Source organism: Arenibacter aquaticus (genome assembly GCF_003957295.1).
Taxonomy (GTDB): domain Bacteria; phylum Bacteroidota; class Bacteroidia; order Flavobacteriales; family Flavobacteriaceae; genus Arenibacter; species Arenibacter aquaticus.
The window spans coordinates 103881-161551 of sequence record NZ_RQPJ01000021.1 but is presented as its reverse complement, the minus strand read 5'-3'; the positions used below and the strand labels follow the sequence as shown (position 1 = coordinate 161551).

Below are 57671 nucleotides of genomic sequence, written 5' to 3'. Positions count from 1 at the left end.
AAAAGTGGCCATATCATGAACGATTTTGCAATGAATGATGAGCGGATCAAGGTTATTGACAATGAGGGCAATGGTATCATTGCCGCCCTTCGCACTGCCTATTCCAGGGCTAGCGGAACTTTTATTACCAGGATGGATTCTGATGATGTAATGGCCCAAAACAAATTGGAGAACATGTACATATCCCTTCAAGAGCACGGGCAGGGACATATTGCCCTGGGCAAAGTAGAGTACTTCTCGGATGAAGGCCTTGGCGGTGGTTATAAACGCTATGAGCAATGGTTAAATCGGCTTACGGAACAAGGAAGCAATTATACCGAAATTTATAAAGAATGTGTAATTCCTTCCCCTTGTTGGATGGTATATAAAAACGATTTGGATAAGGCAGGTGCATTCTTACCCAATAGATACCCGGAAGATTATGATCTGGCCTTTCGCTTCTATGAACTGGGGCTTAAATGCATCCCAACCCAGGCTTTACTTCATTATTGGCGCGATTATTCCACAAGAACTTCCAGGACAAGTGAACATTATGCCCAGAACTATTTTCTGGATATTAAACTGCATTATTTTCTAAAATTGGACCATCTACCCCAAAGGCCGTTGGTGCTATGGGGAGCAGGGAACAAAGGTAAGGAGGTGGCCAAAAGTCTTCTCTCCCTGAAAACCAACTTTATTTGGGTCTGTGATAATTCCAAAAAAATAGGCAAGACCATTTACGGAAAAAAAATGGCCCATTATTCAGAAATCGGCCAATTAAATAACCCGCAACTTATCATTACCGTGGCCAATGAGGAAGCCCAAAAATTCATAGAAGATTTTTTATTGTCATTGGGCAAACGCCCTAACTCTGACTATTTCTTTTTTTGCTGAGTCTCAAAGTGTTGGAACACAAACCTTATTCACCTCTCCCAAAACCTAGGCGGTATTGCTTCATTTATAGATAATAAATACAAATGCCCCTAAATACTTTTCTTATATTTGAAAAATTAATTTTGGGAATGCTGTTTAAACATCCGGAACTCCTTTGGGCTTTTTTTCTACTACTGATTCCAATTTTAATCCATCTATTTCAACTTCGTAAGTTCAAAAAAACCCCTTTTACCAATGTAAAAATTTTAAAAAAGGTAGTGGCCGAGTCCCGAAGAAGCAATACCTTAAAAAAATGGTTGCTGCTTTTCACACGTCTCCTACTGTTAAGTGCTTTAATAGTGGCCTTTGCCCAACCCTTTATCCCTGGAAAATCGGCCTTAAAAAACAACAACATTGTAATATATCTGGACAACTCCCTAAGCATGCAGGCCAATATGGGAACAGGGACCCTTTTGGAAAATATGGTGCAACAACTACTAAAGTCCGTACCACCAGAAACCAACTTTAGCATTTTTACCAACGACCAAACGTTTGAGGAGGTAACGTTGGCCGACATTAAAAATGATTTGCTTGCACTTCCCTATTCCACCAATCAACTGCAGCTGAACGACATCTATATAAAGGCCAATACCCTTTTCCCCGATACGCCCAACACCCAAAACGACCTGGTCCTAATTTCGGACTTTCAAAAGAGTATTTTGTCCCAGACCAATGACTCCCTTTACAATATAAATAGGTATGTTGTGCAGAGCGTCCCAAAAGATCTTTTAAACATTGCTATCGATTCTGCTTTTACCCAAACCATTTCCTCGGAGAATTTGGATCTGAGCTGTTTCCTAACTTCCAGCCTAAAAATTGAAAATACCCCTGTTTCCTTGTACAATGGGGATAATTTAATTGCTAAGACATCCGCTTCCTTTAATGAAGACCTCCATGGGGAAGTGCATTTTACGATCCCGGCCAAGGAGGTGATCAATGGAAAAATACTTATATCGGACTCTGGGTTGCAATACGATAACCAACTCTATTTTAACCTTAATAGGCAAGAAAAAATCAAGGTGATGTCTATTGGGGAAACGCCAAGTGATTACTTAGAACGCATATATACAGAAGAGAGCTTCCATTTTTCAAGCTTCAGTTTAAAGGCTTTAAACTATAGCCTCATAGCGTCACAAAACCTTATCATCCTCAATGAACTGAATACAATTCCCTTATCCCTACAAAATACCCTGCAAGCCTTTAGGAAGGCAGGGGGTCATTTGGTGATAATTCCCAATAACCGAGCCGATATCAACGAATACAACACTTTTATCAAGACTTTCTCCAATTCCAAGTTTGTTTCCAGCATAGGGGAAGAGCGAAAAGTTAGTCAGATTTCCTTTGCGCACCCATTATTTGAAAATGTATTTAATAAGGAAGTGAGCAATTTTCAATACCCCTCTGTTAACGGCTATTATAAAACAACCTCATCCCTTCCTAAAATTCTCTCCTATCAAAACGGGGAGCCCTTCCTGATAGGGGCAAATGGTCTATACCTTTTTACTGCTCCCATTTCCTTGGAAAATTCTAATTTTACCCAGTCCCCATTAATAGTACCCACCTTCTATAATATGGGAATGAGTAGTCTAAAAATGCCAAGGCTCTATGAAATGGTAGGGAATAAAATAACCTTGGATATTCCCATCAGTTTAGGCAAAGACCAAATACTAAAGGTTTCCAATGAAAACCAGGAGTTTATTCCATATCAACAATCCTATGGCAATAAAACCACCCTGACTTTTGACGACTACCCTACATCTGCCGGAATTTATAGTATTACCCACCTGGGAAAGGATATAAAAAATATCAGTTTTAATCTTCCGAGGGAGGAAAGTAAACTGGATTACATGAACAATAGTGACCTTCAGGGCAATATTATAAACAATGATGTATCAGCTCTATTTCAAACCATACAAAAAGACAACAGCATCAATGAGCTTTGGAAATGGTTTGTTATTTTAGCGTTGGCATTTATACTTATCGAAGTTCTTATCCAAAAATATCTAAAATGAACATACTCTTAAAGTCCGCCAAAATTATAGATCCCACCAACGGTGATCTTCATATGAAAAAGCGCGATATATACATAAAGAATGGGACAATTGAAGACATTGGATCCAATCTGGAGGTGCAGGGTAAAACAAAGGTCATAGAGCACAAAAATCTCCATGTCTCCGTTGGCTGGTTCGATTCGGGCATCAGCTTTGGCGAACCTGGCTACGAGGAAAGGGAAACTATAGCAAACGGCCTATACACTGCTGCCAAAAGCGGGTTTACCGATATAGTCCTTAACCCTAACTCCAATCCAGTTCCAGATAGCAGTTCGGATATCATTTTTTTACGTAATGCCGCAGCTCAGAGTGCCACTACCCTACACCCTTTGGCGAGCCTGACCATAAAATCTGAAGGCGAAAGTCTGGCCGAGCTCTACGATATGAAAACTGCAGGTGCAGTAGGTTTCTACGACTATAAACTACCTTTAAAAAATTCGAACCTCTTAAAAGTAGCCCTTCAGTACGCCCATAATTTTGACGGACTTGTTTTTAGTTTTCCCATGGATAAGCAGATTGCCGGGAAAGGAATAGTGAATGAAGGCGAAATATCCACCAAATTGGGGCTAAAAGGGATTCCCCATTTGGCAGAGGAACTCAATATAGTTAGGGATCTCTTTATTTTGGAGTATGCGGGAGGAAAAATGCATATCCCTACTATATCTACCGAAAATTCGGTGAAATTAATTGCCGAAGCCAAGAAAAAAGGCTTGGATGTTAGCTGTAGTGTTGCCTTACATAACCTTTGTTTTACGGACGAAACCCTTGTGGAATTTGACACCCACTATAAACTAATACCGCCCTTACGGACCAATAAGGACAATAAAGCCTTGATTAAAGGACTAAAAAATGGTACTATAGATTTTGTGACCACAGACCATAGACCAATGGATATAGAGCAAAAAAGAGTGGAATTCGATAATGCTGAAGATGGAACTATTGGGTTGGAAACAGCTTTTGGCATGATGAATCAAATTTTTGATCTGGAAACGACTATTGTATTTCTTACCAAGGGCCGGGAACGATTTGAAATACCATTGCCCAGTCTTAGGGTAGGCGAAAAAGCCACACTAACATTATTTGATCCCACAGCCGAATATACCTTCAACGAAGAACACATCATATCAACCTCCAAAAACAGCTGTTTCTTGGGAGCAAAACTAAAGGGAAGGGTCTACGGCGTCATATCCAACAACCAGATTATTTCGTAAATTAGCTTACCCACCACAAAAAAGATCTATATGAACCAACAAACCATAAATGAAGGTAAAATTATGGCCGTTATCAGTTATATTACTGCTATTGGCCTATTAATAGCCTTTATAGTAAACTATGACAAAAAGAACGAATTTGTAAAATTCCATATAGGCCAATCGCTTAGGGTATGGATATTGGCTATTGTCATAGGGTTGGTTTTGCGACTGGCAGCTACCTCCTCTGGTTTGGGCTTATTAGGTCTAATAAGATGGATCCCCCTTGTTTTTGCCGTTATTGGGGCCATTAACGCCAACAATGGAAAGCTAGAAAAGTTGCCCTATATAGGCACCATAGGCGAGTAAGTATTACTTTTAAAAAAGATTTAGAGGTCTTTACAGGACCTCTTTTTTTGTACATATTTTAAACTTGGATTAATTTTGCCGCTATGAACAATGATATTAAAGAAGGAAAGACCACGGCAATCGTGGCCTATATGACCATGGTGGGAGCGCTTATCGCCATCTCCATGAATTCGGATCCTAAGAATGATTTTGCCCGTTTTCACACAAGACAGGCATTTGGACTTCATCTTGTTTTTCTAGGATGTGCCATTTTTTTAAGCAACTGGTTCAGCGAATATGCTTGGTACGGACTCTATGTATTTTATATTGTACTATGGTTCTATGGGTTCTTGGGAGCTTTAAACGGTAAAAAACAAGAAGTTCCCGTTCTTGGCCCGTACTTTCAAAAATGGTTCACTTTTATCTCCTAAAATGACAACAGCACCTTTATCTTTAGAACACCTAATAAGACCCTCCAATCTTGGCAGCGGCAAACCTCCTGTATTATTTATGTTTCACGGTTATGGCAGCAATGAGGAGGACTTATTCTCCTTTGCCCCTGAGCTTCCAAAAGAACTTTGCATTATATCGGTAAAGGCACCCTATCCTATGCAGCCTTCTGGCAATGCATGGTACGCTATTAATTTTGATGCGGATCAAGGTAAGTGGAACAACGAAGAACAGGCCGTACTATCCAGGGACAAAATAAAAGCCTTTATTGGAGAAGCCTGTAGTACCTATGGACTGGATGCCAACAACGTCACCCTCTTAGGATTTAGTCAAGGCAGTATTTTGAGTTATGCCGTGGCCCTTTCATACCCGCACTTGGTGAAAAATGTAGTAGCTTTAAGCGGGTATATCAATGAGAACTTACTGGTAAAAAACCACAGGGACCACAACTTTCAGGACTTAAATATTTATGCTTCCCACGGTAGTGTAGATCAAGTTATCCCAGTTACTTGGGCACAAAAAACCCCGGAGATACTAAAAGACCTGAATATTAAACACGTTTATGAGGAGTTTCCAGTTGGCCACGGGGTGGCACCACAGAATTTTTATTCCTTTAACAACTGGTTACAAGATAAAATTTAGTGGCTACGGGTATACAATAAGTGGTCTATCAAAGAAAAATCGACTCCTAGATTGTCCTTCAGCTCATATTTCACCAATAGCTCGCCCCAATATTTGCCATCGGAGAAATCGGCCAAAATCCACTTGTGGTTCAAGACCTTTATTTTATTGATTTTAAAGTCACTTTCCATACCCTCATAGGGAATAAGTGGATTATCGCCCTTACTTTCATTGGTTTCCAATAATTTGTCCGACACATAAAGCGTAGGGTCATTTAATTGCAAATGATCATAGTATGCTAGGGCATCGTCATTATTTTCCAAGGAAAAGTACTGGTTATCCAATACTTTAAGATGTAGTTTTTGTATGGAATCCTCCAATTTTTGAAGTTTTTCAGACTGCGCTACTATTTGGGAATTTTTGGCCTTTACCATATTATTGGTGCTTACAAATTGGTACAGGGCTATTAAAGAAACAAATATTAATAGATAAAAGTAAATTTTATGTTTCATAAGAAATTAAATTGTTTTGGATTGTTGATTGTTGTTTTTTGGTTATAGCAATCGCTACTACTATTTTTGGGATATTTTGGCTACACCTCAATCACGAGATTATCATAAGCCAAATGTACATTTTTTGGCAATTCCTTTTCCACCTCTTCATGAAAACCCATTAAATGACTAATATGGGTTAAATAGGCTCTTTCCGGTTTAATAGTCGCAATAAAGGCGAGTGCCTCTTCCAAATTAAAATGTGAATGATGGGGTTCTAATCTTAGAGCATTGACCACCAAGGTTTTCACTCCTTTTATTTTCTCCATCTCTTCTTTTTCCACGCTCTTTACATCGGTCAAATAAACAAAGTCCTGTATCCTAAACCCAAATACCTGCAGCCTATTGTGCTGCGCCTCAATAGGTATAGCCATTAGGTTACCTATCTTGAAAGGTTTATTGTTAACAACCGTATTTATATCTACTGCCGGAGCCCCAGGGTACCTATTTTCATTGGCAAATATGTAGTCGAATCGCTGTTTTAAAGAGTTGATGACACGTTCATGAGCATAAATAGGTATATCACCTTGTCTAAAGAAAAAGGGACGAATGTCATCTATTCCCGCAGTGTGATCCGAATGCTCATGGGTAAAGAGAATGCCATCTATCTTCACAACATTATTGGTCAGCATTTGCTGCCTAAAATCGGGGCCACAATCTATAATATATCTATAGGAGTCCCAGCTGATCATAATGGATACACGAAGTCTTTTATCCTTAGGATCACTGCTTAAACAAACTGGGTGAGTACTGCCAATTACGGGTATTCCCTGCGAAGTTCCTGTTCCTAAAAAAGTTATTTTCAACCCTACATCTATTTCTTCCAAATTTATAACTAATTTATTTAATAGATAACTCAATCTTATTAACTTTGCTACAAGTAAAAAAGACGCTATGTCCACAATTTTAAAGAAAGAAAATGTTTTTACCAACGTTCCGTCAATAAAAGCAAAAACCTTAAGGATTAATTTAAATCCTGATATTTACGGTACATTTTCAGAAATTGGCGCCGGTCAGGAGACTTCGGCCCATTTTTTTAGGTCTGGAGGCGCTTCCGGAACCATAGCAAAGGCCATGAGTGCTTATGACAAGGATTTTAGCGATGCCATTTATGGAATTGAAGAAGACGGCCGGTATGTAACCCAGTCCCGGTTAAAGAAAATGTTGGCCCATGAAATGGAAAACATGGACAACAGGATAAGTAGGGAAAAACACCCGGACCGCCTGTTCTTTTCATACGCCAATACAGTTGCTACCATTGATTTTTCCAAGCGCTACAAAGGTCATGGTTGGATAGGTATAAGATATCAATTAGACCCCAAACAAAAAGAACTGAATGAGATAATCCTCCATATCCGCTTTAAGCAAAATGAGGCAAGATTACAGCAGGAAACTCTGGGGATATTGGGTGTAAATCTTATTTATGGGGCTTTTTACAAATATGATAAGCCCAGAAAATTGCTGAAATATCTATATGACCACATAGATAAGGACACTGTAGAAATAGATTTGGTTAACTTTTCAGGTCCTAATTTTGCTGAAGTCGACAACCGTTTGATGAGTTTGCAATTGGTGAAGAATGACATGACCGATGCCGTGATGTTCGGACCTGATGGCAATAACCTATTGCCAGCGACCATTCTATACAAAAAGAATATATTGGCCTTGCGGGGTAGCTTTAGACCAGTGACCAAGGTTAATATGGATATGTTTAAGAAATCCTATGAAATTTTTATTAGGGAACAAAGTGTTGAAGAAGAAAATACAGTAGTCATTTTTGAAATTACACTTTCTAACCTTAGGGCCTCCGGAGAAATAGATGAACAGGATTTTATGGACCGGGCAGAACTGTTGTGCTCTCTGGGCCATACGGTAATGATATCCAAATTTCAGGAGTATTTTAGGTTGGTAGAATACTTTAGCAACTATACCAAATCCAAAATTGGACTTACCATGGGGGTAAACAATTTGGTAGATATTTTTGATGAAAAGTATTACCGTCACCTTAGTGGTGGTATCCTGGAAGCCTTTGGCAAGCTATTCTTTAAGGACCTTAAAGTGTACCTATACCCTATGCGTAATGAGGAAACCGGTCAGATCATGACCAGTAATACCATAAAGGTGCATCCAAGAATGAAAGAGTTGTACAAATTCTTTAAGTACAATGGCAAGGTGATGGATATAATTGATTACGATCCTGAAATCCTTCATGTTTTCTCAAGAGACGTCCTTAAGAAAATCATTAACGGCGAAGAAGGTTGGGAATCTGTACTGCCCGAGGGTATTGCAGACATCATTAAACAGAAGAAACTTTTCATTCGCAAACCTTTGGAAGCGGAACACAAGCAAAAGGTATAATCCTTAAAATTATATAAATGTAGGCCCTGTACACGAATGTTGTTATATAGTAACAACGTGTACAGGGCCTCTTAGCTTCTAACAATACTTAAAGTATTTGTGCGGCGTGGTCTTTGGTCTTTACCTTTTCTATTACCTTGGAAACTACCCCTTCCTCGTTAATTACAAAAGTCATTCTATGAATACCATCATATTTTTTACCCATGAACTGTTTTGGCCCCCATACCCCAAAAATATTTAATACGGTATGGTCTTCATCTGCCAATAAGGGAAATGGAAATTCATATTTATTTTTAAAATTCAACTGCCTTTTGGGTGTATCGGCACTAACGCCCAGTAATTCATACCCTTGGGCCTTAAGCTCAGAATAATTGTCCCTTAGATTACATGCCTCGGCAGTACAGCCAGGGGTACTGGCCTTTGGATAGAAAAAAACGATCAGCTTTTTACCCTTGTAGTCAGACAGACTAATCATATTTCCGTTTTCATCCTTAGCGGAGAACTCTGGGACCTTATCCCCTACTTTTAAAGTGTTCATAGTTAAAAATTAAGTAATTTTAGATTCTAAAAAAGACTGGATCCATCTGAAGGATCTTCAATTTTTTATAAAATTAAGCAATAAATGACGAAAGCCGAAAAAGTTACCTTTACCATTGAAACTTTACAAAAACTGTACCCCACAATCCCAGTTCCTCTAGACCACAAAGACCCCTATACCCTACTGATTGCCGTACTGCTGTCGGCCCAAAGTACCGATGTGCGGGTCAATAAGATTACACCTCTATTATTTGCCAAGGCAGACAACCCCTTTGACATGGTGAAAATGACCCCGGAAGAAATCCGGGAAATTATTAAGCCTGTTGGGCTATCCCCTATGAAATCTAAAGGTATCTATGGCCTTTCTAAAATCCTCATTGAAAAATACGACGGGCAAGTACCACAGGAATTGGAACTTTTGGAACAATTACCGGCAGTTGGACATAAAACCGCCAGCGTGGTGGTCTCACAAGCCTTTGGGATTCCTGCCTTTCCGGTAGACACCCATATACATAGACTCATGTACCGTTGGGGTTTTTCAAATGGTAAAAATGTGGTTCAAACTGAAAAAGATGCTAAAAGATTGTTTCCTAAAGAACTGTGGAACGACCTTCACCTACAGATTATTTGGTACGGAAGGGAATATTCACCAGCAAGGGGCTGGGATTTGGAAAAGGACATTATCACCAAAAAAATTGGAAGAAAAACTGTCTTGAACAGCTATTATAAAACAAAAAATCCCAACTCCTAAGTTGGGATTTTTTGTTCTAGTTCAAATTATTTTCGAACTGAACATTATTGTGTTCAATTATTTGCAAGGAATTGGAATAGCCTATTAGAAACTTGATAGTTTCAGGACTTGCTTTCGCAAGTTTACACTTGTTTGGATTCTCAGAGTAAATTTTTTCCATAGGATTATAGTATTGTTATGTTAAGATAACGCTACCAAATCCGAAATATTGCCCTGTTCGACCTATGACCTATTAATTCGTTAAAACGATATTGTTTTTTTCTATGACTTTTCTCAGGTTAATTAACGCATAACGCATTCTTCCAAGAGCCGTATTAATACTCACTCCCGTATTCTCAGAAATCTCTTTGAAGCTCATATCCCTGTAAATACGCATCACAAGAACCTCTTTTTGATCTTCTGGAAGTTCTTCTACCAGTACGGACAAATCAGAATCTATTTGATCTTTGATCAATTGTTTTTCTACATTTAATTTATCATCCCCAATAACAGAAAAGATGTTAAAATCATCATTCCCTTCAAACATGGGCATTCTTTTGTTTCTTCTGAAGTGGTCTATGACCAGGTTATGGGCAATCCGCATAACCCAAGGTAAAAACTTACCTTCCTCACTATAGTTTCCTTTTTTTAAGGTTTTTATTACCTTAATAAAGGTATCCTGAAAAATATCCTCAGATACATCACGGTCCAAAACCTTGGAATAAATAAAACTACTTATACGTTGGTTATGCCTATTGATTAAAACCTCTAACGCCTTTTCATTTCCGTTAATGTAATCCTTTACTAATACTGAGTCATCTATTTGCAGTTCCATACAAAATATATTTTTTGGTTAAACTAGTGCCCCACCTTGCTGATTGGACTTTCTTTGTGTTAGCTAAAACTTGATGCAGATTTTAAACCTACAGTATCAATTAACAACAGGATAAAAGTATATAAATGATGAAGTTGTGGAAAAACTATGTTGTAAAACCCCCATTAAATGATGTCAAATGCCAATTTTATTATTTTTGATATAATAAATGGTCTAAAATTTAGTTGGATGTAGATGTTATAAAAGAGGTTAAAAAAGAAGAAGTGTTCCAAAAATTGGCTATAAAGTAATTTCCTACCTATATATAAGGAATATAGTTTTATTATAAAGTAGTTCTTTACAAACCAATGCAGAACATTATATTAAAGTTTAAAATAAAATGTTACATAGTGGGCCGAACCACTTCTTAATAGGTATACAACATCTAACCGTACATTATGTCTTGCAGACGCCTTCCCTTGAGGAAAACCCTAATATCATTTAAAAAGCCGTCCAAAGAAGACGGCCAAGATAAAACGTTAATTAAGACACTGCTCCTGTAGCTTACCATTGCATTTTACGAGGTACAATGATTTGGAGTAGCTTAGCAAAAAATCTATTTTAGACTGTCTTGTTGCCATTAGGGTACATTTGTTCTTTGTAGTAACGTCGTATTTGTCCATAATATTTTTTGTTATGTACAAATAACGCAAGTATTAGGAAGAAATTAACTAAAGACGGTTATACGGAACATTAATTCGTTAAAATAATATTGTGCTTTTCTATAATCTTACGAAGGTTTATCAGGGCATATCTCATTCTTCCCAAGGCAGTATTGATACTAACACCGGTATTTTCAGATATTTCCTTAAAACTCATATTCTTATAGATACGCATTTCCAAAACATCCATTTGGTCTTTGGGCAGCTCCTTGATCAAAACACAAAGGTCTTGATCTATCTGCTCCTTTATAAGTTGTCTTTCGGCGTTTAGCTTATCATCACTCATTATAGAGAAAATATTAAAATCGCTGTTGCCTTCAAAACGCGGCATTCTATTACTCTTTCTAAAATAATCTATTATGAGATTATGGGATATGCGCATTACCCAGGGGAGGAATTTACCTTCTTCATTGTAATTACCCTTTTTTAAAGTTTTAATTACCTTAATAAAGGTATCCTGAAAAATATCCTCAGTTATTTCCCGATCTTGGACTTTGGAATAAATAAAACTGCTTAGGCGCTGATTGTGACGGTGAATTAAAATCTCCAAGGCTCTTTCGTCCCCGTTCATGTAGTTTTTTACTAATACTGAATCGTCTATTACTAGTTCCATACAATTACTTTTTAAAGCTATACTCCCATAGCTGTTTCTGTGAAAAGCTCAATGAAGCAAAACAAAATTTTTAAAAAGTAATTTTTTACGTATAGGCTATTTAGGTCTTAATTATAACCCAAATATATAAAAATTTAAGTCTATTCAAAGAACTTTCCTTCAATGAATACTAATTTATTGTAGGAGTAAGGCTACTAGCGAATAAATATAGCATATCGTATCTTTGCAAACTTAAATACAGACATGACCTCAATAAAAGACGTAAACCCGAAGCACAATATTATCATAAAAGGGGCCCGACTCCATAATTTAAAGAACATTGATGTCGTAATCCCTAGAAACAAATTGGTAGTTATTACCGGATTGTCCGGTTCCGGGAAATCCAGTTTGGCTTTTGATACCCTTTATGCCGAAGGACAACGTAGGTATGTGGAAAGTCTGTCTTCCTATGCCAGACAATTTTTAGGAAAATTGGACAAGCCCAAGGTAGATTCTATCAAGGGCATAGCTCCAGCTATCGCCATTGAACAAAAAGTAAATTCTACCAACCCAAGATCTACCGTGGGGACAACCACGGAAATATATGACTACCTAAAACTATTGTTTGCCAGGATTGGGAGAACTTATTCGCCCCTATCTGACGAGGAGGTAAAAAAACATAGCGTTTCGGATGTGGTAGAGCACATTAAGTCGTACCAGGAAGGCAGTAAGCTTTTATTGTTGGCTCCCATTCAGATAAGCGAGGACAGGGACCCCATAAAGTCGCTCCAATTATTCTCCAAACAGGGATTTGCCAGAATCCTACATAATGGTGAGGTATTGCGAATAGACGACGACCTAAAAGATATAGGCAGACAGTTCTATTTGGTAGTAGACCGGATTATTTACAAAAATGATGAAGATTTCTTCAACAGACTGGCCAATGCCATAGATACAGCTTTTTTTGAAGGAAAGGGAGAATGTATCGTGCAGGAACTGGCTACTGAAAACAAAACCCATTTTAGTAATAAATTTGAATTGGACGGCATGTCGTTCTTAGAACCCAATGTGCATCTTTTCAGCTTTAACAACCCCTACGGAGCCTGTCCCAAATGTGAAGGTTATGGGGATGTAATAGGAATAGACGAGGATTTGGTGATCCCCAATACCTCCTTGTCGGTCTTTGAGAATGCCATTTTCCCCTGGCGGGGTGAAAGCATGGGAGCCTATAGGGACCAATTGGTAAATGTGGCCTATAAATTTGACTTCCCAATACATAAGCCATGGTATCAGCTCAGTGATGAACAAAAACAGCTGGTTTGGGAAGGCAATAGTTATTTCACCGGCATAAGCAGTTTTTTTGAGGGCTTGGAAGAAAAGAGTTATAAAATACAAAACAGGGTTATGCTTTCCCGCTATAGGGGGAAAACAAAATGTACAAGCTGCCACGGAAGACGCCTAAGAAAGGAGGCCGATTATGTTAAGGTATCCGGGAAATCCATTTCCCATCTGGTAGAACTGCCCATTGAAGACCTTACAAACTTCTTTAGGAATATAAACCTTAGTACCAATGAAAAGACCATTGCCAAGCGTTTACTCATGGAAATAGAGAGTAGGTTAGGTTTCTTAAACGATGTTGGGTTAAGCTATTTAACCTTAAATAGAAAATCCAACTCCTTATCCGGTGGAGAGAGTCAGCGTATTAATTTAGCTACCTCCTTGGGCAGTAGTCTGGTGGGTTCTATGTATATTTTGGACGAACCCAGTATTGGACTGCACCCTAAGGATACCGAGAACCTAATTATGGTCCTAAAATCGCTACGTGACCTGGGCAATACAGTTATTGTTGTGGAACATGACGAAGATATTATGAAGGCTGCCGACGAGGTCATAGACATTGGTCCCGAGGCCGGTACCCATGGTGGTGAAGTGGTAGCCCATGGCACCCTAAAAGAGATCTTAAAATCCAAGTCCCTCACCGCAGCCTACCTCAATGGCAGTATGGAAATTGCCATACCAAAAACAAGACGCCCATTTAAAGAGTATATAGAAATAAAGGGTGCCCGGGAGAATAACCTGAAAAATATTGATGTTACCTTTCCGTTAAATGTGCTGACCGTCATAACCGGGGTTTCCGGTAGTGGTAAGAGTACTTTGGTAAAAAAACTGCTATACCCCATAATGCTCAAGGAGTTGGGAGGCTATGGGGAAAAAGCCGGGCAGTACAGCACTATGGACGGTAAATATCAATCCTTAAAGCATATAGAATATGTAGATCAAAACCCCATTGGGCGTTCTTCCCGCTCCAATCCCGTTACGTATATAAAGGCCTATGACGATATCCGAAATTTGTTTGCCTCCCAAAAGCTGAGTAAACTCCGTGGGTATAAGGCCAAACACTTTTCCTTTAACGTAGATGGAGGGCGTTGTGAAAAATGTAAGGGAGAAGGTGAAATCACCGTGGAAATGCAGTTTATGGCCGATGTACACCTTGAATGTGAAACCTGCAAGGGAAAAAGATTTAAAAAAGAAGTGTTGGAAGTACATTTTGAGGACGCCAATATAGATGATATCCTTAGTATGACCATAGATGATGCGGTTGCTTTCTTTGAAAAATACAAACAGTCCAAAATAGTCAACAAATTAAAACCACTTCAGGACGTTGGTCTGGGCTATGTTACCTTGGGCCAATCCTCCTCTACCCTTTCCGGAGGAGAGGCACAACGAATAAAGTTGGCCTCCTTTTTGGTCAAAGGAAATACAAAGGACAAAGCCCTTTTTATTTTTGATGAACCTACTACCGGACTTCATTTCCATGACATCAATAAACTGCTAAAATCCTTTAATGCCTTAATTGTCAAAGGCCATTCGATCATTGTAATTGAGCACAATATTGATCTTATCAAATGTGCCGATTATATTATAGACCTAGGTTTAGAAGGAGGAAACAAGGGAGGCCAGCTCATTGTAGAAGGAACTCCTGAAGTCGTATCCAAGGATAAAATCTCCTATACAGCCAAATACCTAAAGGAAAAATTGCCTAATTAAATAAGTAGGAATCTTTAGCATTTAGTTTTATTACTTACTAATCCAGTGACTAGACCTTGAGTTATGCCCAAAAGCAATTATACTATGCCCAATTTCCTTTGGGCATAGCCTTTATTTCTCCTCCTCTTAATATCCTAATTTAACAGTCGAAGTCCGTTAATATATTTCTCTTTTCCCCATAATTTTCCTTCTTCCATAAAAAAAGCTTTTGGATATTATTGTATAACATGTTGACAAATAGCTACTTATGGTTTTATTTGAATTTTTGGCATGCTGTTTGGTATATACTTACCGAATGTAAATAATTACATTTTTAATTAAAACCTTATAACATGAGAAAATTTACACTTCTTTTAGCAGCGTTTATATTTGGAACCTCTGCTACCATCGCCTCATCAATAGAAGATAGGGTTGCAATAACCACGACTTATAGATACGATAATTCATTTATATTTGTTGAAGACGGTGTTACGTTTTCAGTATACCCCGATGGGGAATTCGATTTTTATATAGATGACAGGGTGGGCATACATGCCAATGTAAATCTTGGTCGTACCAATATTACTTTTAACTCCGGTTACGATTATAACCCCTATGTTCAATATGACGATTATGGAGCCGTAATCCAAGTAGAGAACATCCCTATCTATTATGATTATTATGGTCGTGTATCCCAAATTGGGGATGTAAACATCAACTATAACCGAGGCAGGGTATCAAGGCTTGGTGGACTTTACGTTTATTACGACCATAGAGGTCACTTTAGTCATCATAGGGGATATATAAATGTCTATAACAGACATTATGTATACAGACCCTTCCATCGCTATTTTGCGAGACCTGCATTTGGATTTAATTTGGTTTTCAATAAACCTTATAGAAGATATTACAGCCCAGTTAGGTACACCTATTACAGACCTTACCACCGAAATACCCGTAGGGCATATGCTAAAATAGGCCATCATTATAAGTACAATAAGGCCCATGATAAAAGAAGATCGGTATATAGAAACGATAAAAGGGTTGCCGTGAGGAATAAAAACCTTAGATCTAACAGAAGCGCGACCTCTAGACATGATGGATTAAGGAACAACAATAGAGCGGTATCTAAAAATATAGCTTCCCGTTCCAACTATCCAGGCAATAAGAAAATAAACCGAAGCAGTGCGATAAGAAAGAATTCATCCGCCGCCCAAAATAATAGAACAGTTAGTAGGAGCAGCGGACTGCGTTCCAATACCAAAGGAAACCGTACGGTAAAACGAAACACAACAATTAAAAAAGATCCTAGGGATAGAACTATTTCCAGAAGTACTACTATTAGGTCCAGAAACAATGGTAACGGACAAAAAACGATTAGTAGAACCACTACCACTAGGAGTAAAAGCCCCAAGGGCAATACCGTAAAAAGGTCTAAAACCGTGACTAGCAGACCTGCCCACAGCAGCCGGACTTCAATTAAAAAAGAATATCAAAGAAGTCCTAGAAGTACAGCTGTAAGAAGTAGTTCGGTCAAAAGAAGTTCCAATGGTTCAGCTGTAAGGAAAACGGCTGTTAAACGACAAAATGTAAGATCTACAAGGTCGGTGGCAAAATCATCTGCCAAGAGTGCAAGAAATAAATCAACAACGTCCTCTAACAGAAGATATAGAGTTCAATAAAGATAGTTTTTAGGTTGGTTAGTTGTTTAGCCCCGTAGCGAATTCGTTCCTACGGGGTTTTACTTTTTAGGCCATCTGTTGCCAAAAATCTTTCCTAAATAAAGTGATATGGCCCCATTTACATCTTCCGAAACCTTAAAGCGGTACAGGACAAAAGCATAGCTAACTACTATCAAAAAACTTTTAAGCACTATATTGATTATTGGGTGAAAGGGCAAGACTACAAAATAAAATAATAAGGATAGTAGTACAAGCAAGGCAATCACCTTTATGGTATCTTTGGTTATTGGCTGAATGGCAAACTTGAGCTGTACGTAAACCAACTTTGTGGTATTGTATATAAAAAATGCCAAAAAGCTTGCTATGGCCGCCCCATCCAAACCATATTGTGGAATTAACCAAAGATTTAGTAAAATGGTAAGAATGGCCAATGCTACCCCCATCAGCAATAATGTCCTATAAAAATCCGAATTGTAGAGGATGGCATTGTTATTTCCCAATAGGGCATCATAGACCTTGGCCAATCCTATTATAAAGACAATTACATACCCACCACGATAGGAATCGGGCAACATAAGATATAGGTCATCCAAATTCAATGTAATCAGGATAAAAATAAGCCCGGAAACTATCAACAGCGTCAGGGAGCTTTTTTGATAAAGCCTTTTAAGGGCCTGTATATCATTTTTGTGCAGTATTTCTGCCGTTAAAGGGTAGGTAATATTATGCATGGACCGTGAAGGCACGGCGATGACCGTAGCAATATAACCGGCAACACTGTAATAAGCTACATTTTCAATCTCTATAAACTGATTGATCATTACCTTGTCTACTTCTAGCAGTACAATGGCTGCCGAGCCTCCCAAAATAATAAGGGCGCTATAGTTAACAATCTCCCTTGTATTGCCGGGCCAATTAAAATTAAACCTTAGTTGCTGCAACCTTAGCGCATACACCTGCATTATAAGGGTCCTAAGAAGGTACATCCCTACCAGGGCGTTTAAGAAAGTAAGTACCGTAATAATTTTCATGTATACCATAAAAAGCAATAGGGCCACCACTAACCTACTGAATACCTCCTTCATAAAATTTCCGAAAACCGACTTCATCTGAACTTTGGCCCAAGCATAAAAGACTTCAAAATAGGCCATTGCTACCCCAATAATAAATATATGCCAAACATAGCCTTTTACTATAGGGTTCTCCCTGGACAAAAAACTCCCTATTGTCTCATTTGCCAAATACGAAACCACTCCTATAGGTACAATAAGAACTAACGGCAACAATAACATCAATGTTAAAAATGCGTCCTTACTGCGGTGTTCCTGAAAACTGGAAAAGTATTTGACCAAGGTATTGGGTACCCCAAATGCCAATATAGGCATTAGAACTGCGGAGGCCGAAAGAATTACATTGACCAAGCCGAAGTATTCGTCTGTTAAAAAACGTGTATATAGAAAAAGTAGATTTAGCCCCCCAATAACAAAACCACCATAAGTGATCAGCGTATTGTTCAAAGATTGCTTTAAGACTATTCCCATGTTAGATACTCCGCCAATTTCCTAGTTAATTCCCTTCTATGATACGGTTCCACCTTTGCCTTGGACAAGCCCAGTTTTCCCTTTTTATAATCCCTAAACCATTGCAACAAAACCTCCTTCAATACCTCATGATGTTCATAGTCATAGGTCTGACCCGTATTGGATTCTGTAATTAAACGGCCTACCTCCCAATTTACGGGACCAACACCCAATATAGGCCTTTTTGCGGCCATATACTCAAATACTTTTCCCGGGATAATACCTTGGGTCTCCTCGGTATTTATTTCTACCAATAACAACACCTGAGACCTTTTTTGATATTGCAAGGCCTCCTCATGGGAAATATACCCCAATAAATGGGTATAAGGCTGTAACCCATAAAAATAAATACTTTCCAAAACATCGGAACTTACCACTCCGGCCAGCTGCAACCTAAAAACTTCTTTAAAATCGGGAAATTCATGGATCAACTCAGATAAGGCCTTCCAAAGGTTATGAGGGTTTCTCCCAGTTAGCAAAGACCCTATATGAGATAGGGTAAAGGCCTCATCCAATGGCTCATTTATGATAGGGTATGTATCATATCCATTGGTAATAACCTTTATGGGATTATTGGTTATGGCGGCAAACTCCTTTTTAGTAGTATTACTGGTCACAATAATTTTGTCGGCCTCGTTTAGGACCAAACGTTCCAGTTGTTTATGTTTTCGCTGTGCGAAAGAGGTGAGCATTAGTTTTTTATGATATCCTATAGAAGTCCAAGGGTCTCTAAAATCGGCCACCCAGTTAATTTTTAATTGTCTTTTTAACTCGCGTCCAATAAGATGAACACTGTGGGGCGGCCCAGTGGTAATAACCGTTCCTATAGCCTCCTTTTCCAAAATATCACTCAAGAAAGTTACCGATGGCCCTACCCAGAACTTTCTTGCATCGGGAATAAAAAGATTGCCACGTATCCACAACAGCACTTTTTCCAACAGCGATTGATTCTTGGAGGTTATGATGCCCGCACTGATCTGCTTTGTTTTCTTTTTAGAAAAAATACCGGCCAGGGCATAGGGCTCAAAAATTTTTCTCCTGTATACCCTAATGTCTTTTGGAACCTCGTCCAAAAAAGAAGTATCTGTTATAGGGTAATTGGGATTTTCAGGGGTATATACAATGGGCTCAATATCAAAATCCCTAAGGTATTTAACAAACTTCAACCATCGCTGTACACCTGGTCCCCCTGCCGGTGGCCAATAATAGGTGATGATGAGCACTTTTTGCATTAAGCCGTAGTATTTTTTCTTGACTTCATAATGGCGTGAGCTATTCCATACAACAGCACCAAGATCAACAAAATGGAACTGGCCATCGTTATCTTGCCTCCTACCTCAACAAGGGTAGGTTGAAACCTAAATTCTATTTTGTGATTTCCTGCCGGAACTTCCAAAGCCCTTAAAACGTAGTTTACCTCAAAATGTGGCACCAGTTTTCCGTCAATATAGGCGTTCCAACCGTTGGGATAGTACATCTCTGAAAATACCGCTACCCCTGCATGGTTGTTATTGGATTGATAGGTTAAGTGATTGGGCTCGTAATGGGTAAGTTCTATAACTGCAGTGGAATCGGTCTCAAAATTTAATTTGTCCTTATTAGGAAAGACAGACCTATTGAAAACTGCCTTATTCTTTACATCCAAATTGCCCAAAGCCATAATTTCTTCATTGGCATTGTTCACCGGAATCAATTCATTTATAAACCAGGCGTTTCCGTTGGCATCCGGGTTTACAGCAGGGTAGGTATTGCCCTCCTCATCCTGTTGCACCACATATTTTACATTGAGCATACTTAATACTGCAACGTTGTTCTTGGCAATATGAAAATCGTACAGATCTTGTATGCCTGCAGGCTTTGCCGCATGGTATCCCCAAATAGAATGATGAAAATAGGGAGTTCTTCCACTACCACCTATTTCCGAGGGGTTATAAACCCTAAAAATTGTGGTATCCTGGGCAATTTGTTTATCCACATTGGTTTCTTGGAAGGGTTCCAACATTCTACGCTGGGCAACAAAATCGTCCTCATTGACATAGCGTTTGGCTACCCCTACCAAATCAAACAGCAGTAAGACACCCAATAAGATGACTACCAAATTCTGTTTTAATTTATCCTTGATAAAAAACCATATTACCAAGGCGGTCAAACCAATATAGACCATAGATCTAATGAGGTCCGAATTGTAAACTGCCTTACGGTCTGCCACTATAAGGGATACGATATCATCACCGTAATACTGCCTATAGGTTTCATCATTCTGGCCCACAAAATCGAAAAATCCTTTTATCAAAAACAGCAGCACACCAATACCTAAAGTAATAAAAACAGTAATCTTTAGGTCTTTTAGTTTCTTTGTGCTCTCGTTCTTTTTATTGAACAGTTCCACAAGAGCCAAAATGGCCAAAATGGGAACGCAAAGTTCTAGAATTACCTGTATGGACGAAACTGCCCTGAATTTGTTATACAAGGGGAAATAATCTATCATAAAATTGGTAAGTAGACCAAAATTCTTTCCCCATGAAAGTAGAAGGGCCATTATGCTTCCTCCCAACAGCCACCACTTAGCTTTTCCCTTTACCAAAAAGAGCCCTAAGACAAAAAGAAAAAATACTACCGCCCCAATATAGGCCGGGGCGGCAACAATTGGCTGATCTCCCCAATACAAAGGCAAACTACTGGTAAACTCCAAAGCCTTGGTCCTAGAAATGCCATTTTCGGTCAAAAAGGTATAAGTCTTGGAATTAGTCCCCAAATCCTCGCCCCCAGAGCCTCCAAAAAGTCTGGGAACAAATAAGTTTAGAGATTCCATTATGCCATAACTAAATTGGGTAATGTATTCCCTGTCCAATCCGCTTCCTTTCTCCAAAACATTGCCATTGGGGTCTATACTAAGTTCAGATTTCCCCCTGGTACTCCAATCCGCATATTCCTTGGTTGCCATTAGGCTAGTAGCATTGGCAGCAATCCCAAGAAGTACGGCCAAAACCAGTATCCCTACGGAAATACCAAAATGCTTCAGCTTCTTTGTCTTTATGGCATCTACCAAATACACGCCACCAAGGATAAGCACCAACAGCATAAAATAGTAGGTCATTTGGTAATGGTTGGCACCAACTTCCAAAGCCATGGCAATGGCGGAAAGCACAAACCCCCATAGATACTTTTTTCTAAAAACCAGTATTATTCCTCCCAAGAGCATGGGCATATATCCAAGGGCATGGGCCTTGGCATTATGTCCCACTCCCAAAATAATGATCATATAAGTAGAAAAACCAAAGGCCAAAGCTCCCAACACCGCCAGTTTATAATCTACCTTGAGACAACAAAGTAAAATGTAAAATCCAATGAGATAAATAAAAAGATAGTCGGCCGGCCTAGGCAAAAACCGGATTAACCTGTCCAATTTTTTTACGTAGTCATGTGGATAATAAGCCCCCAATTGATAGGTGGGCATGCCCCCAAAAGCACTATTGGTCCAATAAGGCTCCTCCCCTGTCTTTTTTCTAAAATCGTTTTGTTCCTTGGCCATTCCAGTAAACTGGACAATATCGGACTGTTGTATCACCTTCCCTTGTAGTACGGGATGGAAATAGGCCAGGGCGACTAAAATAAAAAATGCAGTTACAAAAAAATGGATAAAAAAGGCTCTTAGACCGTTTCTCATGTTTGGCTATGGTAAATGGTTATTCAATTTCCTCGAAATCTATGTATTCCCCAACCTTATTGGAGGAACTGGTTTTTTTCTTTGTCTTCTTTTCAATAATAACATCCCCTACTTGCTCTTCAGCCGTGCGGTTCTGATCGGCAAAACCCTCAAACTTTTCCTTAAAATGCTCCTCGGTCTTTTTGGCAGCATACCTGAACAATCTGGGAGCAAACCACTTTGCGAGTAACTTAAGGGAATAGTATACTAAGAGTACAATTAATATCGTTTTTAAAAAACCCATAATTAGTAGACAAATTTTATATCAAAAGTACAATTCTAACGTTGTAATAATAGTGCAAAAGTCTTAAAATAATAATAAAATAGTTCCTATGGAATATAATGTTTCCACGAAACAGCTGAAAAAAATACTAATATTTGGAGTTTTCTCCCTGCATTGGCTTGGTTTCTCTCAATATACAGATGTAATCAATTCCAACAGACCGGGACTTTCGGTAAGCGCCTATGCGGTAGGTACCAATGTGTTACAGGCAGAATTGGGCGTAGGATATGAACAGCGTGACCACACAAGGCTTTCTACCGAATCCAATATTTTGGGAGCCGAGTTATCTCTGCGATATGGCCTCCTTTTTGAAACCTTGGAGATAAATTACGAGGGCACTTTTGACGATCAGAAAAAAACTTATCTCAACTCTGGTGTTGAGGTCAGAAATACCGATTTCTCCAGAAACCGATTGGGATTAAAATTTTTGGTTTTCGACCCCTATAGGAACCCGGAGAAGAACAAGCCCAATCTTTACAGCTGGAAGGCCAATTACGGTTTTAAGCTAAAAAATCTTATCCCGGCCGTATCAGTCTATGCCGGTGCCAATTTTGTTCTGGGAGATAACCCTTTTTATAGTGGGGACCCCACTGTTTCCCCAAGAGTAATGATTGCCACACAAAGTAGGCTTACCCCTAGATTTGTACTTATTTCAAATGTGGCCTATGATAGACTGGGAACCGATTTTCCCGAATGGAACTACACCGTTTCCCTTTCCCATGCTTTTAGAAACCCTAAATGGAGCGTTTTTGCAGAACATCAGGGGATACAGAGCGACAGATATGCGGATGTATTGCTTCGCGGGGGTGTTGCCCATTTAATAAGTGAAAATATGCAGGCAGACATTAATCTAGGTGCCAGCTTCAAAAATACACCTACCAGAATTTTTGCGGCCCTTGGGTTCTCTTACAGGGTAGATATGCACAGGGATAAGTTAAAGGCTATAGAAGATCAAAATGCCGGAGAAAATGGCGGCCCCATTAACAAAAATGCCATGAAGAAAAAGAACAAAAAGAAGAAAAAAGGTAGTGGCGCCGAAGATGTTGATTTAGGCCCCAGTAAAAAGCAATTGCGAAAATTAAAGAAAAAAAATAGAAACGATTCTGAAATAGATTTCTAATAAAATAACTTTTGCACTTTTTCCTATGATTTAATATTGCTAATATTGAACCATACAACAAAAGAAGGTATGGTTACTTTAAAAGAAGCAAGAACAAAATCGGAACTCAAAGATTTCGTAAAATTCCCATTTTCACTATACAAGGGCTCCCCATACTGGGTACCCCCCATTATCAATGATGAGCTGGAGACATTTGACAAGAATAAAAATCCAGTTTTTAAGGATGCCAATGCTTGGTTCTTTTTGGCTTACAAGGACAATAAAATTGTTGGAAGGGTTGCTGCCATTATAAACAGTTTGGAGGTCAATGACCAAAATGTAAAGAAAATGCGTTTTGGGTGGTTCGATTTTATAGATGACTATGAAGTTTCTGAGGCATTGCTCAATAAGGTGGCGGAAATAGGAAAGGAGAATAAGCTTTCCTATATGGAAGGGCCCGTTGGTTTTTCCAATTTGGACAAGGTGGGTGTTCTAACGGAAGGATTTGATCATATTGGTACCATGATTACCTGGTACAACCATCCGTATTACGTAAACCATTTTGAACACCATGGGTTTATCAAGGAAAAGGAGTATATGGAAAATAAATTCCCCTTCAGCAATGCAGAACCCAAATTCTTTCAGAAGGCCAATGAACTGGTAAGAAAACGCTATGGGGTAAAGGAATTAAACTTTAGCAAGACCAAGGACGTTATGCCATGGGCCGATAAGATGTTCGACCTATTTAACGAAACCTATTCCTCCCTCTCTTCTTTTGTCCGCATCACCGACATTCAAAAAGAATATTTCAAGAAAAAATACATCAGTTTTATAAATCCGGAATACATAAAATTCATCCTGGACAAGGACGACAATCTTATCGCCTTCGGAATTGTTATGCCCTCTTTTTCCAAGGCCTTGCAGAAAGCAAATGGCAAGCTATTCCCATTTGGCCTATTTCATCTTTTGAACGCCAAAAAAAATAGTAAAGAGGTTATTTTTTACCTTATAGGGGTGCTTCCAGAATACCAAAACAAAGGGGTTACGGCCGTTATGTTCAACGAATATTACAAAACCTTTAAAGCCAAAGGGGTAGAAAATTGTGTAAGAACCCCTGAACTGGAAGAAAATGTGGCCATTCGCCAACTTTGGAAACATTTTGACCCTAAAATATACAAGCGCAGAAGAACCTATAAAAAGGACTTGTAGCCCTTCACATAACTGGATTGACACCAAAAAGGCCTGCTTAGAAATCTAAACAGGCCTTTTTGGTATTAAACACTTTTTTCATGGCAGTCCAATACCAATAAAAACAACGGGTACTTGTTTATAAGAATAACAGGTTTTATACATTAAACCTAAAGTGCATCACATCTCCATCTTTTACAATATACTCTTTCCCTTCTACCCGCATCTTACCAGCTTCCTTGACCTTGGCCTCACTTCCAAAGTTTACAAAATCCTCATATGCGATTACTTCTGCCCTAATAAAACCTTTCTCAAAATCGGTGTGGATAACGCCGGCCGCTTGTGGTGCTGTAGCCCCAACTGGAATAGTCCAAGCACGGACCTCCTTAACACCTGCCGTAAAATAGGTTTCCAAATCCAACAACCTATAGGCACCCCTTATCAGTTTGGCAGAACCAGGTTCTGTTAACCCCAAGTCCTCCAGAAACATTTGTCGCTCCTCATAACTATCCAACTCCGTAATATCTGCCTCCGTACCTACGGCCAAATAAATAACCTCGGCATTTTCATTGGCAACCGCAGCTTTTACCTTTTCCACATATTCATTTCCTGTAGTTGCGGCATCCTCGTCTACATTGCAAACGTACATTACCGGCTTATCGGTAATAAATTGCAAGGGCCTAACATATTCCGCACGATCATCCTTACTTATATCCAAGGCGCGTACCGATGTTCCAGTTTCAAGACCTTCTTTTATCTTTAGTAATACAGCTTCCTCTTTTTGGGCTTCTTTGTTCCCTGTTTTGGCGGCACGCTTAACTTTATCCAGCTTTTTGTCTACCGTTTCCAAATCTTTAAGCTGCAATTCTATATCTATGGTTTCCTTATCCCTTACCGGGTCTACAGAACCGTCTACATGAACAATATTGTCATTGTCAAAACAACGGAGAACGTGCAAAATAGCATCGGTTTCCCTAATATTTCCCAAAAACTGGTTTCCCAATCCTTCTCCTTTACTGGCCCCTTTTACCAATCCGGCAATATCCACTATCTCTACCGTAGCGGGCAAGACGCGTTCCGGATTAACCAGTTCTTCCAATTTCTGCAATCTATTATCGGGAACGTTTACCACTCCAATATTGGGCTCTATGGTACAGAACGGGAAATTGGCACTTTGTGCCTTTGCATTGGACAAACAATTAAAAAGGGTGGATTTTCCAACATTGGGCAATCCTACGATACCTGCTTTCATGGTTAAATATGATTATTGGCTGTAGTGTTGAAATAAAAAACCACTAAACAGCTTTTTTAAAACAGCTGCAAAGATACTATTTATGTCCGTTTAAGAACACAGATTGACAATCTTAATTATGTAAAAATAAAATACCTAAATTAGAAGTTAAAACACTTAAAATCATTAACATGAAAAAAACCTTCTTTTTTACGGCATTTATGCTGGGTAACTATATCCTGGCATTTGCGCAAAATTCGGTTACCGGTAAGGTTACGGATGACAGTGGCGAACCATTAGTTGGTGTAAACATAGTGGAAAAGGGTACTACCAATGGTACAACGACCGATTTTGATGGAAATTATCAAATATCGGTCATGGATAATGCAACCCTTGTATTTAGCTATATTGGGTATGATACCAAGGAGGAAAATGTTTCCGGAAAAACCCTAGTCAATATTGCGCTGTCCGGCGGAATGATGCTGGACGAGGTGCAACTAGTGGGTTCTAGAAGCCCAAAACGTACCTCTACCAATACTGCGGTTCCCGTAGATGTTATAGATATTGCGGAAGTATCTACCCAAACAGGCCGTGTGGAAGTAAATGAACTATTACAATATGCTGCTCCTTCGTTCAATGCCAATAAACAATCAGGGTCGGACGGGGCAGACCATATAGATCCTGCTACCCTCAGAGGCCTTGGCCCCGATCAAACCTTGGTACTTATTAACGGCAAAAGAAGGCACCAATCCTCTTTGATCAATATTTTTGGAACTAGGGGACGGGGCAACACAGGTACCGATTTGAATGCTATTCCTTCATCGGCCATTAAACGAATAGAAATATTACGCGATGGCGCCGCCGCGCAATATGGTTCGGATGCCATTGCAGGGGTAATCAACATTGTGTTGAAAAACCAAACGGACAAGGTTTCCGGCTTTATTAATTATGGAGCCTATAATACCAACGCAAAAGGAGATTTTCCGTCAGGAACACCCAATACCGATGGCAACCGATTGGACACCGAGAAGGACGGAAACGCAATTGGTAGCGATCAGAGCTTTGATGGAGGTTCTCTAAAGGCTGGCGTTAATTTTGGAGCGGCGATCGGCGACGATGGCGGCTTTGTAAATGTTACTACGGAATACATCAGCAAGAACAAGACTTTGAGACCTGGATTCGATTTTAGAAGAGGTTTCGGGGAGGCGGCCATTGACGGATTCAATTTAATGGTGAATGCCTCGGTACCTCTTTCGGATAATTCAGAATTATATGCCTTTGGTGGAAGAAATTATAGGGATACGGACGCCTATGCCTTTACCAGGAATGGTGGCAACAGGGTAATTCCTTCCATTTACCCCAATGGATTTACCCCTAGGATTACTTCCAACATTATTGATAATTCCTTTTCGGCCGGTTTTAGGAGTGAACTGGATAATGGCTGGAAACTGGATATCAGCAATACTTATGGCAAAAATAATTTTCATTATTACATAAAAGGAACCCTTAACGCTTCTTTGGAAGATGTATCCCCTACCGATTTTGATGCAGGAGGACATAGCCTGACTCAAAACACTATGAATTTGGATTTTTCAAAGTACTATGAAGATGTTTTGGAGGGTATGAACTTGGCTTTTGGTGCCGAGTATAGAACGGAAAATTTTGTCATTTTCGCTGGGGAGGAGGGATCTTGGGGTACTTATGACGTAAATGGACTATTAATTACGGATCCGGCCAACCAAACCCAACCAATTGATCCGGATTCGGGTGATCCCCGTCCAGGGGGTTCCCAAGGGTTTCCCGGATACAGTCCCGCAAACGAAGTGGATAGAAGCAGGAGTAATTTTTCCCTGTATGCGGATGGGGAGTTTGACCTTACTGAAACCTTTCTTGTAAGTGCCGCTGCCCGATTTGAAAATTTCAGTGATTTTGGGAGTACCATAAACGGCAAATTGGCGGCAAGATTAAAGGCATCGGACAATGTTAACATAAGAGGTTCTGTAAGTACAGGCTTTAGAGCCCCTTCCTTGGCACAAAAATATTATAATCTACAGTTTACCAATTTTGTAGGTGGCGCTGCTTTGGAGTCTTTGTTATCTCCCAACAACAGTCCGGTAACAGCTTCCTTTGGGATAGATCAGTTAACGGAGGAAAAGGCCCTTAATGCTGGGCTAGGTTTTACGGCCACCTTTGGCGATTTTACAGCAACTGTGGACGGCTACTATATTAAAGTGGACGATCGTATAGTGCTTACGGGTAATTTTGATGCACCCCAAATTCCCAATGTGGAGGCGGCACAATTCTTTGTAAATGGTGTGGATACCAAAACTACAGGTTTGGACATTGTGCTGGCTTGGAAAAAGAGCTTTGATGACCACCGCTTATCTGCCACTTTTACGGGCAATATCAATGACATGAGTATAGATAAGGTAAACAATGGCAGTCTGGATGCGGAAACCTTTTTTGGGGAAAGGGATAAGGGATTCCTATTGGCCTCGGCCCCAAAAAGTAAATTCACCCTAAATATTAATTACAATAGGGACAAGTTTGATGCCGGACTGGCCTTCACGCATTTTAGTAAGGTGGAGTTATTGGATTACCAAATGTATGAGCCTACTTCCGATTATGACAGTTTTGAGGATCAGATCAATCAGGCAACAGATACTTATAATGCTAGGCTTGTAACCGATCTGGTTTTTGGCTATCAATTATGCGATGGCCTTAAGTTAAATGTAGGGGCCAATAATCTATTCAATGTATACCCTGACCAACAGGACGACTGGGTAGAAGGTGGAGGGTATTGGGACTCTGTACAAATGGGATTTGGTGGGGCCTATTACTATACCAAGCTGGGGTTTACCTTCTAAATAACCCAAGAACCGTACTAAAAAAGGCTGCCCAAGGGCAGCCTTTTTATATTTTTAATATCCCATATAAGACAGGATCTAATTCAAGGTTACAACACTGTAGATTATGGTCCTACCTACAGTTTACAGCAAATTATTACCTATAAAAATAATACCATTCTTATTCTGGGTGCATAAAACGCTGCTTGCCCAAAAGCTCCTCTTCAGACTCCACGTGATCATCATCGGGAACACAGCAGTCTACCGGACAAACCGCGGCACATTGAGGCTCATCGTGAAAACCTTTACACTCCGTACATTTATCGGGAACTATGTAGTAGATTTCATCACTTACAGGTTCCTGTGACTCATCGGCATCCACTTCCTTACCGTTTGGCAAAACCACATCTCCCTTTAAAAGGGTTCCGTCACTGTATCGCCAATCATCCGCACCTTCATAAATTGCAGTGTTTGGACATTCGGGCTCACAAGCTCCACAATTTATGCACTCATCTGTTATTATAATTGCCATATTTTATATTTCTTTTATGCTGATTTAAATTCAGTATCAATACTTTTGCACAAAGGTAAAGCCTAAAAAAATCTTTTACAAATATAATGAGTGACCTTACACAAAGAATTAAAGCATTTGCTAAACTAGGTGATTTCTTTTCAGAATACAGCAAATATGCGAAAAAGAAATCGCACATGGATGAAAATCAGCTTGGATGGTTCAAAAAATTCGATGAAACTCTTAGCCTGGCCAAACATCATAACGGTTGGTTTACACCAGAAAATATCCTGTACAGTTTTGATAGATGGGCCGAGTTGCTCTCACAAAACCAACTACAGGACTGGTTGTCTACCTACGAAATGGACAAAAACACCCGCAAAAAAGTAGCTTTGATCATGGCTGGTAATATTCCACTGGTAGGTTTCCATGATTTCCTATGCACGGTTATTTCCGGGAATACGGCCTTAATAAAACTCTCATCCAATGACAAGGTTTTATTACCATTGGTTGCTGAGTATATTACAGAAATAGAGCCCTGCTTAACAGATCAAATTTCATTTGTAGAAGGTAAAATGGAGGGTTATGATGCAGTTATAGCCACTGGAAGTGACAATACCTCTCGCTATTTTGAACATTATTTTGGAAAGAAACCAAACATTATAAGAAAAAACAGGAATTCGGCGGCCATTTTAACAGGTAAGGAAACCAAGGAGCAATTAAGTGCTTTGGGAGAAGATATATTTAGATACTACGGACTTGGCTGTAGAAGCGTGTCCAAAATTTATGTTCCCAAAGATTATAACTTTGACCTCCTCTTTAATGCTCTCTACCCTTTTAAATATGTAATAGAACAACATAAATACGCCAACAATTATGATTATAACAAGGCGGTTTACCTCATGAGTCTTTATAAAGTTTTGGAGAATGGTTTTCTAATGCTAAAAGAAGATAAAAGCTATGCATCGCCCATCGCTACCCTGTTTTATGAGTATTATGACTCCTTGGATAACCTTAAAAACAGATTGACCCATGACGCGGATTTATTGCAATGTATAGTGGCAAACGGGGTACTGGCAAATGAAGTACCTTTTGGAACAACACAAAAACCATCTTTGGGAGATTATGCCGACAATGTGGATACTGTTGATTTTTTGTTAAAAACCTAAGGGAAGAATTGCCATGTTCCATAGGGTACTTCCTAAAATATTTATGACCTTTAGGGCCTTAAATAAATAATTGGACTGGGACTACCATACATCAACATTTGACTATTTAATATTGATAATAACAGACCATAGTAAAAAGTATTGGTGGCAGTAAAAAATTGCCCCACCTATAAAAACAACATAATTGAAAATATGAAAAAACATAATTTTAGCGCAGGACCTTGTATTTTACCACAAGAAGTAATGAAAAAGGCTTCCGAGGCCGTATTGGATTTTAATGGTCTTGGACTTTCTTTGATAGAAATATCTCATAGAAGTAAGGACTTTGTAGCGGTTATGGAAAAGGCCAGGTCTTTGGCCTTAGAGCTTTTGGGCTTGGAAGGCAAAGGATATAAAGCGTTATTTTTACAAGGCGGTGCCAGTATGGAATTCCTTATGGTAGCCTACAACCTTTTGGAGAAAAAGGCCGGATATCTTAATACGGGTACCTGGGCCGATAAATCTATAAAAGAAGCCCGACTTTTTGGTGAAGTTCTGGAGGTAGGATCGTCCAAGGATAAAAACTATAGTTATATCCCAAAAGGTTATACTATACCTGCAGACTTGGATTACCTTCACCTAACCTCCAACAACACTATCTATGGAACCCAGATAAAGAAATTTCCCAAGACCAATGCCCCATTGGTATGTGATATGAGTTCGGACATCTTTTCCAGGCAGATGGATTTTAGTCAATTTGACCTCATTTATGCCGGAGCCCAAAAAAATATGGGGCCTGCAGGTACTACTTTAGTTGTAATAAAGGAAGATATATTGGGCAAGGTTAGCAGAAAAATCCCTTCTATGTTAAACTACAAGGTTCATATAGAAAAAGACAGTATGTTTAACACGCCAGCGGTGTTTCCCGTTTATGTTTCCATGCTTACCTTGGAATGGTTACAGAATTTGGGAGGAATTGCCGCCATTGAGGAAATAAATGAGAGAAAAGCCCAACTATTGTATTCTGAAATCGACCTCAATCCTTTGTTCAAGGGTTTCGCCAAGAAGGAAGATCGCTCACTAATGAACGCCACCTTTACCCTGTCTGAGGAGAAGCTAAAGGATGAATTTGATGAAATGTGCAAGGAAGCCGGAATAAATGGCTTAAACGGACATCGATCTGTTGGCGGGTATAGGGCCTCTATGTACAATGCCCTGTCTTTGGAAAGTGTAGGCACCTTGGTAGATGTTATGAGTGAATTGGAAAGAAAGGCCTAATTAATAACCCTATTTAATACTACGCCACAGCGCAAGGATACAATAGAAATTAACAATTAGCATTAATAATGAAGATACTAGCAAACGACGGGATTTCTGAAAGTGGCATCCAAAAACTTGAAAGTGCAGGTTTTGAGGTACTGGCAGTTAAGGTGGCCCAAGAGCAGCTTATTTCTTACATCAACCAACATGGGATCTCTGTGCTCCTAGTAAGGAGTGCCACCAAGGTAGACAAGGAGATTATAGAAGGCTGTCCTTCTTTAAAAATAATTGGTCGCGGCGGGGTAGGAATGGACAATATAGACGTTGCCTATGCCAAGTCCAAGGGCTTACATGTAATTAATACCCCGGAAGCATCCTCGTCTTCCGTGGCCGAACTGGTTTTTGCACACTTGTTCAGTGGTGTTCGTTTTTTACACGACGCCAATCGGAATATGCCATTGGAAGGAGATAGCAATTTTAAGAAGCTGAAAAATGCATATGCCAAGGGGATGGAGCTTAGAGGAAAAACCCTAGGTATTATTGGATTTGGTAGAATTGGGGTGGCCACGGCAAGAATAGCCTTGGGCCTTGGTATGAATGTTATTTTTACCGACCCCCTTTTGGAGGAGGCCACCGTTACGGTACCTTTCTTTGATGGCCGTTCCATTTCATTTCAATTGGCGGGCACCTCCTTGGAAAACCTGCTAAGAACATCCCATTTTATCAGTCTGCACATTCCGGCCCAAGAATCCTATGTCATTGGAAAAAAGGAATTTGAAATGATGAGAAATGGAGTGGGAATCGTCAATGCCGCTAGAGGCGGAGTCCTGGACGAGGTAGCCCTGGTAGATGCGCTGGAAAGTGGTAAAGTAGGCTTTGCCGGACTGGATGTTTACGAATCTGAACCAATTCCTGAAATACGCATATTAATGCACCCAGATATTTCATTAAGCCCCCATATTGGTGCTGCCACGGAGGAGGCTCAGGAAAGAATTGGGCTGGAACTGGCCTCCCAAATCATCAGTTTGTACAAATAAGGTCTCAAGACAGCCTCAAACATATTGTTACTTTTTGTACCTTATGGTCAATTAATCATTAACCGTAATAAATATAAAGATGTCAGGATTACTGGATTTACTAAATAGCCCGATGGGCAAGCAACTAATTAGCGGTGTGGCCAATCAAACCGGTCAGCCAGAAAATAAGACCGGAGAGGTTTTAAGTATGGCCATGCCCCTATTATTGGGCGCCATGAAAAAAAATGTATCCTCTCCCGAGGGAGCACAAGGTCTAATGAGTGCACTATCCTCCAAACATGACGGCGGATTATTGGATAACCTCGGTGGACTTTTTGGCGGTGGTGTAGACCAATCCGTAATGCAGGACGGTGCCGGAATTTTAGGACATGTATTTGGTGGAAAACAGGCCAATGTAGAAAGTGCCCTGAGCAAAAAATCTGGATTGGATGTAGGATCTGTGGCCCAAATCCTAAAAATAGCCGCCCCCTTGGTGATGGCCTACCTGGGAAAACAAAAAGCCCAAAGCAATGTAAGCGATGCCAACGGTCTAAATACCCTACTCGGCAGCATGCTTGGAGGACAACCTAAAGAAAACCAAAGTTTAATAACTACTTTGTTGGATGCAGATGGTGATGGCAGCGTTTTGGACGATGTGGCCGGGATGGTCATGGGATCCAACAAAAAGAAAGGCGGACTGGGAGGTATGCTCGGTGGCCTTTTTGGGAAATAAGAGATTTAACATATTTTAAGGAAAGCCATTTGTTGAACAAATGGCTTTTTTTGTACCTTAAAGGGAGAGCATTAAAAATCATCATAGTTCGCTATTCCCCTGAAAAGATCCGAAATAGCTAGAAGGGGTATGAATATGATATAAAAATATAATAATATGAAGAAATACATTTTTACCATCAGTTTTTTAGTACTCCTAATGTTTTCTATGGCGAATTGTAGCGGTACCAAGAAAGCAATTGCCATAACAGATGATGAAAAAACAGCCTTTTCACAAACCGAAGGGGATACCATAGCCATCAAAGATGACAAAACAGAATACGAGATAATCATTATAGAGCCGGGGTTTAATTTTTGGCTGCAAAGTATTGCCAAACCAGAGGGGTATTACTCCCAGTCTTATTTGGAGAATAGGAACCGGATTTATGTTGCGGAGTGGAATGCTAGAGTACTTCAACCCTACAGGTTTAGCCCTAATCTTTACGAGCTACAAATAGACTACAACCCCAATATAGATTACGGGTATGAGGTTAACTATAAGCTGTACAATTACTTCATCTATTTCCAGCGCAAATACAATCAAAGACTAGGACCATTTGTTCCTAGAGTATAAAAAGCTATCTTTGTCCGCGATTATTGGAAGTATGAAGAAATTAAAAGAACGTTGGGGAATAACCTCAAACCTACAGTTGGCCATAATTTTTATTGTGTTCTCCATTACTGGATCTTCAGCCGTTTACGCGGCAAAGCCGTTTCTACAATGGATTGGGTTATCCAGGGATAATTTTTCACCGGATTTTCTTTGGGGAGGTCTAATTTATCTAATCTTCAGGATATTATTGATATTCCCTATTTACCAATTTCTTTTGGTGATCTACGGTTGGTTGTTTGGCCAATTCAAATTCTTTTGGGAGTTTGAGAAAAAGATGTTGAATAGAATGGGTCTGGGCTTTATACTCAAATAGATAGCAAAAGCCCCATGGTTTGTATTGAATCCTGTCCAAGAAACTGACTATCAATCAGAGCTCTGGAAACAGTGACCCCAACCAAAAGACATGGTTTGGACGCTCATTTCAATCTGCAACTAGCTACAGCATAAGAAATAGGGGGCCTGCGGATAAATTATATATTTATTAACAAACATTGTGTTGGGTTACCAGTAGTTTTGAAGTGTGAAGTTTAATATCAAAAATATCGTTTCTTATGTTTTTGCCTCACTGTTGGTAGGTTTAATACTACTGCCTTCGGCATTAAAATTAAAGCATGCTATACTAGAGCACCAAACCTTTGTTTGTAAGGAGAAAGGCATGCTACATATACACGAAGTAGAACTGGATTGTGATTACCACAAATTTAATCTTACACACTACTATACTTATTTCCAACCTGAGTTTAACACTTCTACAAGCATACCGAAATCGAAAAAAATTATAAACTTTTATACTTCATTAAGCAAGTATGAGGTATTTCTTTTTTCCTGGAGGGGACCTCCATCCTTAATCTAATACTATGCTCCTTACTTACATGTCGTAAATGCCCTATATGTAAACGGGTAAAACCACCATCATATGGAACAACCCACTAGCGGGTGTTTTGGAGCTATGCCTTTATTTCATAAACTCCTTAAGGGAATATACCTTAATGGCCTCCTATATAGGCTTGCTAAACTTTAATTAAAAACAACTGACTAGCGAACTAACAAAAACTAGTTCCCTCTACTACCCATAAAATACAGTAAATGAAAAATTATGTTCTGTCATTAATCTGCGTCTTGACATTTATATCCCTAAATTCACAAAATACCTTATCTGGAAAAATAAACAATTCTGAAAACCAAGAAGCCTTGGAACAGGTCTCCGTATATTTTCCTCAATTGGAAAAAGGAAGTATTTCCGATAGTGCTGGGAACTATACAATTGATGCCCTACCCCTTGGAACTTATAATATAGTGGCTTCATACATAGGCTTCCAAACTTACTCCGGTAGTATTACCATAAAAAAAGGCAGTAATACCCTGAATATTTCCATGCTTCCAAGTGCCATTGAAATGGAAGAAGTTATTGTTTCTACCCCTTTCCACAAACTGGAAAGGGAAAATGTAATGAAAGTAGAGTTTGCCAAGCTATCATCCCTAAAATCCCAGGGAGCACCTACCTTGGTAGAAGGAATAGGGGCCATTCCAGGGGTGGATGTAGTCTCTACCGGTGTGGGAATAGGTAAACCAGTCATCAGGGGCTTAACATCCAATCGTGTTTTGGTTTATACCCAAGGCATTCGACTGGAAAACCAGCAATTTGGAGCAGAACATGGCTTAGGTGTCAATGAGGCAGGAATAGAAAGTGTGGAAGTTATAAAAGGTCCGGCTTCCCTACTTTACGGCTCGGACGCAATGGGAGGAGTACTTTATCTAAATCCAGAAAAATTCGCCATGAGCAACAGTACGGAAGGAGATATAAACTTTAGCTACAACACCAACACCCAAGGAATTAGCAGCGGAGCCGGCATAAAGTCGTCCGGGGATAAATTTAAGTATCTCCTTAGATTGGCCGGTGTAAGCCATGTAGATTATGCTGGGGGTGATGGAGAAAGGGTTACCAATTCCAGGTTCAACGAAAAAGATCTAAAAATGGGATTGGGTTACCAAGCTACATCCCTTAAAAGTGAGATCAGGTACAATTACAATCGGTCCAACTTAGGGATTCCAGAATCCGTAGGACTACAGACCACCTCCAGAACACCAGATCTGCCCTATCAAAAGATAGACAACCACATTTTGAGTTCCAATACCAAAATATTCTTCAACAACTCCAATTTGGACATTACGCTTGGTTATATTGGTAATATTCGCAAAGAGTTTGAAGACCATGATCATGAAGAACATGAGGAAGAGGGTGAGGTGCACGAGGAAGAACATGAAGGGGAAGAAGACCATGAAGACGCTGCCTTAAACATGAAACTCAACACCTTTAATTACAATGTACAATACCATCTTCCTGTATGGAACCGTTTTGAAACGGTGGTTGGGGTCCAAGGAATTCACCAGACCAATGAAAATTTCGGGGAAGAAATTTTAATCCCAGATGCCACTACCCAGGACATTGGGTTTATGGGTACCACACATTTTCACCTCAACCAAAACAACGATTTTCAATTGGGATTGCGCTTTGACCATAGAAACATAGATAGTAGGGCATATGGCACTTTTGGGGAAGAAGGGTATATTGCCCCATTACAGAAGAACTTCAACAGCTTTAATGGCGCCTTTGGCTATAAGAACAATATTTCAGAGCAGTTTACGGGACGTATCAATATAGCAACGGGGTTTAGAGCGCCTAATTTAGCCGAACTTACTTCCTATGGAAGCCACGAGGGGACCAACCGATTTGAAATTGGTAATGCAAACCTTAGCAACGAACAAAATCTTCAAATAGATTTAGCCTTGGAATTTAAGAATGAGCATTATGAGTTTTTTCTCAATGGATTTCACAACAGTATAAACAATTACATATATATTGCTCCTAGTGGAACCTTTATAGATGAAACAGCCGTGTATAATTATTTACAGGAAGACGCAACACTATACGGTGGTGAAATAGGATTTCATTTGCATCCCCATCCTTATGACTGGCTCCATATTGAGAGTAGCTATCAAACCGTCATAGGTGAATTAAGGAGTGGTGAATCCCTGCCCTTGATACCGGCCAATAATTTAACCAATACCCTAAGGGTTGAATTTTTTAATAGTGATGCTTTCCTACTCAACTCCAATGCCTTTGTATCCGTGAATACCACCTTTAAACAAGGAAATGTGGGTGCCTTTGAAACGGAAACACCGGGTTATTCCCTTTTAAATGCAGGCTTTGGCGGGGATATAAAATTTCTTAAAAAAACGATGAATTTTAATCTAAGTGCCAATAACCTTTTAAACAAGGAATATATTGCACACCTATCACGTCTTAAAACCGACGGCATATTAAATATGGGCAGATCGTTTACCTTTGGTATAAATATTCTTTTGTAAAAAGAAAATAAGCCTATACAACGGTTAGGCCTAAGCAATAATAAATTAAACAAAAAACCTACGGCTTGGATTTTTTCAGACCGTAGGTTATTTGTTTCCAAAATGACTTTGGGATCTTTTCATCCCCTTCAAATCCCAATACTATAGTACCGCTGTCTTCCGGGATGTAGTTGGTCTTAAAAATATAGTCCCAGAGACTAAGGCTAATACCAAAATTAACACCGTACTTCCCCTCTGGCAAATCATGTGCATGATGATAAAGGTGCATTACCGGGTTATTTAGAAGGTATTTAAAAGGACCCCATGTAATCTTTATATTGGAGTGGTTAAGGTGTCCTATGGCAATAGCAAAAAAATGAACCACATAGGCTTGTTCGGGCTCAAAGCCCCCTAGAATCATTACCCCGAAGGTCTTTAAAGGTTTATAGAATACATTTTCCATCCAATGGTACCTAAGATGCGCCGCAAACCCCATCTCCTTAACACTGTGGTGTATTTGATGAAATTTCCACAAAAAGGCATATCTATGTAAGAGGATATGGGTAAACCATTGAACAAAATCCAGTACCAGAAAAAAAATAATTAATTGAATCCAGTTGGGGAATGGGGAGAGATCCAATAGGGACAGACTTCCTTGTTTAATCCCCAAATCACCAAACAATAAGCCCAAAACCTTATAAAAACCACTAATGGCAATGGCAAACAAGAAGAAGTTAAAAAACATATAAAACCCATCTAGCCAGAAATCCTTTCTAAAAATAGACTGGTTCTTACGCCAGGGAAATAAAATTTCCAAACCCCATACCACTAAGGATATAATAATTAGTCCCCAAAAATAATTGGTATACCAGGGCACCTCAAAAATAATGGATTTCCAGGTCCAATTGAAGGTTCCTATAATTGCATTGATAAAAGCTTCAAAATATTTCTCCAAGTCGTTTTGTCATTATTTGCCCGCCAAATTACTTATCTTCCAGCGGGTACCACTCTATATTAGTCAGTGCTTCCCTCCTTCCCTTACTCTTTGGAGGATAATTTGTGACCAAATAATCGACAATTACCTTTTCATTCTCTCCCAAATCCCATAGGTTTTGGGTTTCCTGCATCCAACGAATGGTTTCTACCCAACGCTCCTCGTTCATCCTGTTCTGCATCACCAATTTGGCAGAGTGACAATTGGTACAATTATTTACCACCGCCATAAGCCCGTCGGCATCCTTTAGTCCAGTTCTAAGGTGAATACCATTTTCTATCTTATCCCAATCCTCATCCTCAGCATTTTTACTGACCATTTCGGAACTTGGTCCGTTTTCCTTAAAGGAGAAGGCCGAAGGATTTATCATATAGGTAACGCCCAATATACCTATTAGCATCACCATAATAAAGGAGGTTAACAGTACGCTATAAAAAGACCGGACCTGCTTTCTAAAATTATCCTTTTTATCCATTTACGCTACTTTTACTGCAATTCTATGACATGCATTGTTAAGATATCCCTTGGGGTTCCATCCAGGTAGCAACATAGGCTGACTTACCCCATTGGAATCGGTTGCCCTTGCCCACACTTCGTAATACCCTGTCTTAGGAAAACTGATACTAGCCTTAAAGTGTTGCCAGGCCAGTCTATTTACAGGCTTTTCCAGCACACAGTCAGACCATGTAGCTCCAAAATCTATGGAATATGAAACCTTGGAAACATTTAATTCTCCTGCCCAGGCATGACCTCTTATGTTCAATTTTTTACCACTGGGAAGAATAGCCCCTGATTTAGGATAGGTAATTAGGGATTTAACCGGCATGGATTCTATAATGCACATATCCTCTTCCTTCACTTTCTCACCTGGGGCTACTGGGTGGCAAGGTACCTTGTATGAGGTGCCGGTCATTTTCTCCCCATCATGGACGATATTCCGAATACTGATCCTGTTTACCCATTTACCTGAGGTGGAGGCAGGCCACCCCCCACACACCAATCGCAAGGGATATCCATGTACCAAAGGGATATCTTCCCCATTCATTTTAAAAGCCAATAGAGTTTCATCCTGCAAGGCCTTTGACATGGGAACACCTCTAGAAATAGGTTTTTTACTGGGATCCCTGCTTAGGTGCTGATCTACCGCATGATACCCTATATAAACGGCATCGTCCTTTATGCCGGCTTCCTTTAGTACATCCTTTAAACGCACCCCTGTCCATGTAGCACAAGCCACAGCTCCTATGGTCCATTGATTTCCTTTCGCCGGAGGATCAAATTCGCTACGGCCATTGCCACCACATTCAACGGTGAGCTGGTAGGTATGATGTTCAAACTTGGACTTAAGTTCTTCCAAAGTAAAGGTTTTCTCTTCCTTTACCGACTCCCCATCAATGGTAAGGGTCCATTCCTTACTATTTATATTTTCGGGAACCAATCCGTTATTACGGACAAACATATATTTGTTAGGGGTAACCTTGTCATCCAACAAATGGGCCACCGCTTCCATATTCCATGGTTTGCTGTTAAGCACTACCATTTCCTTATCCTTATTGAAAAGCTGAAATGGATCCGGATCCTGAAAACCCAACAGTGTATAGTTTTCAGGTATTTTTGATCCATATACAATGTCCATCCCCAGGATTCCAGCTAATGAACCCAGGGTTGTTTTTTTTACAAAATTCCTTCTTTTCATGCAGTTTAGTTTTAAATATCACATAAAACTAAGAAAGATAGAAGAGATATTTGGTAACATTAGCTACCATTTTAACAGTAAAAATCCAACACTTTTTATAATAGACTGATAATCAATTTATTTTGCCGGAATAATATTGTCTTTTTTAGAAGGTCGGATCACATAGGTATACAACCACATTATGGTAAAGGTTGGTATAACATCCAGACCAGGAACTATCTCTTCCAGAAATGCAATTATACCAGCCGCCTGACCTTTTCTTCCTTTATAAATACGGGTCATTAACCACCCGGCAACCGGTGCCCAAATAATATCTGAAAATTCTCCAATCCCGGGAATTGCAAAAGATAACATTCCTATGCCGTCAAAAAGCAATCCCAAAATTAGATTTCTTAATTTATGGTCTTTTGATGTTTCCATGTATTAACGAATAGTTTGTGAAAGGGTTTATATTCAAAATAAATGCCATTTTTCCATCTACGGTATAGCGCAGATGTTTAGTGCAGGTCCGAACTGATCAATTTTAAGAATTCATTCCGGGTTTCAATCTTTTCAAATTGTCCCCTAAACCCGGAAGTAGTGGTAACCGAGTTTTGTTTTTGCACCCCTCTCATCATCATACACATATGGGAAGCCTCTATCACTACGGCCACTCCCTGTGGCTTTAAGGTATTGTTGATACACTCCAGAATATCATTGGTTAATCGCTCCTGTACCTGTAACCTTCTTGCAAAAACATCCACAACCCTTGGAATTTTACTTAGTCCTACAATATGCCCATTAGGAATATAGGCTATATGCGCCTTCCCAAAAAATGGTAGCATATGGTGCTCACAAAGGGAATAAACTTCAATATCCTTTATGATTACCATTTCGTCATAGGACTCTTTAAACATGGCTTCCTTAAGAATTTCCACGGCATCCTGTTTGTAACCCTGGGTCAAAAAAAGCATTGCCTTTGCAGCCCTCTCAGGAGTTTTTAACAAACCGTCACGGGAAACATCCTCCCCTATTTCCTTAATAATTGAAGAATATCTCAACTTCACTTCGTCCGTAATCTCCAAATTATATTCTTCTAAGCTTTTGTATGGTGCCATAAATTAGTTGTCCTAAAATTATCTTCGTTCTTAAATCTTATCCAATAAAATAACAAGCTATCCTTTAATAATTGATTTTTATAGGATAACAAATGTAGTATCATTCACAAGATAATCATTACCATATTATTATAAAAACTATATAGTACCTTAATAACAGGCATTAGAATCTCCTATTTGCCTTTCAATACAAAGCGCTTTGGTATTGGTATTTTGTAATCTTACCGCTAATGTTTACTTTCATCCCATATTTATAAAAAATGATCAAGGCTTCAAATATTAATAAGTTTTATGGTGACCTCCAAGTGCTAAAAGGAGTGGACCTACATATAAAAAAAGGCGAGGTAGTATCTATTGTTGGGCCTTCCGGTGCCGGAAAAACCACCTTACTGCAAATTTTGGGAACCTTGGATTCCCTCAGCAACAAGAATAACAGTACCCTTTTAATAAACGACCAGGATATAACCCAATTGTCAGACAGGTCCTTGGCCAAATTCCGTAACAACCATATTGGTTTTATTTTCCAGTTCCACCAATTGTTACCAGAATTTACAGCCTTGGAAAATGTATGTATCCCGGCCTTCATCAAAGGGACAAAAAAGGAAAAGGCAGAGGCTAGGGCCTCTGAGCTGTTGAAATTTTTGGGTCTATCCCATCGTCTACACCATAAGCCAAATGAACTTTCTGGCGGTGAGCAACAACGTGTAGCAGTGGCCAGGGCATTGGTAAATAGCCCTGCTGTAATCTATGCCGACGAACCTAGTGGTAATTTGGATTCTGAAAGCGCGGACAACCTACACAAGTTATTTTTTGACCTCAGGGATAAGTTTGGACAAACCTTTGTCATCGTTACCCACAATGATGAGCTTGCCAATATGGCCGATAGAAAGCTAACCATGGTAGACGGTACCATAACCCCATGAAACTGCTCCGTAAGGTTTGGCTGTTTACCAAAACACCTGTTTACAGCCGCTTGGACCATACACCCTATTCCTTAAAGCTGCGAATTGTATTGGCCCTTCTTAAATGGGGTTTGCTTTTTGGGCTAAGCTTTGGACTTTTTAACGCCTGGTTTTTGGATATGCTGAACATAGACCTAGGCCCACACGCCATGGATAAATTACTAAAAACCTACTCCACATACTCCCTCTTCTTTTTAAGTGTTGTCTTGGCTCCTATTTTGGAAGAATGCCTGTTTAGAGGCCCCTTGATTTGGTTCCGGGGCAAAACATATTTTAAATACGCTTTATATTCCTCCATTGTCCTATTTGCCCTAGTTCATTTGTCCAATTTTGAATTGTCCGGGAAAGTGTACTATATTGCTCCCCTACTAGTAGGTCCGCAACTTATATTGGGCGTTTTACTGGGATACGTACGCGTAAGACTTGGCCTTAGCTGGTCTATAGGTCTACACGCTTCCTATAACGCCATTTTAGTATTGCCCCTATTACTATCAAAACTTATAAATATCCCCTTGGCATGACAAACTCTGAACTCAAAGAATTTTTGGACACTAAGGTCGCACAATATAATCACCCTGAATTCCTGACCACGGACCCCATACAGATCCCTCATCAATTTAATAAAAAAGAGGATATTGAAATTAGCGGGTTCCTTACAGCTACCATAGCATGGGGAAACCGCAAAAGCATCATAAAAAATGCTGGGCAAATGATGCAAATGCTGGATTTCTCCCCTTTTGATTTTGTTATGCACCACCAAGAAAAAGACCTTGGGCCGCTTCAGCAGTTTGTACACCGAACATTTAATGGTGACGATTTAATCTATTTTATTCAAAGTTTAAGGAATATCTATACCCACCACCATGGGCTGGAAAATGTTTTTGCCCAATATGCCAGCAAAGATTCCCTACAATCCTCCATTTCCCAATTTAAAACCATTTTTTTTGAGCTCCCCCATTTGCCAAGAACTACAAAACATGTTTCCGACCCCCTAAAAGGGTCTGCCGCCAAACGTATAAATATGTATCTAAGGTGGATGGTAAGAAATAACAGTACAGGGGTGGATTTTGGACTTTGGAAAAAGATCAAACCGGCCCAATTGTCCTGCCCCTTGGATGTGCACTCCGGCAACGTTGCCCGGAAACTGGGACTCATTAAACGCAAGCAAAATGACGACAAGGCCCTGGCAGAACTGGACGCTAATTTAAGAAAATTAGACCCCCAGGATCCCGTAAAATATGATTTCGCACTTTTTGGGCTGGGGGTATTTGAAAAATTCTAAGGTATGGATCTATGTTCTAGGATGCGTTTAGCTATCCTATTATAGAGTCAGTTCAACTCAAGACCAACACACTTATTTGTCGTGGTCCCTAAGGGATTGCAACATTTCCACTTCACTGTGTTTTTTGGAAAAATTCATGGCACATTCTATCAAGGCCAAATGGGAATAGGCCTGAGGGAAATTCCCTAACAGCCTTTTGGTCTTAAAGTCTATATCTTCACTGAACAGACCAAGATGGTTGCTATAACTCAATAAGCGATCAAAATGCCTCATTGCCTTTTCTTCATGTCCTATTTTAAAAAGACTGTTTATAAACCAAAAAGTACAAATAGTAAAGGAAGAGGATGGCAGTCCAAAGTCGTCCTCATTTTTATAGCGATACAACAAGCCATCGTTGCTCAACTCTTTTTCAATAGCCAATACGGTGCTCACATATTTGGGGTCCTTGGCGTCTATAAAACCATAAGATTCCATCAACAACACAGAAGCATCCAAATGGTTGGAGCCATAGGATTGGGTAAAAGCTTGTTTTTCTTCGCTCCAGGCGTTTTGATGGATATCCTCCCTGATTTCTTTTTCCAAGGCCTTCCATTTTGCCAATTTGCGTTGCTTTCCAAAAAATTCGGCCACTTTAATGGCTTTGTCTATTGCCGTCCAACACAGAACTTTTGAAAAGGTAAAATGTCTGTCTTCGGTACGGAATTCCCAGATACCCTTATCGGCCTCCTTCCAATGTTTCCCTACGATCCAGACAATCCCTTTGGTAATGCCCCATAGCTCCTCTCCATTTTCTATTTCCGTGCTAAATTTCTCCAGCTGTGTATAAATCACATCCATAAGGATTCCATAGATATCATTCTGTCGCTGTTTATAGGCGGCATTACCTATCCTCACAGGTTTAGAGCCCTTATACCCTTCTAAATGATCCAAGGTTTCTTCGGTAAGTTTTTTCTCCTTGTTAATGCCGTACATGATCTGAAGCTTCTCATCCTTGTCTGGAATCAGGTCTATAATAAATTGCAAATACCGTTTGGCAATATTTTTATGTCCCAATTGGGAAACCACCTTAATGACCATGGAAGCATCCCGTATCCAGCAAAAACGATAGTCCCAATTCCTGACCTCACCTATTGTCTCCGGCAGGGAGGTGGTTGCTGCGGCCAATACCGCGCCCGATTTGTCATAGCTTAACATTTTTAAGGTTAGGGCACTTCTTTTTATTTCTGCATCATATTTTTTATAGGTTGGTGTTCTATTGGACCAATTTAACCAGTATACCTTGGTCCTCTCCAATTCCAGATAAACCCTTTCTAGGCTGGGAAGCAAGATTTTCTCATTATAGCCCAAAAGAAAATACCCGTCATTCTCCAAAACAATGTCTTGCTGAGCCAATACCATTTCCTTATCAAAGGAGGTATAAAGGAAAAAGGTGTCAAACTTGACCTCATGTGTTAGGCTGGCAATAAAATTTTCCTTGACATAGGTGTTGGTTGTCCCCATGGCATATTCCAATTTGGGATTGTACAACACCCTAAACACTGGCTTTCCGGAAATGTGCCTTATATAACGAATAATTTCTGGTGGTGCATGGTAGCCACCACGCTCTTGATAATAACGGGGCATAAAATCCTGTACTTCAAAGCTATTGTCCCCATCACTATAGCTAGTGACCAAAATGGCCGTCTTTGGAATATATTTCTGTTCAATAGTGTAGCTATCATCCACTAATATTTCAAAGCTACCCCCTATTTTTTCATCTAAGATCTTGGCAAATATGGAAGAAGAATCAAATTCTGGCAAACAACACCAATCCAATGAACCTTTCTTAGAAATAAGTGCTGCGCTCCTACAATTTCCTATTATTCCGTAATCTAAATTATCCATACTTAATTTTATGCTTTAAAAAACTTTTATTAGTTGGTTTTACCCTCGATTTTACCGAAATTTAAGCAAAATTACTACCAATAGTATCTTAATAAGTTAATTTATGTCCAAAACTATCATAATCTCAAATAGACTACCTGTACAATTACAAATTGACAAAGGAAACATAACGGCAATACCAAGTGTTGGGGGCCTGGCCACTGGAATGAAATCGGTTCATACTGGTGGGGACAGCCTTTGGATTGGATGGAGCGGCCTAACTGATGAAGAAATTCCTGAGGAATTATCTCCAGATATAGATAAGGCTTTGGCAAAACACGGATCCTCCAAAGTTAACCTAACGGCAGAGGAAGTAGACGGCTTTTACTATGGCTTTAGCAATAGGACCATATGGCCACTGTTTCACTATTTTTTGCAGTATTCCGAATTTGAATTGGATAGCTGGAACGTCTACAGGTCTGTTAACCAGAAATTTGCAGATGCCATACTGGAAGAGGCCGATGACAATGACACCATTTGGGTACATGACTATCAACTTATGCTGGTACCTCAAATGGTGCGGGAAAAACGACCCAACATTTCCATAGGTTTCTTTTTGCACATTCCCTTTCCCTCCTATGAAATATTTAGAATTTTGCCTTGGCGTAAGGAAATCCTAATGGGGTTGCTGGGGTCCGATTTAATAGGGTTTCACACCTATGATTATGAAAGACACTTTTTAAGCTCGGTAAGGCGATTATTGGGATTGGAGGTTAGCTTTAATGAAATTAACCTGGAAGACCGTATTATTAAGGTAGACTCTTTCCCTATGGGGATCGATTATAAAAAGTTTAATGAGGCTGCCAAGGAGCATGACCAAAAAGGACCTGAGCAGCGTTCAGAACTACAACGACGGTTGGATATGCACAAAGAGTCGGCACCTGATGCCAAATTCTTGCTTTCCATAGACCGGTTAGACTATTCTAAAGGAATAGCCAAACGCCTATATGCCTTTGAGTACTTCTTAAACAAATACCCACAATACAAAGAAAAGGTAAGGCTTATTATATTGGCAGTACCCTCCCGATCCAACGTGCCCCAATATCAATTATTAAAAAAGGAAATTGATGAATTGGTAGGAAGGATCAACGGAGAATTTTCTACGGTAAGCTGGACACCAATATGGTATTTTTATCGCTCCATGCCCTTTGAAAACCTTATTGACCTCTATACCTCCAGTGATATAGCTTGGTTGACACCAATCCGTGATGGGATGAACCTGGTTGCCAAAGAATATATTGCCACAAGAACAGATCAGACAGGGGTACTTATTCTTAGTGAAATGGCCGGTTCGGCAAATGAAATGAACGAATCCCTTCTCATTAACCCCAATAATTTTGAACAAACGGCAGATGCCCTATACGAGGCAATAAATATGCCCCTTGAGGAACAGCAGGCCAGAAATTCCATTTTACAAAAAAGATTGGAGCGCTATAATGTGGAGAAATGGGCCAATGACTTTATGACCTCCTTACAGCTTCAAAAACAAAAAGATCATTCCTATAAATCGCGTAGATTATCGAGCGATTTAATCCAGAAAGTCACAGAATCCTACGAAAACTCAAGTAAAAGACTATTATTTATAGATTATGACGGCACCTTGGCAGGTTTTCATGGAGATCCGCAAAAGGCTAACCCAGACGAAGAAATGTATGCTCTTTTAGACCGTTTGGCGGCACAGGAAAATACAGATATGTATTTAATAAGTGGTAGGGATAAAGAAACCTTTACCAAGTGGTTTTTACCCAAAAAATACAATATGATCGTTGAGCATGGCGTGTGGATCTCAGAAAATGGGGAAGAATTTAGAATGTTGGAAAATGTAAAAAAAGATTGGATGGAGAAAATTCACCCGGTGTTGGATTCTTTTGTGGATAGGACCCCTGGAAGTTTTATTGAGGAAAAAAATTATTCCTTGGCATGGCACTATAGGAAAACCGATCCCGATTTTGGTAAAAAACGGGCTACCGAACTCAATACCGTGCTCACTAGCCTTATTGCCAATGATGATCTTAGCGTTCTTAACGGAAATAAGGTTATAGAAATAAAAAGTAGCAACGTAAACAAAGGACGTGCCGCAATGCGCGTATTTTCCGAAAAGGAATATGATTTTGTATTTGCTATTGGGGACGATTGGACCGATGAATTTATGTTTCAAGAATTACCCGAAACGTCCATAACGGTTAAAGTAGGCCGCCAAAAGACCCAAGCCAGATATTATGTTGATAGCATTAAAAATGTTAGGAATCTGTTAGATAGGTTTACGCGCTAACAGAATGTTTTAAAAGCAAGCATTGTATAGTAAAAAGCTTACAATTTAAAGTGCTAGGTAATATTTTAGTGCCTTTTACGACCAATCCCTGACATTGAAACAGAAGTCCTACATACTGCCTATCATTATTCTATCACAATTTGGTTGTACATCCCTGTGGTTTGCAGGCAACGCGGTAATTGATGAGCTGGTGTCAAAAACAGGTCTGGGCCCCGAAATTATGGGCTATGTATTGTCTTCCGTTCAATTGGGCTTTATCCTGGGAACATTTGTTTTTGCCCTTCTTATGATTGCGGATAGGTTTTCCCCTTCCAAGGTCTTTCTAGTCTGTTCCCTTTTGGCTGCTGTATGTAACGGCATGCTACTGTGTGAGAGCCCTTCCAAATGGCTTATCCTTTTGGCCAGATTGGGCACTGGTTTTTTTCTGGCGGGAATTTATCCTGTGGGAATGAAAATCGCTGCCGACTATTTTGAAAAAGGGTTGGGCAAGGCCTTGGGATATTTGGTGGGTGCCTTGGTGTTGGGAACCTCCTTTCCCCATTTACTAAAGGGAATGGATTTGGGGGAAAACTACACTATAGTGGTTATAACCACCTCCCTAATGGCGCTGATGGGTGGGAGCATGCTTTATTTTTTGGTCCCCGATGGCCCCTATAGAAAAGCAAGTACAGTTTTGATGTTGCGATCTGGGTTTAGGCTATTCCGCCTTAGTAATTTCAGAAAGGCAGCAATGGGGTATTTTGGCCATATGTGGGAACTGTATGCCTTTTGGGCCTTTATACCTTTGGCGTTAAAAACCTTTAATGAGGCACATCATGCCCATATTCCTATTTCATTATGGACATTCGCTATAATTGGTCTTGGTGGTATTTCATGTGCTGTTGGAGGGCATATGGCCCTTAGTTGGGGCAGTAAAAATGTAGCCCTTACCTCCTTAATCCTATCAGGAGGGCTGTGCCTTGCCTCCCCCCTATTTTTTATGTTACCCACCGGCATATTTCTATTATTGTTTTGCCTGTGGGGGGTATTCGTAGCCTCCGATTCGCCTCAGTTTTCCACCATGGTGGCCAATTCTGTTCCCGTTCAATTAAAAGGTACTGCACTCACCCTGGTAAATTGTCTAGGTTTTAGCATAAGCATTATGAGCATACAACTGCTAACTTATGCCCTTAATTTCTTGGATCCAATCCTTATTTTTACCTTGTTGTCCATTGGTCCCGTATTGGGAACCGCTGTATTATTTGGCAAGACACATAACTAATATTTTAGATATTCTATCTGTTGATTAAAATACATTTTTAAAGAAAACAAACATCCTATGCACAAGTTATTTACTCCCTTTATTTTACTTTTCACTACCTTGGCTATGTCCCAAACAGACCCCCGCATCTATGATATAATAGATGATATTTCGGCCGAACGCATAAAAAAAGATATTAGCACCCTAGTAGATTTTGGTACCAGGCATACCCTAAGTGATACGGTATCGAGCAGCAGGGGGATTGGTGCCGCAAGAAGGTGGATTAAAAGTGAATTCAGCACAATATCCAAGGACTGCAATGATTGTCTGGAAGTATCCTATCAGAAGAACTTTGTAGAAAAAGGTGCAAACCCACGGATTACCAAGGATGTTTGGATTGTTAATGTGGTAGCTATACAGAGAGGTGAAAAATACCCTGATCGTTATATTATTATGAGCGGGGATATAGATTCACGGGTCAGTGCTTCCAATGATTACACCTCTGACTCACCAGGCGCCAACGATAATGCCAGCGGAATGGCCGGAACCTTGGAGGCAGCCCGCGTACTCTCAAAATACAAATTTGACAATAGCATTGTATACTTAGGGCTTTCCGGGGAAGAACAAGGGCTCTTTGGCGGAAAAGGAATGGCCAAGTACGCCAAGGAGAAGGGATGGGATATAATTGGAGTTTTCAATAACGACATGATTGGCAATATAAAAGGTGTGGACGGAATTATCAGTAACACTGATTTTAGGATCTTTTCGGAACCCGTACCGCCGACCGAAACGGAGAATGAACGTAATATGCGTAGGTTTTATGGAGGGGAGGTAGATGGTATTTCCCGTCAATTGGCACGTTATGTGCACAAAAACGTAAAAACCTATATGCCAGAGATGAACCCCATGATGATCTATAGGTTGGATCGTTTTGGAAGAGGAGGGCACCATAGACCGTTCAACGACTTAGGGTTCGCAGGTATTAGAATTATGGAAGCCCACGAAAATTACACCCAGCAACACCAGGATATCCGTATAGAAAATGGCATATCTTACGGGGATGTCCTGGAGCATGTAAATTTTGATTACGCCAAAAAATTAACAGCGGTCAATGCCATCAATTTAGCCTCCTTGGCTTGGGCGCCACCAGCTCCCAAAGAATTGGCAATAGGAGGTATTGTGGCTCCTTCCGCAAAATTTGAATGGAGCAAGGTTCCCAACGCAGTAGGCTATAAGATATACTGGAGAGATACCACTTCCCCTACTTGGGACCATAGCCGTTATGTTGGAAATGTAACTGATTTTACCTTGGAAGGCGTAGTCATAGACAATTTCTTTTTTGGGATTACCGCCGTAGGAGCCAATGGCTTTGAAAGCCCGGTTAGGTTTCCGAACAAAATTATAAGGTAAACATGGAAAAAATATAAAATCGCCAATAACACTAATTGATAAATTCATCTAAAAAAATGAAAAAAAAAATTGCAGTATTACTTTTAACCATAGGGTTTAGCTCTTATGGACAAGAACAAACATTTACAGAACAGGATACCCTTCGCGGCAGTATTACCCCGGAGCGATCTTGGTGGGATCTCAATTTTTATCATTTAAAGGTGGAAGTAGAACCAGATAAAAAGTATATTTCTGGAAGTAATACCATTCGCTATACGGTTTTAAGCCCCCATCAGCGACTTCAAGTAGATCTTCAACCCCCTTTAAAGATCGAGAAAGTTACTCAGGATGGGCAGTCCTTAACAGTAGATTCCAACGGAAATGCCCATTTCATCAATTTAAAAAAAAAGCAACAAGTTGGAGCGACCAATGAGGTGGTTGTTTATTATTCCGGACACCCTAAAGAGGCGGTCCGCGCACCATGGGATGGTGGTTTTTCATGGAAAAAGGATGACAACGGCAAACACTTTGTAGCGACCTCCTGTCAAGGTTTAGGGGCCAGCATATGGTGGCCCAACAAGGACCATATGTATGATGAGGTAGATAGCATGGCCATTAGTATTACTACTCCAAAAGATCTCATGGACGTGTCTAACGGTAGGTTAAAAAAAATAGAGGATCATCAGGATACCAGAACCTATCATTGGTATGTAGACAATCCAATAAACAACTACGGAGTTAACATAAACATGGGTGACTACGTACACTTTGGGGAGACCTATCCAGGAGAAAAGGGAAAGCTAAGCATGGACTACTACGTGCTAAGGGACAATAAGGAAAAGGCAGAAAAACAATTTAAACAAGCTCCTTTGATGATGGAAGCCTTTGAACATTGGTTTGGCCCCTATCCTTTTTATGAGGATGGATTTAAATTGGTTGAAGTTCCCTATCTTGGCATGGAACACCAAAGCTCTGTAACCTATGGAAACAAATATATGAACGGGTATCTGGGCCGGGATTTGTCCGACACCGGTTGGGGGCTAAAATTTGATTTTATTATTATCCATGAATCTGGCCATGAGTGGTTTGCCAATAACATCACCTATAAGGATATAGCTGATATGTGGATACATGAAAGTTTTACCGCCTATTCGGAAAACCTTTATCTGGATTATCATTACGGAAAAAAGGCCTCTGCAGATTATGTTATAGGGACCCGAAGCAATATAAAAAACAATACACCAATAATAGGCACCTATAATGTAAACAAGGAGGGATCTGGGGACATGTATTCCAAAGGTGCCAATATGCTACATACCCTTAGGCAACTTATAGACGATGATGATAAATGGCGTAGCATACTAAGAGGGCTTAATAGTGAATTTTATCATAAAACGGTGACCACTCAAGAAATAGAGGACTATATTAGTGAGCAATCCGGTATTGACCTTACCCAATTTTTTGACCAGTATTTGCGTAATGCCCAATTGCCTATATTTGAATATAAAATTGAAGGACAACAGCTGCATTACCGTTATAGCAATATTGTGAGTGGTTTTGATATGCCACTGAAAATAATGGTGAATGGTAGCGAGGAATGGATTTACCCCAATTTGGACTGGAAAAAAAACACCTACCAAAAAGATGTACAGTCTGTAGTGGTTGACAGGAACTTTTATATAGAGGTTGCAAAAAAATAATTTTTGAAAATTATAAAAGAATACTATTTTAAGACCCCCACGGAATGGCGGGCGTGGCTTCATGATCATCATGCTAACAGCAAGGGTGTTCACCTAATTTTTTACAGTGTAGCACACGAACAGGAAAGTATGAGATGGGAAGAAGCTGTAAAAGTGGCTCTTTGTTATGGATGGATAGATAGTACGGTAAAAAGTCTTGGGGACGGAAAACGACGACAATATTTCTGTCCAAGAAAACCCAAGAGCCCTTGGAGCAAATTGAATAAAAAGCACCTTCAAGAACTTATTTCCGCTGGAAAGATGCACACTAGCGGGCTAGATAAAATTGCAGAGGCGAAAAAAGACGGATCTTGGAATGCCTTGGATGATGTTGAAAATGGGATTATCCCAAACGATTTACAAGAAGCTTTCGACAAAGAGCCGGAAGCTCTTAAAAATTACCATGGTTTTGCAAGAAGTTACAGAAAGAGTTATCTCTACTGGCTTAAACAAGCAAAACGGACAGAAACCAGACAAAAGCGGATCCGTGAAATAGTGCAACTATGCAAAGAAAATATAAAGTCGCGTTATCCTTGACAAAGGGATTACGCTATAATAAAAATTAAAAAAATACTAAATGGAAGTAAACTTAGCGGTATTAATAGACGGTGACAATATACCATCGGCCTATGTAAAGGAAATGATGGAAGAAATTGCCAAATACGGGAACCCCACTATAAAAAGGATTTATGGTGATTGGACCAACCCCAAATTATCCAAATGGAAAAATCTCCTTTTGGAAAACGCCATTACGCCTATTCAGCAATATGCTTATACAACAGGTAAAAATGCAACGGACTCTGCCATGATCATTGATGCAATGGACATCTTGTACTCCAACAAGGTAAGTGGCTTTTGTATTGTATCCAGTGATAGCGATTTTACGCGTTTGGCAACCCGTTTGCGGGAAGCAGGGATGAATGTTATTGGTATAGGGGAAAAGAAAACCCCCAATCCCTTTATTGTGGCCTGTGACAAATTTATATATATAGAGATCCTTAAAAACCAAACCGAAGGAAGTACTTCGGAAAGCACGGATAGCAAGCGTGGTAAGAAAGACGATGTAGACAAAATTACCAAGAAGGAAATTAAACTTATTGCCTCTACCATTTCCGATGTGGCAGACGATGATGGCTGGGCCTTTCTTGGGGATGTAGGAAGTCTATTGCAGAAAAAACAACCCAATTTTGATTCAAGAAATTACGGCTTTCAGAAACTAACTCCTTTGATAAAATCTATTAAAAACTTTGAAGTAGACCAAAGGGAAAATTCCAAGGGTAGGTTTAAATTGATTTATGTAAGAAATAGATAGTTGTCTTTGTATTAAAATGCCTTGAAACAAGCAATAGCAGTAAGGCTCATTACCCTGTTTATAATGTGTGATTGGAAATATCATTTAACTTAAAACTATGATAAAATGAAAAAAACAAGTCTACTTCTTTATGCTGTATTCTTCTTTTCCTGTTCACCATCAAAGGAAAAAGTAAGCCCTACGGCCATTTTGATATCCAATGTTAACATTATTGATGTTGACCAGAGCAATGTGCTGCAAAACCGTCAGGTGGTCATAGATTCCGGATTTATTAAAAAAATTGGGGAGTCTATAGATTTTCCGGAAGCGTATACCAATGTAATCCAAGGAAAGGGTAAATACCTTATTCCGGGTCTTGCCGAAATGCATGCCCATATCCCACAACCCCCTACTACGGATCAGCGGATCAAGGAAACTTTATTTTTGTACCTATCCAACGGCATTACTACAATTAGGGGGATGTTAGGGCATCCTTCCCACCTACAATTGCGGGAACAGGCCCAGAATGGAAAGATTTTAAGTCCTAGAATTTTTACTTCTAGTCCGTCTTTTAACGGTAATTCGGTCAAGACCAAAGAAGAGGCCATGCAAAAAGTTGTGGCCTATAAAAATGAAGGGTACGATTTTCTAAAAATCCATCCGGGTATGCAATTGGAGGTTTTTGACCAAATGGTACAAACGGCAAATGAAGTGGACATTCCTTTTGCCGGGCACGTCCCTGTCATGGTTGGCATTAGGCATGCCCTTAAGAGCCAATATGCTTCCATAGACCATGTAGACGGATTTTTGGAGGGGCTTGTTCCCGAATCCAAAGAGGTAGACCCCAGTGAAAATGGTTTCTTCGGTTATGCCTTCACACCACTTGTGGAGACCGATAAAATTGATGAACTGGTACGCCTGTCCAAGGAAAACAAGGTATGGGTAGTACCCACCCAAAGTTTATTTGAAAGGTGGTTTGCCCCAGTATCCTCTGACGAATTATTGAAGCAACCAGAAATGAAATATATGCCCAATGCTACGCTGGCTAATTGGAAAAGAAGAAAAGACGCCTCCACTTCTCCCAAAACCAATTTTAATAAGGAACAGTGGGAACGGTTTACCGCTATTAGGAGAACATTGATACGCAAACTACAGAAAGACGGCCACGGTCTGTTATTAGGCTCCGATGCCCCCCAATTATTTAATGTTCCCGGCTTCTCCATCCACCACGAAATGGAGGGGATGATAGAAGCCGGCTTAACCCCCTTGGAAATACTGCAATCGGGCACCAAAAATCCGGCCATGTACTTTGGAATGGAAGATAGCTTTGGCCAAATAAAGGAAGGCATGGATGCCGATATGGTATTGATAAACAATAACCCCTTAAACAATATCTCGGCCTTAAAAGAGATTTCGGGCGTTATGGTAAGGGGGACATGGCTATCCAAGGAAGAGATTGATAAAAAATTGGAATCCATAGCCAAAAATGCCAGAAATAATTAAGTGTGACTTAAGTCTTATTACCTAATTTTGCATCCCGGTAATCCATTTACCATAAAAAAATCAATACAAAAATTCCTGGAACTTTAATTAAATCAAAGGGAAGCTGATCCAGGGCGGCAGCTCATTATAAATTTTAATAATCAACACAAAAAAGACACATTAACATTATGAGAAAAATTTTTGGTATTCTAATTCTAATTTCAACTTTCACCGGAACTGCACAAGAAAACGGAGAGCATAAATTGGGTTCGTGGTATATGTATTTTGGCACCAACAAAGTATCCGAGAAATTTAGCATTCATACTGAAGCACAGTTCCGGTATTATGAACAGGCCAAAAATTTTAATCAATTGTTGTTACGTACGGGCCTCAACTACCACATAAACCCCAACGCAAGTACTACCTTGGGCTATGGTTACATTGTTACCGATGGTAGTTTTGAGGAATTCCCCAACGAAACCCACCTCTATGAACACCGTATTTTTGAGCGCTTTTTCTTAAAGAACAAAGTTGGACAGTTTAATTTTGAGCATCGATATACTTTGGAACAACGCTTTTTGGATTTTGGAGATCGCAAGGATACCCAGCATAGAGCGAGGTATCGTTTACAATTGACACTACCCTTGACCAATACCTTTTTTCTTAATTTCTACGATGAGGTTTTCATCAACCTCCAGGGAGAGACATTTGGTCAGAACCGTCTTTATGCTGCCCTTGGCGTAAACGTTACCGAAAACATGAGCTTACAGTTGGGCTATTTAAAAAACCACTTTTCCCCAGCCCACTATGACAGATTACAGATAGGTATTACCTATAATCCCGACTTAAGAGGTATGTTGAAAAAAAAATAGCACCATGGACACTCAAAAGATTGGTTTTAAGAACAGTAAAGGAGAAACACTAGTTGGTAAATTGGCATTGCCAGCAAACCGACAACCGCATAATTTTGTCTTATTTGCCCATTGCTTTACTTGTAATAAAAACTTCTCTGCAATAAGAAATATTAGTAGAGCCCTAACCTCCCAAGGTTTTGGGGTGTTGCGGTTCGATTTCACAGGGCTTGGGGAGAGCGAGGGGGAATTTGCCGAATCCAATTTTTCTGGCAACGTGGAAGATCTGGTAGACGCTGCCCAATACCTTGAGGAGCACCACAGGTCCCCTACACTTCTTATAGGTCACTCCTTGGGCGGGGCGGCCGCTATTTTGGCTTCCCAACATATTAGTTCGGTAAAAACGGTGGCCACTATAGGTTCCCCTTCATCCCCTGAACATGTAAAACATATCTTTAAAGACAATTTGGAGACCATTAAGGACAAAGGCCTTGCCGAAGTCAATATTGGAGGAAGAAGTTTTACTATTAAACAACAGTTCATAAAGGATCTAAAGTCCAATGACTTCCTGGACGGACTAAAAAGCCTGGGAAAGGCCCTCTTGATCCTTCACTCCCCACAGGATACTATCGTAGAAATAAAAAATGCAGAGGAAATCTATGTTGCTGCCTATCATCCCAAAAGCTTTGTTAGCTTGGATGGTGCAGACCATTTATTGAGCAATTCCAAAGATGCCACCTATGCAGGGGACATCATAGGAAGCTGGTCCAAGCGTTATCTGGAATTACCAAAAAATCCTTCTTTGGAAACTTCCCATCAAGTGGTAGCGAGCCTTGATGCCGAGGAAGGGTTTACCACACAAATGAAAGTGGGAAATCACTATCTCACAGCCGATGAGCCCACCTCTTATGGAGGCCAGGATTTTGGTCCATCACCTTACGAGTTGGTTTCGGCAGGCCTGTCGGCCTGCACGGCCATGACCATACAGATGTATGCCAAAAGAAAAAAATGGGATTTGGAGAATGTGGAAGTACATACCTCCTACTCCAAAACCCATGCCTCGGATTGTGAGAATTGCGAATCTCCCAAAACTAAAATAGATACCTTTCAAAGAAGCATCAAACTAACAGGAAGCCTGGATGAAACACAAATTTCAAAAATTCTGGAAATTGCCGATAAGTGTCCCGTTCACAAAACATTGCACAACACTATTGAGATAACCACCAAATTGACAGATAACTAGTACTCAATTTTACTTATTTCAATAACGGTATCGCGACATTAATAATTGATTAAATCATTACAAATAATTGTCGGGCATTCCATATTATGTTTAACTTTAGCCTTAAAATTTTAAATAGCACATTATGAGAAAAATAGCTTTTGCCTGCTTGGGCTTATTATTGGTTACAGGAGTAAGCTGTAAGAATACCAAAAAGGAAAAAGAAGGGCAAGCCGTTGAAGCTGAGGCTGCCACAGAAAAATTTAGTTTGGTACAGGATTCTACCGTTGTAAGTTTCACAGCCTACAAGACTACCGAAAAATTGCCGGTAGGTGGTAAATTCACTAAAATAAACTTTAGCAATACCCATGAAGGCAGTACGGCTATGGAGGCTTTGAAGGGTACAAAATTTAGTATTCCTGTTAGCAGTCTATTTACCAATGATGCCACGGGTACCAGGGATCCCAAAATTTTGGAATTCTTCTTTGGAGTAATGGAGAACACAGAATTTATTTCTGGTGAATTCAAAGCTACCGGAGCAGATGAATACGCTATAGAGGTCACTTTAAATGGAAGTACCCAAAGCATTCCGTTGGAATATGAAAAAACAGGGGATAACCGCTATTCCTTCACAGGGGTTATGAATTTGGAAAACTGGAATGCCCTAGAAGCTGTAGCTTCTATAAACAAAGCTTGTGAGGCACTGCATACCGGAAAGGATGGAATAAGCAAGACCTGGAGTGAAGTTGCTGTAAAAGCCGAGGTTCTCATCAAAAAGAATTAAGTCTTAGCCCGCATGGCCCATTTGGCGCCGAGCACTACCTAAATATACTACAGTGTATTAAACTGTATTCATTAAAATCCCCCTGCCAAATTTAGATCTGGCAGGGGGATTTTTTATACTACCCATTTTCTTTTTTCTTGACGCAATTCCCATTAACAATGACGCATATAGTTTAGGAGGTTGACAACGGCCCAAATAATTGATAATTTTATAATTCACCAAAAAAAACACGAATATGAAACCTATTAATATTTTGGCCCTA

Annotated in this window: 51 protein-coding genes (2 of these 51 cut by a window edge); 34 read left to right on the top strand and 17 right to left on the bottom strand. The window is 39.8% G+C overall.

Annotation, left to right across the window (positions count from 1 at the left end; translation table 11 throughout):
- The 6 genes from EHW67_RS16640 to EHW67_RS16615 all read left to right on the top strand — a co-directional run.
- Positions 1 to 873, top strand: partial view of a glycosyltransferase family 2 protein gene (locus EHW67_RS16640; RefSeq protein ID WP_126163520.1) — the 3' portion only. It extends 135 nt beyond the left edge of the window; the window shows 873 of its 1008 coding nt (coding positions 136–1008); its start codon lies beyond the left edge, outside the window; it ends in the stop codon at positions 871 to 873.
- Between the two features lie 128 nt (positions 874 to 1001).
- Positions 1002 to 2924: a BatA domain-containing protein gene (locus EHW67_RS16635; protein WP_126164125.1), complete on the top strand. Its 1923-nt coding sequence runs from the start codon at positions 1002 to 1004 to the stop codon at positions 2922 to 2924.
- Complete coding sequence (locus EHW67_RS16630; RefSeq protein ID WP_126163519.1) at positions 2921 to 4174, top strand: dihydroorotase; 1254 nt, start codon at positions 2921 to 2923, stop codon at positions 4172 to 4174. Before EHW67_RS16635 ends, EHW67_RS16630 begins: the two co-directional genes overlap by 4 nt.
- A gap of 30 nt (positions 4175 to 4204) precedes the next feature.
- Positions 4205 to 4522: a DUF4870 domain-containing protein gene (locus EHW67_RS16625; RefSeq protein ID WP_126163518.1), complete on the top strand. Its 318-nt coding sequence runs from the start codon at positions 4205 to 4207 to the stop codon at positions 4520 to 4522.
- 83 nt (positions 4523 to 4605) lie between these two features.
- Complete coding sequence (locus EHW67_RS16620) at positions 4606 to 4932, top strand: hypothetical protein (protein ID WP_126163517.1); 327 nt, start codon at positions 4606 to 4608, stop codon at positions 4930 to 4932.
- A gap of 1 nt (position 4933) precedes the next feature.
- Positions 4934 to 5593 (top strand): alpha/beta hydrolase, encoded by a 660-nt coding sequence (locus EHW67_RS16615; RefSeq protein ID WP_126163516.1) that lies wholly within the window; start codon positions 4934 to 4936, stop codon positions 5591 to 5593.
- Here EHW67_RS16615 and EHW67_RS16610 read toward each other — a convergent pair.
- Both EHW67_RS16610 and EHW67_RS16605 read right to left on the bottom strand, forming a co-directional pair.
- Positions 5590 to 6084 (bottom strand): hydrolase, encoded by a 495-nt coding sequence (locus tag EHW67_RS16610; protein WP_126163515.1) that lies wholly within the window; start codon positions 6082 to 6084, stop codon positions 5590 to 5592. The genes EHW67_RS16615 and EHW67_RS16610 overlap by 4 nt on opposite strands.
- A gap of 80 nt (positions 6085 to 6164) precedes the next feature.
- Complete coding sequence (locus EHW67_RS16605) at positions 6165 to 6929, bottom strand: MBL fold metallo-hydrolase (protein ID WP_126164124.1); 765 nt, start codon at positions 6927 to 6929, stop codon at positions 6165 to 6167.
- A gap of 88 nt (positions 6930 to 7017) precedes the next feature.
- On the opposite strand from EHW67_RS16605, the gene EHW67_RS16600 reads away from it, so the two are divergent.
- Positions 7018 to 8481, top strand: a complete 1464-nt coding sequence (locus tag EHW67_RS16600) for a TonB-dependent receptor (protein WP_126163514.1) — start codon at positions 7018 to 7020, stop codon at positions 8479 to 8481.
- An 88-nt stretch (positions 8482 to 8569) separates the two neighbouring features.
- Here the strand turns inward: EHW67_RS16600 and bcp are convergent, their stop codons facing one another.
- A complete protein-coding gene (gene bcp, locus EHW67_RS16595; protein WP_126163513.1) occupies positions 8570 to 9019 on the bottom strand; it encodes a thioredoxin-dependent thiol peroxidase in 450 nt (149 codons plus the stop codon).
- Between the two features lie 84 nt (positions 9020 to 9103).
- On the opposite strand from bcp, the gene EHW67_RS16590 reads away from it, so the two are divergent.
- Positions 9104 to 9769: an endonuclease III domain-containing protein gene (locus EHW67_RS16590; RefSeq protein ID WP_126163512.1), complete on the top strand. Its 666-nt coding sequence runs from the start codon at positions 9104 to 9106 to the stop codon at positions 9767 to 9769.
- A gap of 232 nt (positions 9770 to 10001) precedes the next feature.
- Here the strand turns inward: EHW67_RS16590 and EHW67_RS16585 are convergent, their stop codons facing one another.
- Complete coding sequence (locus tag EHW67_RS16585; RefSeq protein WP_126163511.1) at positions 10002 to 10583, bottom strand: RNA polymerase sigma factor; 582 nt, start codon at positions 10581 to 10583, stop codon at positions 10002 to 10004.
- A 732-nt stretch (positions 10584 to 11315) separates the two neighbouring features.
- Complete coding sequence (locus EHW67_RS16580) at positions 11316 to 11897, bottom strand: RNA polymerase sigma factor (protein ID WP_126163510.1); 582 nt, start codon at positions 11895 to 11897, stop codon at positions 11316 to 11318.
- Positions 11898 to 12140: 243 nt separating this feature from the next.
- On the opposite strand from EHW67_RS16580, the gene uvrA reads away from it, so the two are divergent.
- Positions 12141 to 14924 carry an excinuclease ABC subunit UvrA gene (uvrA, locus tag EHW67_RS16575; RefSeq protein ID WP_126163509.1) on the top strand — a complete coding sequence of 928 codons (2784 nt, stop codon included), beginning with the start codon at positions 12141 to 12143 and terminating at the stop codon, positions 14922 to 14924.
- Positions 14925 to 15256: 332 nt separating this feature from the next.
- Positions 15257 to 16585, top strand: coding sequence for a hypothetical protein (locus EHW67_RS16570; protein ID WP_126163508.1), 1329 nt, complete (start codon positions 15257 to 15259; stop codon positions 16583 to 16585).
- A gap of 59 nt (positions 16586 to 16644) precedes the next feature.
- Here the strand turns inward: EHW67_RS16570 and EHW67_RS16565 are convergent, their stop codons facing one another.
- Genes EHW67_RS16565 through EHW67_RS16550 form a run of 4 tightly spaced genes read right to left on the bottom strand, consistent with a single transcriptional unit; the run spans position 16645 to position 22115 of the window.
- Entirely contained in the window at positions 16645 to 18126 is a 1482-nt protein-coding gene (locus EHW67_RS16565; protein WP_126163507.1) for a lipopolysaccharide biosynthesis protein, read from the bottom strand.
- Positions 18117 to 19397: a glycosyltransferase gene (locus tag EHW67_RS16560; RefSeq protein ID WP_126163506.1), complete on the bottom strand. Its 1281-nt coding sequence runs from the start codon at positions 19395 to 19397 to the stop codon at positions 18117 to 18119. The genes EHW67_RS16565 and EHW67_RS16560 overlap by 10 nt, the downstream gene beginning before the upstream one ends.
- Positions 19397 to 21832 carry a YfhO family protein gene (locus EHW67_RS16555; RefSeq protein ID WP_126163505.1) on the bottom strand — a complete coding sequence of 812 codons (2436 nt, stop codon included), beginning with the start codon at positions 21830 to 21832 and terminating at the stop codon, positions 19397 to 19399. Before EHW67_RS16555 ends, EHW67_RS16560 begins: the two co-directional genes overlap by 1 nt.
- Positions 21833 to 21851: 19 nt before the next feature.
- Positions 21852 to 22115 carry a DUF4834 family protein gene (locus EHW67_RS16550; protein ID WP_126163504.1) on the bottom strand — a complete coding sequence of 88 codons (264 nt, stop codon included), beginning with the start codon at positions 22113 to 22115 and terminating at the stop codon, positions 21852 to 21854.
- 88 nt (positions 22116 to 22203) lie between these two features.
- On the opposite strand from EHW67_RS16550, the gene EHW67_RS16545 reads away from it, so the two are divergent.
- Both EHW67_RS16545 and EHW67_RS16540 read left to right on the top strand, forming a co-directional pair.
- Positions 22204 to 23274, top strand: a complete 1071-nt coding sequence (locus tag EHW67_RS16545) for a transporter (RefSeq protein ID WP_126163503.1) — start codon at positions 22204 to 22206, stop codon at positions 23272 to 23274.
- 69 nt (positions 23275 to 23343) lie between these two features.
- Positions 23344 to 24462, top strand: coding sequence for a GTP cyclohydrolase (locus EHW67_RS16540; RefSeq protein WP_126163502.1), 1119 nt, complete (start codon positions 23344 to 23346; stop codon positions 24460 to 24462).
- A gap of 136 nt (positions 24463 to 24598) precedes the next feature.
- Here EHW67_RS16540 and ychF read toward each other — a convergent pair whose 3' ends face one another.
- The gene (ychF, locus tag EHW67_RS16535) at positions 24599 to 25693 is read right to left on the bottom strand and encodes a redox-regulated ATPase YchF (protein WP_126163501.1); all 1095 of its coding nucleotides are present in this window, start codon (positions 25691 to 25693) and stop codon (positions 24599 to 24601) included.
- 170 nt (positions 25694 to 25863) lie between these two features.
- Here ychF and EHW67_RS16530 point away from each other — a divergent pair, with 170 nt between their 5' ends.
- Positions 25864 to 28539: a TonB-dependent receptor gene (locus EHW67_RS16530; protein WP_238389970.1), complete on the top strand. Its 2676-nt coding sequence runs from the start codon at positions 25864 to 25866 to the stop codon at positions 28537 to 28539.
- Between the two features lie 160 nt (positions 28540 to 28699).
- Here EHW67_RS16530 and EHW67_RS16525 read toward each other — a convergent pair whose 3' ends face one another.
- Entirely contained in the window at positions 28700 to 29050 is a 351-nt protein-coding gene (locus EHW67_RS16525; protein WP_126163500.1) for a 4Fe-4S dicluster domain-containing protein, read from the bottom strand.
- Positions 29051 to 29136: 86 nt separating this feature from the next.
- Here EHW67_RS16525 and EHW67_RS16520 point away from each other — a divergent pair, with 86 nt between their 5' ends.
- The 7 genes from EHW67_RS16520 to EHW67_RS16490 all read left to right on the top strand — a co-directional run bounded on the left by EHW67_RS16520 (position 29137) and on the right by EHW67_RS16490 (position 37206).
- Positions 29137 to 30198: an acyl-CoA reductase gene (locus tag EHW67_RS16520; protein ID WP_126163499.1), complete on the top strand. Its 1062-nt coding sequence runs from the start codon at positions 29137 to 29139 to the stop codon at positions 30196 to 30198.
- Positions 30199 to 30390: 192 nt separating this feature from the next.
- Positions 30391 to 31455, top strand: a complete 1065-nt coding sequence (serC, locus tag EHW67_RS16515; RefSeq protein WP_126163498.1) for a 3-phosphoserine/phosphohydroxythreonine transaminase — start codon at positions 30391 to 30393, stop codon at positions 31453 to 31455.
- A gap of 68 nt (positions 31456 to 31523) precedes the next feature.
- On the top strand, positions 31524 to 32474 hold the full coding sequence (locus EHW67_RS16510; protein WP_126163497.1) for a D-2-hydroxyacid dehydrogenase: 951 nt from the start codon (positions 31524 to 31526) through the stop codon (positions 32472 to 32474).
- Between the two features lie 79 nt (positions 32475 to 32553).
- Complete coding sequence (locus EHW67_RS16505) at positions 32554 to 33186, top strand: DUF937 domain-containing protein (protein ID WP_126163496.1); 633 nt, start codon at positions 32554 to 32556, stop codon at positions 33184 to 33186.
- Between the two features lie 156 nt (positions 33187 to 33342).
- Positions 33343 to 33798, top strand: a complete 456-nt coding sequence (locus EHW67_RS16500; protein ID WP_126163495.1) for a DUF6146 family protein — start codon at positions 33343 to 33345, stop codon at positions 33796 to 33798.
- A 31-nt stretch (positions 33799 to 33829) separates the two neighbouring features.
- Positions 33830 to 34150: a DUF6787 family protein gene (locus tag EHW67_RS16495; protein ID WP_126164122.1), complete on the top strand. Its 321-nt coding sequence runs from the start codon at positions 33830 to 33832 to the stop codon at positions 34148 to 34150.
- A gap of 773 nt (positions 34151 to 34923) precedes the next feature.
- On the top strand, positions 34924 to 37206 hold the full coding sequence (locus EHW67_RS16490; protein ID WP_126163494.1) for a TonB-dependent receptor: 2283 nt from the start codon (positions 34924 to 34926) through the stop codon (positions 37204 to 37206).
- Positions 37207 to 37264: 58 nt separating this feature from the next.
- Here EHW67_RS16490 and EHW67_RS16485 read toward each other — a convergent pair whose 3' ends face one another.
- From EHW67_RS16485 to folE, 5 genes are all read right to left on the bottom strand, one after another.
- Positions 37265 to 38140, bottom strand: coding sequence for a sterol desaturase family protein (locus EHW67_RS16485; protein WP_126163493.1), 876 nt, complete (start codon positions 38138 to 38140; stop codon positions 37265 to 37267).
- A 28-nt stretch (positions 38141 to 38168) separates the two neighbouring features.
- Positions 38169 to 38654, bottom strand: coding sequence for a monoheme cytochrome C (locus tag EHW67_RS16480; protein WP_126163492.1), 486 nt, complete (start codon positions 38652 to 38654; stop codon positions 38169 to 38171).
- Positions 38655 to 39875 (bottom strand): sulfite oxidase, encoded by a 1221-nt coding sequence (locus EHW67_RS16475; protein ID WP_126163491.1) that lies wholly within the window; start codon positions 39873 to 39875, stop codon positions 38655 to 38657.
- 117 nt (positions 39876 to 39992) lie between these two features.
- Positions 39993 to 40295, bottom strand: a complete 303-nt coding sequence (locus EHW67_RS16470; RefSeq protein WP_126163490.1) for a hypothetical protein — start codon at positions 40293 to 40295, stop codon at positions 39993 to 39995.
- A gap of 77 nt (positions 40296 to 40372) precedes the next feature.
- Positions 40373 to 40972, bottom strand: a complete 600-nt coding sequence (folE, locus tag EHW67_RS16465; RefSeq protein WP_126163489.1) for a GTP cyclohydrolase I FolE — start codon at positions 40970 to 40972, stop codon at positions 40373 to 40375.
- Between the two features lie 260 nt (positions 40973 to 41232).
- Here folE and EHW67_RS16460 point away from each other — a divergent pair, with 260 nt between their 5' ends.
- Genes EHW67_RS16460 through EHW67_RS16450 form a run of 3 tightly spaced genes read left to right on the top strand, consistent with a single transcriptional unit; the run spans position 41233 to position 43216 of the window.
- The gene (locus tag EHW67_RS16460) at positions 41233 to 41895 is read left to right on the top strand and encodes an ABC transporter ATP-binding protein (RefSeq protein WP_126163488.1); all 663 of its coding nucleotides are present in this window, start codon (positions 41233 to 41235) and stop codon (positions 41893 to 41895) included.
- Positions 41892 to 42455 (top strand): CPBP family intramembrane glutamic endopeptidase, encoded by a 564-nt coding sequence (locus tag EHW67_RS16455; protein ID WP_126163487.1) that lies wholly within the window; start codon positions 41892 to 41894, stop codon positions 42453 to 42455. Before EHW67_RS16460 ends, EHW67_RS16455 begins: the two co-directional genes overlap by 4 nt.
- Positions 42452 to 43216, top strand: coding sequence for a TIGR02757 family protein (locus EHW67_RS16450; protein WP_126163486.1), 765 nt, complete (start codon positions 42452 to 42454; stop codon positions 43214 to 43216). Before EHW67_RS16455 ends, EHW67_RS16450 begins: the two co-directional genes overlap by 4 nt.
- A gap of 72 nt (positions 43217 to 43288) precedes the next feature.
- Here the strand turns inward: EHW67_RS16450 and EHW67_RS16445 are convergent, their stop codons facing one another.
- Positions 43289 to 45100: a glycoside hydrolase family 15 protein gene (locus EHW67_RS16445; protein WP_126163485.1), complete on the bottom strand. Its 1812-nt coding sequence runs from the start codon at positions 45098 to 45100 to the stop codon at positions 43289 to 43291.
- A gap of 103 nt (positions 45101 to 45203) precedes the next feature.
- Between EHW67_RS16445 and EHW67_RS16440 the strand changes: the two genes are divergently transcribed.
- The 11 genes from EHW67_RS16440 to EHW67_RS16390 all read left to right on the top strand — a co-directional run.
- Entirely contained in the window at positions 45204 to 47411 is a 2208-nt protein-coding gene (locus tag EHW67_RS16440; protein WP_126163484.1) for a bifunctional alpha,alpha-trehalose-phosphate synthase (UDP-forming)/trehalose-phosphatase, read from the top strand.
- A gap of 94 nt (positions 47412 to 47505) precedes the next feature.
- Entirely contained in the window at positions 47506 to 48672 is a 1167-nt protein-coding gene (locus EHW67_RS16435; RefSeq protein ID WP_126163483.1) for an MFS transporter, read from the top strand.
- 57 nt (positions 48673 to 48729) lie between these two features.
- A complete protein-coding gene (locus tag EHW67_RS16430) occupies positions 48730 to 50061 on the top strand; it encodes a M28 family peptidase (RefSeq protein WP_126163482.1) in 1332 nt (443 codons plus the stop codon).
- A 56-nt stretch (positions 50062 to 50117) separates the two neighbouring features.
- Positions 50118 to 51740, top strand: coding sequence for a M1 family metallopeptidase (locus EHW67_RS16425; protein ID WP_126163481.1), 1623 nt, complete (start codon positions 50118 to 50120; stop codon positions 51738 to 51740).
- 3 nt (positions 51741 to 51743) lie between these two features.
- Positions 51744 to 52316: a YdeI/OmpD-associated family protein gene (locus EHW67_RS16420; RefSeq protein ID WP_126163480.1), complete on the top strand. Its 573-nt coding sequence runs from the start codon at positions 51744 to 51746 to the stop codon at positions 52314 to 52316.
- A 40-nt stretch (positions 52317 to 52356) separates the two neighbouring features.
- The gene (locus tag EHW67_RS16415; RefSeq protein ID WP_126163479.1) at positions 52357 to 53091 is read left to right on the top strand and encodes an NYN domain-containing protein; all 735 of its coding nucleotides are present in this window, start codon (positions 52357 to 52359) and stop codon (positions 53089 to 53091) included.
- Between the two features lie 105 nt (positions 53092 to 53196).
- Positions 53197 to 54573 carry an amidohydrolase family protein gene (locus EHW67_RS16410; RefSeq protein ID WP_126163478.1) on the top strand — a complete coding sequence of 459 codons (1377 nt, stop codon included), beginning with the start codon at positions 53197 to 53199 and terminating at the stop codon, positions 54571 to 54573.
- A 167-nt stretch (positions 54574 to 54740) separates the two neighbouring features.
- Entirely contained in the window at positions 54741 to 55424 is a 684-nt protein-coding gene (locus tag EHW67_RS16405) for a DUF2490 domain-containing protein (RefSeq protein ID WP_126163477.1), read from the top strand.
- Between the two features lie 4 nt (positions 55425 to 55428).
- Positions 55429 to 56646, top strand: coding sequence for a bifunctional alpha/beta hydrolase/OsmC family protein (locus tag EHW67_RS16400; RefSeq protein WP_126163476.1), 1218 nt, complete (start codon positions 55429 to 55431; stop codon positions 56644 to 56646).
- A 124-nt stretch (positions 56647 to 56770) separates the two neighbouring features.
- Positions 56771 to 57409 (top strand): YceI family protein, encoded by a 639-nt coding sequence (locus tag EHW67_RS16395; RefSeq protein WP_126163475.1) that lies wholly within the window; start codon positions 56771 to 56773, stop codon positions 57407 to 57409.
- Between the two features lie 235 nt (positions 57410 to 57644).
- Positions 57645 to 57671: the 5' end (the start) of a superoxide dismutase family protein gene (locus tag EHW67_RS16390; RefSeq protein ID WP_126163474.1), read on the top strand. It continues 561 nt past the right edge of the window; the window shows 27 of its 588 coding nt (coding positions 1–27); its start codon is at positions 57645 to 57647; the stop codon falls past the right edge of the window.

Coding starts and splice junctions, on each gene's coding strand:
- EHW67_RS16635 (WP_126164125.1), top strand. CDS start 1,002: ATGCTGTTTAAACATCCGGAACTCCTTTGGGCTTTTTTTCTACTACTG.
- EHW67_RS16630 (WP_126163519.1), top strand. CDS start 2,921: ATGAACATACTCTTAAAGTCCGCCAAAATTATAGATCCCACCAACGGT.
- EHW67_RS16625 (WP_126163518.1), top strand. CDS start 4,205: ATGAACCAACAAACCATAAATGAAGGTAAAATTATGGCCGTTATCAGT.
- EHW67_RS16620 (WP_126163517.1), top strand. CDS start 4,606: ATGAACAATGATATTAAAGAAGGAAAGACCACGGCAATCGTGGCCTAT.
- EHW67_RS16615 (WP_126163516.1), top strand. CDS start 4,934: ATGACAACAGCACCTTTATCTTTAGAACACCTAATAAGACCCTCCAAT.
- EHW67_RS16610 (WP_126163515.1), bottom strand. CDS start 6,084: ATGAAACATAAAATTTACTTTTATCTATTAATATTTGTTTCTTTAATA.
- EHW67_RS16600 (WP_126163514.1), top strand. CDS start 7,018: ATGTCCACAATTTTAAAGAAAGAAAATGTTTTTACCAACGTTCCGTCA.
- bcp (WP_126163513.1), bottom strand. CDS start 9,019: ATGAACACTTTAAAAGTAGGGGATAAGGTCCCAGAGTTCTCCGCTAAG.
- EHW67_RS16590 (WP_126163512.1), top strand. CDS start 9,104: ATGACGAAAGCCGAAAAAGTTACCTTTACCATTGAAACTTTACAAAAA.
- EHW67_RS16585 (WP_126163511.1), bottom strand. CDS start 10,583: ATGGAACTGCAAATAGATGACTCAGTATTAGTAAAGGATTACATTAAC.
- EHW67_RS16580 (WP_126163510.1), bottom strand. CDS start 11,897: ATGGAACTAGTAATAGACGATTCAGTATTAGTAAAAAACTACATGAAC.
- uvrA (WP_126163509.1), top strand. CDS start 12,141: ATGACCTCAATAAAAGACGTAAACCCGAAGCACAATATTATCATAAAA.
- EHW67_RS16570 (WP_126163508.1), top strand. CDS start 15,257: ATGAGAAAATTTACACTTCTTTTAGCAGCGTTTATATTTGGAACCTCT.
- EHW67_RS16565 (WP_126163507.1), bottom strand. CDS start 18,126: ATGGGAATAGTCTTAAAGCAATCTTTGAACAATACGCTGATCACTTAT.
- EHW67_RS16560 (WP_126163506.1), bottom strand. CDS start 19,397: ATGCAAAAAGTGCTCATCATCACCTATTATTGGCCACCGGCAGGGGGA.
- EHW67_RS16555 (WP_126163505.1), bottom strand. CDS start 21,832: ATGAGAAACGGTCTAAGAGCCTTTTTTATCCATTTTTTTGTAACTGCA.
- EHW67_RS16550 (WP_126163504.1), bottom strand. CDS start 22,115: ATGGGTTTTTTAAAAACGATATTAATTGTACTCTTAGTATACTATTCC.
- EHW67_RS16545 (WP_126163503.1), top strand. CDS start 22,204: ATGGAATATAATGTTTCCACGAAACAGCTGAAAAAAATACTAATATTT.
- EHW67_RS16540 (WP_126163502.1), top strand. CDS start 23,344: ATGGTTACTTTAAAAGAAGCAAGAACAAAATCGGAACTCAAAGATTTC.
- ychF (WP_126163501.1), bottom strand. CDS start 25,693: ATGAAAGCAGGTATCGTAGGATTGCCCAATGTTGGAAAATCCACCCTT.
- EHW67_RS16530 (WP_238389970.1), top strand. CDS start 25,864: ATGAAAAAAACCTTCTTTTTTACGGCATTTATGCTGGGTAACTATATC.
- EHW67_RS16525 (WP_126163500.1), bottom strand. CDS start 29,050: ATGGCAATTATAATAACAGATGAGTGCATAAATTGTGGAGCTTGTGAG.
- EHW67_RS16520 (WP_126163499.1), top strand. CDS start 29,137: ATGAGTGACCTTACACAAAGAATTAAAGCATTTGCTAAACTAGGTGAT.
- serC (WP_126163498.1), top strand. CDS start 30,391: ATGAAAAAACATAATTTTAGCGCAGGACCTTGTATTTTACCACAAGAA.
- EHW67_RS16510 (WP_126163497.1), top strand. CDS start 31,524: ATGAAGATACTAGCAAACGACGGGATTTCTGAAAGTGGCATCCAAAAA.
- EHW67_RS16505 (WP_126163496.1), top strand. CDS start 32,554: ATGTCAGGATTACTGGATTTACTAAATAGCCCGATGGGCAAGCAACTA.
- EHW67_RS16500 (WP_126163495.1), top strand. CDS start 33,343: ATGAAGAAATACATTTTTACCATCAGTTTTTTAGTACTCCTAATGTTT.
- EHW67_RS16495 (WP_126164122.1), top strand. CDS start 33,830: ATGAAGAAATTAAAAGAACGTTGGGGAATAACCTCAAACCTACAGTTG.
- EHW67_RS16490 (WP_126163494.1), top strand. CDS start 34,924: ATGAAAAATTATGTTCTGTCATTAATCTGCGTCTTGACATTTATATCC.
- EHW67_RS16480 (WP_126163492.1), bottom strand. CDS start 38,654: ATGGATAAAAAGGATAATTTTAGAAAGCAGGTCCGGTCTTTTTATAGC.
- EHW67_RS16475 (WP_126163491.1), bottom strand. CDS start 39,875: ATGAAAAGAAGGAATTTTGTAAAAAAAACAACCCTGGGTTCATTAGCT.
- EHW67_RS16470 (WP_126163490.1), bottom strand. CDS start 40,295: ATGGAAACATCAAAAGACCATAAATTAAGAAATCTAATTTTGGGATTG.
- folE (WP_126163489.1), bottom strand. CDS start 40,972: ATGGCACCATACAAAAGCTTAGAAGAATATAATTTGGAGATTACGGAC.
- EHW67_RS16460 (WP_126163488.1), top strand. CDS start 41,233: ATGATCAAGGCTTCAAATATTAATAAGTTTTATGGTGACCTCCAAGTG.
- EHW67_RS16455 (WP_126163487.1), top strand. CDS start 41,892: ATGAAACTGCTCCGTAAGGTTTGGCTGTTTACCAAAACACCTGTTTAC.
- EHW67_RS16450 (WP_126163486.1), top strand. CDS start 42,452: ATGACAAACTCTGAACTCAAAGAATTTTTGGACACTAAGGTCGCACAA.
- EHW67_RS16445 (WP_126163485.1), bottom strand. CDS start 45,100: ATGGATAATTTAGATTACGGAATAATAGGAAATTGTAGGAGCGCAGCA.
- EHW67_RS16440 (WP_126163484.1), top strand. CDS start 45,204: ATGTCCAAAACTATCATAATCTCAAATAGACTACCTGTACAATTACAA.
- EHW67_RS16430 (WP_126163482.1), top strand. CDS start 48,730: ATGCACAAGTTATTTACTCCCTTTATTTTACTTTTCACTACCTTGGCT.
- EHW67_RS16425 (WP_126163481.1), top strand. CDS start 50,118: ATGAAAAAAAAAATTGCAGTATTACTTTTAACCATAGGGTTTAGCTCT.
- EHW67_RS16415 (WP_126163479.1), top strand. CDS start 52,357: ATGGAAGTAAACTTAGCGGTATTAATAGACGGTGACAATATACCATCG.
- EHW67_RS16410 (WP_126163478.1), top strand. CDS start 53,197: ATGAAAAAAACAAGTCTACTTCTTTATGCTGTATTCTTCTTTTCCTGT.
- EHW67_RS16405 (WP_126163477.1), top strand. CDS start 54,741: ATGAGAAAAATTTTTGGTATTCTAATTCTAATTTCAACTTTCACCGGA.
- EHW67_RS16400 (WP_126163476.1), top strand. CDS start 55,429: ATGGACACTCAAAAGATTGGTTTTAAGAACAGTAAAGGAGAAACACTA.
- EHW67_RS16395 (WP_126163475.1), top strand. CDS start 56,771: ATGAGAAAAATAGCTTTTGCCTGCTTGGGCTTATTATTGGTTACAGGA.